At 70.5% G+C, this 56,596-nt stretch carries 52 protein-coding genes and 5 pseudogenes (1 of these 57 cut by a window edge); 31 read left to right on the forward strand and 26 right to left on the reverse strand.

Annotated elements, in window-relative coordinates:
- Positions 1–219: DUF6624 domain-containing protein (locus ACIP4Y_RS35995; RefSeq protein WP_401400654.1), on the forward strand; the 219-nt coding region annotated here is incomplete at its 5' end.
- Between the two features lie 345 nt (positions 220–564).
- On the opposite strand, the pseudogene ACIP4Y_RS36000 reads toward ACIP4Y_RS35995, so the two are convergent.
- Positions 565–1,111 (reverse strand): annotated as a pseudogene (locus ACIP4Y_RS36000) (VOC family protein); the annotation flags it as partial.
- Between the two features lie 221 nt (positions 1,112–1,332).
- On the opposite strand from ACIP4Y_RS36000, the gene ACIP4Y_RS36005 reads away from it, so the two are divergent.
- Complete coding sequence (locus ACIP4Y_RS36005) at positions 1,333–2,031, forward strand: bleomycin resistance protein (protein ID WP_401400657.1); 699 nt, start codon at positions 1,333–1,335, stop codon at positions 2,029–2,031.
- 233 nt (positions 2,032–2,264) lie between these two features.
- A complete protein-coding gene (locus ACIP4Y_RS36010; protein WP_401401020.1) occupies positions 2,265–2,690 on the forward strand; it encodes a hypothetical protein in 426 nt (141 codons plus the stop codon).
- Here the strand turns inward: ACIP4Y_RS36010 and ACIP4Y_RS36015 are convergent.
- The 5 genes and pseudogenes from ACIP4Y_RS36015 to ACIP4Y_RS36035 form a co-directional block, all read right to left on the reverse strand.
- Positions 2,647–3,438 carry an IS5 family transposase gene (locus ACIP4Y_RS36015; RefSeq protein ID WP_401400660.1) on the reverse strand — a complete coding sequence of 264 codons (792 nt, stop codon included), beginning with the start codon at positions 3,436–3,438 and terminating at the stop codon, positions 2,647–2,649. The two genes, ACIP4Y_RS36010 and ACIP4Y_RS36015, sit on opposite strands and share 44 nt — an antisense overlap.
- Before the next feature lie 304 nt (positions 3,439–3,742).
- Positions 3,743–4,543, reverse strand: a complete 801-nt coding sequence (locus ACIP4Y_RS36020; protein WP_401400663.1) for a maleylpyruvate isomerase family mycothiol-dependent enzyme — start codon at positions 4,541–4,543, stop codon at positions 3,743–3,745.
- A gap of 514 nt (positions 4,544–5,057) precedes the next feature.
- Entirely contained in the window at positions 5,058–5,444 is a 387-nt protein-coding gene (locus tag ACIP4Y_RS36025; protein ID WP_358643104.1) for an STAS domain-containing protein, read from the reverse strand.
- A complete protein-coding gene (locus ACIP4Y_RS36030) occupies positions 5,444–6,928 on the reverse strand; it encodes a PP2C family protein-serine/threonine phosphatase (protein WP_401400667.1) in 1,485 nt (494 codons plus the stop codon). The genes ACIP4Y_RS36025 and ACIP4Y_RS36030 overlap by 1 nt, the downstream gene beginning before the upstream one ends.
- 343 nt (positions 6,929–7,271) lie before the next feature.
- Positions 7,272–8,455: pseudogene (locus ACIP4Y_RS36035) on the reverse strand (IS701 family transposase).
- Between the two features lie 124 nt (positions 8,456–8,579).
- On the opposite strand from ACIP4Y_RS36035, the pseudogene ACIP4Y_RS36040 reads away from it, so the two are divergent.
- A pseudogene (locus tag ACIP4Y_RS36040) lies at positions 8,580–8,699 on the forward strand (IS5/IS1182 family transposase); the annotation flags it as partial.
- Between the two features lie 237 nt (positions 8,700–8,936).
- Here ACIP4Y_RS36040 and ACIP4Y_RS36045 read toward each other — a convergent pair.
- Complete coding sequence (locus ACIP4Y_RS36045) at positions 8,937–9,524, reverse strand: hypothetical protein (RefSeq protein ID WP_358648230.1); 588 nt, start codon at positions 9,522–9,524, stop codon at positions 8,937–8,939.
- Between the two features lie 691 nt (positions 9,525–10,215).
- On the opposite strand from ACIP4Y_RS36045, the gene ACIP4Y_RS36050 reads away from it, so the two are divergent.
- The 4 genes from ACIP4Y_RS36050 to ACIP4Y_RS36065 all read left to right on the forward strand — a co-directional run bounded on the left by ACIP4Y_RS36050 (position 10,216) and on the right by ACIP4Y_RS36065 (position 19,616).
- Positions 10,216–10,668, forward strand: a complete 453-nt coding sequence (locus ACIP4Y_RS36050) for a hypothetical protein (protein ID WP_401400670.1) — start codon at positions 10,216–10,218, stop codon at positions 10,666–10,668.
- A 277-nt stretch (positions 10,669–10,945) separates the two neighbouring features.
- On the forward strand, positions 10,946–11,512 hold the full coding sequence (locus ACIP4Y_RS36055; RefSeq protein WP_401400672.1) for a DUF2785 domain-containing protein: 567 nt from the start codon (positions 10,946–10,948) through the stop codon (positions 11,510–11,512).
- Between the two features lie 957 nt (positions 11,513–12,469).
- Complete coding sequence (locus tag ACIP4Y_RS36060; protein ID WP_401401023.1) at positions 12,470–15,703, forward strand: RHS repeat-associated core domain-containing protein; 3,234 nt, start codon at positions 12,470–12,472, stop codon at positions 15,701–15,703.
- 1,309 nt (positions 15,704–17,012) lie between these two features.
- Positions 17,013–19,616 (forward strand): hypothetical protein, encoded by a 2,604-nt coding sequence (locus ACIP4Y_RS36065; RefSeq protein WP_401400674.1) that lies wholly within the window; start codon positions 17,013–17,015, stop codon positions 19,614–19,616.
- 219 nt (positions 19,617–19,835) lie between these two features.
- Here the strand turns inward: ACIP4Y_RS36065 and ACIP4Y_RS36070 are convergent, their stop codons facing one another.
- Positions 19,836–20,489: a hypothetical protein gene (locus tag ACIP4Y_RS36070; protein WP_401400676.1), complete on the reverse strand. Its 654-nt coding sequence runs from the start codon at positions 20,487–20,489 to the stop codon at positions 19,836–19,838.
- A gap of 516 nt (positions 20,490–21,005) precedes the next feature.
- Between ACIP4Y_RS36070 and ACIP4Y_RS36075 the strand changes: the two genes are divergently transcribed.
- Together ACIP4Y_RS36075 and ACIP4Y_RS36080 are read left to right on the forward strand one after the other, a co-directional pair.
- Positions 21,006–21,101, forward strand: coding sequence for a hypothetical protein (locus ACIP4Y_RS36075; RefSeq protein WP_401401026.1), 96 nt, complete (start codon positions 21,006–21,008; stop codon positions 21,099–21,101).
- Positions 21,089–21,355, forward strand: a complete 267-nt coding sequence (locus tag ACIP4Y_RS36080) for a hypothetical protein (protein WP_401400678.1) — start codon at positions 21,089–21,091, stop codon at positions 21,353–21,355. The genes ACIP4Y_RS36075 and ACIP4Y_RS36080 overlap by 13 nt, the downstream gene beginning before the upstream one ends.
- A gap of 731 nt (positions 21,356–22,086) precedes the next feature.
- On the opposite strand, the gene ACIP4Y_RS36085 is transcribed toward ACIP4Y_RS36080, so the two are convergent.
- On the reverse strand, positions 22,087–22,665 hold the full coding sequence (locus ACIP4Y_RS36085; protein WP_401400680.1) for a TetR/AcrR family transcriptional regulator: 579 nt from the start codon (positions 22,663–22,665) through the stop codon (positions 22,087–22,089).
- Positions 22,666–22,755: 90 nt separating this feature from the next.
- Here ACIP4Y_RS36085 and ACIP4Y_RS36090 point away from each other — a divergent pair, with 90 nt between their 5' ends.
- The 15 genes and pseudogenes from ACIP4Y_RS36090 (at position 22,756) to ACIP4Y_RS36160 (ending at position 36,537) form a co-directional block, all read left to right on the forward strand.
- Positions 22,756–23,202 carry an anthrone oxygenase family protein gene (locus ACIP4Y_RS36090; protein WP_401400683.1) on the forward strand — a complete coding sequence of 149 codons (447 nt, stop codon included), beginning with the start codon at positions 22,756–22,758 and terminating at the stop codon, positions 23,200–23,202.
- Between the two features lie 154 nt (positions 23,203–23,356).
- Entirely contained in the window at positions 23,357–23,806 is a 450-nt protein-coding gene (locus ACIP4Y_RS36095; protein ID WP_401400685.1) for a DUF4267 domain-containing protein, read from the forward strand.
- 68 nt (positions 23,807–23,874) lie between these two features.
- Positions 23,875–25,611 carry a serine/threonine-protein kinase gene (locus ACIP4Y_RS36100; protein WP_401400687.1) on the forward strand — a complete coding sequence of 579 codons (1,737 nt, stop codon included), beginning with the start codon at positions 23,875–23,877 and terminating at the stop codon, positions 25,609–25,611.
- A 139-nt stretch (positions 25,612–25,750) separates the two neighbouring features.
- On the forward strand, positions 25,751–26,437 hold the full coding sequence (locus tag ACIP4Y_RS36105; RefSeq protein WP_401400690.1) for a FadR/GntR family transcriptional regulator: 687 nt from the start codon (positions 25,751–25,753) through the stop codon (positions 26,435–26,437).
- Positions 26,434–27,918, forward strand: a complete 1,485-nt coding sequence (locus ACIP4Y_RS36110; protein ID WP_401400693.1) for a hypothetical protein — start codon at positions 26,434–26,436, stop codon at positions 27,916–27,918. Before ACIP4Y_RS36105 ends, ACIP4Y_RS36110 begins: the two co-directional genes overlap by 4 nt.
- On the forward strand, positions 27,915–29,780 hold the full coding sequence (locus ACIP4Y_RS36115) for a GMC family oxidoreductase N-terminal domain-containing protein (RefSeq protein WP_401400696.1): 1,866 nt from the start codon (positions 27,915–27,917) through the stop codon (positions 29,778–29,780). The genes ACIP4Y_RS36110 and ACIP4Y_RS36115 overlap by 4 nt, the downstream gene beginning before the upstream one ends.
- A gap of 13 nt (positions 29,781–29,793) precedes the next feature.
- Positions 29,794–29,901, forward strand: a pseudogene (locus tag ACIP4Y_RS36120) (IS5/IS1182 family transposase); the annotation flags it as partial.
- Between the two features lie 229 nt (positions 29,902–30,130).
- A complete protein-coding gene (locus tag ACIP4Y_RS36125) occupies positions 30,131–30,403 on the forward strand; it encodes a CATRA system-associated protein (protein WP_401400699.1) in 273 nt (90 codons plus the stop codon).
- A 17-nt stretch (positions 30,404–30,420) separates the two neighbouring features.
- On the forward strand, positions 30,421–31,344 hold the full coding sequence (locus ACIP4Y_RS36130) for a CATRA conflict system CASPASE/TPR repeat-associated protein (protein ID WP_401401029.1): 924 nt from the start codon (positions 30,421–30,423) through the stop codon (positions 31,342–31,344).
- On the forward strand, positions 31,332–31,991 hold the full coding sequence (locus tag ACIP4Y_RS36135) for a transposase (protein WP_401400702.1): 660 nt from the start codon (positions 31,332–31,334) through the stop codon (positions 31,989–31,991). The genes ACIP4Y_RS36130 and ACIP4Y_RS36135 overlap by 13 nt, the downstream gene beginning before the upstream one ends.
- On the forward strand, positions 31,927–32,409 hold the full coding sequence (locus ACIP4Y_RS36140) for a hypothetical protein (protein WP_401400705.1): 483 nt from the start codon (positions 31,927–31,929) through the stop codon (positions 32,407–32,409). Before ACIP4Y_RS36135 ends, ACIP4Y_RS36140 begins: the two co-directional genes overlap by 65 nt.
- 325 nt (positions 32,410–32,734) lie before the next feature.
- Positions 32,735–32,923, forward strand: a complete 189-nt coding sequence (locus ACIP4Y_RS36145) for a hypothetical protein (RefSeq protein WP_401400708.1) — start codon at positions 32,735–32,737, stop codon at positions 32,921–32,923.
- 521 nt (positions 32,924–33,444) lie between these two features.
- Positions 33,445–35,097: a trypsin-like serine peptidase gene (locus ACIP4Y_RS36150; RefSeq protein ID WP_401400710.1), complete on the forward strand. Its 1,653-nt coding sequence runs from the start codon at positions 33,445–33,447 to the stop codon at positions 35,095–35,097.
- 422 nt (positions 35,098–35,519) lie between these two features.
- The gene (locus tag ACIP4Y_RS36155) at positions 35,520–35,882 is read left to right on the forward strand and encodes a hypothetical protein (protein WP_401400713.1); all 363 of its coding nucleotides are present in this window, start codon (positions 35,520–35,522) and stop codon (positions 35,880–35,882) included.
- 293 nt (positions 35,883–36,175) lie between these two features.
- Positions 36,176–36,537: pseudogene (locus ACIP4Y_RS36160) on the forward strand (toxin Doc).
- Positions 36,538–36,848: 311 nt separating this feature from the next.
- On the opposite strand, the gene ACIP4Y_RS36165 reads toward ACIP4Y_RS36160, so the two are convergent.
- From ACIP4Y_RS36165 to ACIP4Y_RS36175, 3 genes are all read right to left on the reverse strand, one after another.
- Positions 36,849–36,998, reverse strand: a complete 150-nt coding sequence (locus ACIP4Y_RS36165; protein WP_401400716.1) for a hypothetical protein — start codon at positions 36,996–36,998, stop codon at positions 36,849–36,851.
- Between the two features lie 357 nt (positions 36,999–37,355).
- Positions 37,356–37,502, reverse strand: a complete 147-nt coding sequence (locus ACIP4Y_RS36170; protein ID WP_401400719.1) for a hypothetical protein — start codon at positions 37,500–37,502, stop codon at positions 37,356–37,358.
- Between the two features lie 516 nt (positions 37,503–38,018).
- Positions 38,019–38,267 (reverse strand): hypothetical protein, encoded by a 249-nt coding sequence (locus ACIP4Y_RS36175; protein WP_401400722.1) that lies wholly within the window; start codon positions 38,265–38,267, stop codon positions 38,019–38,021.
- A gap of 30 nt (positions 38,268–38,297) precedes the next feature.
- On the opposite strand from ACIP4Y_RS36175, the gene ACIP4Y_RS36180 reads away from it, so the two are divergent.
- Positions 38,298–38,597, forward strand: coding sequence for a hypothetical protein (locus tag ACIP4Y_RS36180; RefSeq protein ID WP_401400725.1), 300 nt, complete (start codon positions 38,298–38,300; stop codon positions 38,595–38,597).
- Between the two features lie 145 nt (positions 38,598–38,742).
- Positions 38,743–39,333: an isochorismatase family protein gene (locus ACIP4Y_RS36185; RefSeq protein WP_401400728.1), complete on the forward strand. Its 591-nt coding sequence runs from the start codon at positions 38,743–38,745 to the stop codon at positions 39,331–39,333.
- A 738-nt stretch (positions 39,334–40,071) separates the two neighbouring features.
- Here the strand turns inward: ACIP4Y_RS36185 and ACIP4Y_RS36190 are convergent.
- Both ACIP4Y_RS36190 and ACIP4Y_RS36195 read right to left on the reverse strand, forming a co-directional pair.
- The gene (locus tag ACIP4Y_RS36190) at positions 40,072–40,242 is read right to left on the reverse strand and encodes a hypothetical protein (RefSeq protein WP_401400731.1); all 171 of its coding nucleotides are present in this window, start codon (positions 40,240–40,242) and stop codon (positions 40,072–40,074) included.
- Between the two features lie 59 nt (positions 40,243–40,301).
- Positions 40,302–40,781: an ATP-binding protein gene (locus ACIP4Y_RS36195; RefSeq protein ID WP_401400733.1), complete on the reverse strand. Its 480-nt coding sequence runs from the start codon at positions 40,779–40,781 to the stop codon at positions 40,302–40,304.
- A gap of 196 nt (positions 40,782–40,977) precedes the next feature.
- Between ACIP4Y_RS36195 and ACIP4Y_RS36200 the strand changes: the two genes are divergently transcribed.
- Entirely contained in the window at positions 40,978–41,334 is a 357-nt protein-coding gene (locus ACIP4Y_RS36200; protein WP_401400736.1) for an STAS domain-containing protein, read from the forward strand.
- An 860-nt stretch (positions 41,335–42,194) separates the two neighbouring features.
- Here ACIP4Y_RS36200 and ACIP4Y_RS36205 read toward each other — a convergent pair.
- The 4 genes from ACIP4Y_RS36205 to ACIP4Y_RS36220 all read right to left on the reverse strand — a co-directional run bounded on the left by ACIP4Y_RS36205 (position 42,195) and on the right by ACIP4Y_RS36220 (position 46,229).
- Positions 42,195–42,374: a replication-relaxation family protein gene (locus ACIP4Y_RS36205; protein WP_401400739.1), complete on the reverse strand. Its 180-nt coding sequence runs from the start codon at positions 42,372–42,374 to the stop codon at positions 42,195–42,197.
- Positions 42,375–43,020: 646 nt separating this feature from the next.
- Entirely contained in the window at positions 43,021–44,304 is a 1,284-nt protein-coding gene (locus ACIP4Y_RS36210; RefSeq protein ID WP_401400742.1) for a YhgE/Pip domain-containing protein, read from the reverse strand.
- Positions 44,292–45,461 (reverse strand): LLM class flavin-dependent oxidoreductase, encoded by a 1,170-nt coding sequence (locus ACIP4Y_RS36215; protein ID WP_401400745.1) that lies wholly within the window; start codon positions 45,459–45,461, stop codon positions 44,292–44,294. The genes ACIP4Y_RS36210 and ACIP4Y_RS36215 overlap by 13 nt, the downstream gene beginning before the upstream one ends.
- 60 nt (positions 45,462–45,521) lie before the next feature.
- Entirely contained in the window at positions 45,522–46,229 is a 708-nt protein-coding gene (locus ACIP4Y_RS36220) for a thioesterase II family protein (protein ID WP_401400748.1), read from the reverse strand.
- A gap of 173 nt (positions 46,230–46,402) precedes the next feature.
- Between ACIP4Y_RS36220 and ACIP4Y_RS36225 the strand changes: the two genes are divergently transcribed.
- On the forward strand, positions 46,403–46,996 hold the full coding sequence (locus ACIP4Y_RS36225; RefSeq protein WP_401400751.1) for a TetR/AcrR family transcriptional regulator: 594 nt from the start codon (positions 46,403–46,405) through the stop codon (positions 46,994–46,996).
- Positions 46,997–47,078: 82 nt separating this feature from the next.
- Here ACIP4Y_RS36225 and ACIP4Y_RS36230 read toward each other — a convergent pair whose 3' ends face one another.
- Positions 47,079–47,555, reverse strand: a complete 477-nt coding sequence (locus ACIP4Y_RS36230) for an SRPBCC family protein (protein WP_401400754.1) — start codon at positions 47,553–47,555, stop codon at positions 47,079–47,081.
- 326 nt (positions 47,556–47,881) lie between these two features.
- Here ACIP4Y_RS36230 and ACIP4Y_RS36235 point away from each other — a divergent pair, with 326 nt between their 5' ends.
- Together ACIP4Y_RS36235 and ACIP4Y_RS36240 are read left to right on the forward strand one after the other, a co-directional pair.
- Positions 47,882–48,835, forward strand: coding sequence for a VlmB-like protein (locus tag ACIP4Y_RS36235; RefSeq protein WP_401400757.1), 954 nt, complete (start codon positions 47,882–47,884; stop codon positions 48,833–48,835).
- Positions 48,832–49,713, forward strand: coding sequence for an alpha/beta fold hydrolase (locus ACIP4Y_RS36240; protein WP_401400760.1), 882 nt, complete (start codon positions 48,832–48,834; stop codon positions 49,711–49,713). Before ACIP4Y_RS36235 ends, ACIP4Y_RS36240 begins: the two co-directional genes overlap by 4 nt.
- 72 nt (positions 49,714–49,785) lie before the next feature.
- Here the strand turns inward: ACIP4Y_RS36240 and ACIP4Y_RS36245 are convergent, their stop codons facing one another.
- The 7 genes in view from ACIP4Y_RS36245 to ACIP4Y_RS36275 are tightly spaced (at most 17 nt apart) and all read right to left on the reverse strand, a layout consistent with a single transcriptional unit that may run on beyond the window.
- Positions 49,786–50,781: a phosphatidylglycerol lysyltransferase domain-containing protein gene (locus tag ACIP4Y_RS36245; protein ID WP_401400762.1), complete on the reverse strand. Its 996-nt coding sequence runs from the start codon at positions 50,779–50,781 to the stop codon at positions 49,786–49,788.
- Entirely contained in the window at positions 50,778–51,308 is a 531-nt protein-coding gene (locus ACIP4Y_RS36250; RefSeq protein WP_401400765.1) for a hypothetical protein, read from the reverse strand. The genes ACIP4Y_RS36245 and ACIP4Y_RS36250 overlap by 4 nt, the downstream gene beginning before the upstream one ends.
- A complete protein-coding gene (locus ACIP4Y_RS36255; protein ID WP_401400768.1) occupies positions 51,308–51,751 on the reverse strand; it encodes a type II toxin-antitoxin system RatA family toxin in 444 nt (147 codons plus the stop codon). Before ACIP4Y_RS36255 ends, ACIP4Y_RS36250 begins: the two co-directional genes overlap by 1 nt.
- Before the next feature lies 1 nt (position 51,752).
- Positions 51,753–53,051 (reverse strand): aspartate aminotransferase family protein, encoded by a 1,299-nt coding sequence (locus ACIP4Y_RS36260; protein WP_401400771.1) that lies wholly within the window; start codon positions 53,049–53,051, stop codon positions 51,753–51,755.
- A 17-nt stretch (positions 53,052–53,068) separates the two neighbouring features.
- Entirely contained in the window at positions 53,069–54,196 is a 1,128-nt protein-coding gene (locus ACIP4Y_RS36265; protein WP_401400774.1) for an acyl-CoA dehydrogenase family protein, read from the reverse strand.
- 8 nt (positions 54,197–54,204) lie between these two features.
- Positions 54,205–55,812: an aldehyde dehydrogenase family protein gene (locus ACIP4Y_RS36270; RefSeq protein ID WP_401400777.1), complete on the reverse strand. Its 1,608-nt coding sequence runs from the start codon at positions 55,810–55,812 to the stop codon at positions 54,205–54,207.
- A protein-coding gene (locus ACIP4Y_RS36275; RefSeq protein WP_401400780.1) for a beta-ketoacyl synthase N-terminal-like domain-containing protein crosses the window boundary here: on the reverse strand, positions 55,806–56,596 show its end. The gene runs 2,002 nt beyond the window's last position; the window shows 791 of its 2,793 coding nt (coding positions 2,003–2,793); the start codon falls outside the window, past its right edge; the stop codon is at positions 55,806–55,808. The genes ACIP4Y_RS36270 and ACIP4Y_RS36275 overlap by 7 nt, the downstream gene beginning before the upstream one ends.

Consider the following 56,596-nt stretch of genomic DNA (forward strand, 5'->3'; position numbering starts at 1 on the left):
TCGGCAGGCTCGGCCAGCCCGCGCGAGCTGGCCTTCCTGCGCGACCGCACGCTGGTCAATGAGGGACGCAAGCAGGTCTACGGAACTCAGATCGCAGGCGTGAAGGACGGGGCGCCGGTTCCGTGGCCCTGTGAAGAGCCCGAGCGCATGGACGAACTCCGTGCGGCAATCGGCATCGAGCCCTTCGACGAGTACGTCGCCAAGTTCGCCATGGCCTGACGCCCCCTTGCCCGTCGCGTCCGGTGGATCACTGCCCAGGCTCACCTGCCGACGGCAATGATCCGCCGGACAGGCCCTAGCCTCGCTGCTACCTCACACACCCACGAATCGCTGTTCACACGCCGACGCCGCTCGCGTGGCAGCCACCGCCGCCCCGCTTCCTTTCCTACGAGAACGGGGCTGTCCCCTCCCCCGCGAAGAGCATCACAACCCCACTTGATCAGGTCGCCACCCGCGGTACAGCAGGCCGGGCTAGGGTCGTCAAATGATCTTGGGTCAGTCCGATGCCGAATGGCCCTTCGTGGAGCCGTTGCTGCCCCGGCGCGAGCGGGGCCGCAGACGGTTGCGAAGAAACTCGAGATATGAGCTGACACCCTTGGCGGAGCGCAACACCGCACGGTTGTCGGTCACCTCGTGCAGGGTCCAGTCAATCGCCTCACCCCAGAACCGGGCCATGGCCCATGGATCCGTGCAATCGACCGCAACCCGCGCGATCGGCCCGTCGTTACGGTAGATCTCCCGGGGCTCCAGCACGCAGAACTCGTTGCCCTCGGGGTCGGCGAGGACCGTCCACGGCACGTCGCCCTGGCCCACGTCAACGGGCGTTCGCACCGAAAGCCTTCTGACGCGCGACCAACTCCGCCTGATGGGCCGGAGAGGTGGCGGCAAGGTCGAGGTGCACACGGTTCTTTGTCGTTGTTTTGGCTTCCGTGACGGGAACGACGTCGACACCGACGGCGACCGGGTCTGGCCAGACGAGGCCGCCAGCGGGTCCGACGTAGGTGGTCACGCCAGGACTGTAAGCACTCCAGCCAAGCGCCTCCGCCCAGAACCGGCCGACCGCCGAGGCATCAAGAGCCTTTATGTCCACCATCACAGGACGCAGTGCCATGCTGGCGATCCCATGCGCCCGCTCTGCAACGACATCCGCACCGTCGCAGAAACGCGATCATCCAGTCCACGACGATGGCCCGCATCGTCGTCCGCCAGGCCGTGCGCGACGCACGGGCGGAAGGCTCGAGCACACCGCAAGAACGCGCTCGCCGGTAAAGGCGGGCGGAGGCCATCCCGCAACAAACCTCGTCACTGTTCAAGTTTGACTAGACTGCCCGGATGGAGACGACCATCCCGATCCTGCCCTGCCGGACCATCCAGTCTGTTCTCGACTTCTACACCGTCCTCGGGTTCGAGGTGACCTTCCAGCAGAAGAGCCCCAACCCGTACGCGGTGGTGGAGCGTGGCGGCATTCAGCTCCACTTCTTCGCGTTACAGCAGTACAACCCCGCCGAGGCATACAGCACGTGCTACATCCATACCGATGATGTCGATGGGCTGCACAAGGTCTTCCGGGCCCGGCTCAAGGCGGCGTACGGGAGAATCCCGACCCGTGGGCTCCCGCGCATCGGGCCGCTGAAGGACACGTCGTACGGCATGCGGCAGTTCCTCGTGACTGATCCGGGCGGCAACTGCCTCCGCATTGGACAGCAGACGAGCCAGGACCAGCACCACCGACCCGCACCCAAGGAACCCTTTGCCCGAGCCCTCCATTACGCATCCCTGCTCGCTGACTCGAAGGAGGACCTTGCGGGTGCCGCTAAGATCATCGATCGGGCGCTGCGCATAGAAGACGAGCAACCCACGCCCGTGCAGTTGCTTCGGCTTTTCGTGCTGCGTGCGGATATCGCCGGGCGCCTCGGTGACGAGGACACCGCCAAGTCCGCGCTCACTCGAGCCACCGCAATCCAGCTCACCGACAAAGAGCGCGAGTCGGTCCGCGACGACCTCGAGCGCCTCGAAGACCTAGGGGCTTGAGGTTGCTTCGCAGGGGCTGGTCACCGCCGATAGCTGAGGACTACGCCCCCGTTGGGGAAACGGTCTCGGTGACTGCTCGCCGCCGACCGGGACCCAGCCCTCGGCGGACCGGAACCAGAAAACAGCACTACGCCGGCGTCGCAGCTCTCCGGCACCTTCAACGCGCGGACACATCGAAGCCGGACAGCGGCCTGCGCGATGAGCGGCCGGGCCCGCGGAGGCCCGCGGCACAGCTGCCCCGGGGCCGTTGCCTGTGGGGACCGCGCGTCGTTCAGCTCATGCCGCTCCCCGAGCGCGGCGGACCCGCTGCCTCCGAGGGTCTGCCGGCTCCCGGTGTGCAACCGGCGCGGCCCGAACCGGCGGAGGCGGCGAAGCCGAAAACAGTGGTGCCGGTGTGGCGCGCGGGGCTGGCTTGGTCGGCGCTGTCGGTGGACTACCAGCGCATCCTGCAGGCCCTCAGCGACCGTAACCGACCCGGTCAAGGAACGTTGACATGTCAGGAGATGGCCGCCTGCTTCGGCCTGGACCCCGTACCGGGAAAGGTGGAGGCACTGCGTTCGAAGGCCAAGCGGCTGACGGCGCGCGGCTGGCTGATCGAGCCGGCACCTGGCCGATTCACGCTCGCGAAGGACGTGGCCGGGCAACGCGGCGGGTCATGAGCATCGTCATCGACCAGTAGACCATCGCCTCCGCGCTGGCGATGGAACGCTCGAAGTCGCGCCCGAGACGGCGACTTCGCATCAAGTGGGCGAAGAACCGCTCGACGATCCACCGCTTGGGCAGCACGACGAAGCCGCGCATGTCGTCGCTGCGTTTGACGATGGAGAGGACCAGGGCGAGGGCCGCGAGGCAGTACTCGACGAGGCTGCCGGTGTATCCGCCGTCGGCCCAGACCAGGGCCAGCAGGTGGTGCGCGGCAGTGACATGGGTGAGCAGGACCTGGGCCGCGGCGCGGTCGCCCACATCCGCTGCGGTGACCATCACCGCAAACAGTAGGCCAAGGGTGTCGACCACGACGTGCCGCTTGCGCCCGTTGATCAGCTTGCCGCCGTCGAAGCCGCGGCTGTCAGAGCCGACGACCGCGTCCGCTTTGACCGACTGCGAGTCGATCACGCCCGCGCCCGGCTCCGAGTCCCGCCCGGCCCGCTCGCGGACCAGGCGGCGGAGCCGGTCGTGGAACTCGCGGACCAGATCGTGGTTGCGCCAGCGCCGGAAGAACGCGTAGACCCGGTCCCACGGTGGGAAGTCGGCAGGCATGGCCCGCCACTTCGTGCCGTTGTCGACCAGGTAGCGGATCGCGTCCAGCATCGCGCGGTGGCAATAAGTCTCCGGTTGCCCGCCCCGGCCCCGCAGCCAGCCCGGCACCGGCAGCAGTGGCCGGACCACCGCCCGCTCGGCGTCCGACATGTCGGTGGGATACCGACGCTCGCGCGCCCCGTGGTCTCTGGCGTTCCCGAACCTGTGAGCCAGACAGTCACACGCGAGAGTGGCCGAAGTGGACCCCACTCCCGCGAGATCGGGACGGACGGCAGTCGCGTCGCTTCTCGTGATCGCTGGGACGGACAAATTCGCACTGCCCTCCAGGTAGACGGTCGGCTTGGTGACGCCCCGAGGCCGCCTCGCGGGTTTGAGCCCGGTGTCGCGACTGACGAACCTGGCGAAGAGTCGTGTCCTACCGGCTCGAGGCGCGGCCAACCACCCCCGCTACGTCCTACTTCTCCTCCGGCTCCCAGGCGCGGAGCAGGTCGAGCAGCCCTGCGTCTCCGTCAACGTGCAAGGAGTCAACCTGGATCCGGTCGTACAGGTAGAGGACCAGCTCACTGGCCGTGCCGTGGACGGAGGCGCTGGCTGCGTCCGAGTCCTCGCCGGTCGCGGCGGTGGGCGCGGGGATGCGGGTGGTGCGTGCGCCGTCGCCGTCGACGGTGAGGCGCCAGGAGCGGCCCTCGGCGGCGTGGAAGTCGAAGGCCGTGGCCTTGTGCGGCCAGGCACTCGGCGTTGCGCAGACGGTGAACAGGAACTCCTCCACACCGTCGAGTGCCAGCTCGACCGGCAGCGGCTGCGGGGCGCCCCCGGCGAGCTGGGCGTCGTAGGTGTGCACCGCGGTCTCCTGGACCCGGTGCCGGGCGGTGCCGCCGGCGGTCTGCGGTGACTGCGACGCGGGCCACCACGTCCAGCAACCGCTCTCCGGTCCCGCCGCGCGCAGGGCGCCCAGCAGAAGCTGCGTCGACGCGTCCAGCCAGGCCAGCAGGGCCTCACGCTCCTGCGGCACTTTCAGCGCGGCGCGCGCGGCGACGGCCTCGGCCGGGGGCGCGTCGGCGGGCCCCGCGCCGACGATGGCGGCCCAGAAGCGGTCTCCCCCGCCCAGGTGCTTCACCAGATCGAACAGCGTCCACCCAGGGCAGGTCGGCACCTGTGCGTCGAGACCGGGCGCGGCGGCGACCACGGCGCGGAAGGCGGTTGACCGTTCATCGATCAGTCGCAACAGGTCGGGGAACTCAAGATTCTCTTCCACGCCGGATGTCTATCACCGTGCTCCGGTGATCGGACAGCGATTTTCACAGTCGCCGCCAGTTGGCCATTGCGGACCTCCTCGCCTCCCACCGCTCGGGTGACAAGCTGCGCACTGCTGCGAGGACGCTGGTGGTGGCGGTACGCCAGGCGTCGTGCCTGTGGGCGCTCTGGCCTCGCCGCGCGGCCTGGCACCTCGGCGACGTGACGTCCACCCGGTGCGCGCGGTCATGCTGCCGCTCGATGTGATGGACGCGGAGGCCACGACGGCGGGGGAGGACCGGTCGGGTTGGGAGTTCAGGTGACTCCCGTTCGACCAGCACTCCTCAAGTTCGGAACAACAACAGCCACTCACACTACCGTCACAACAAAGTCACGCCGCGCCCGGCAGGATTGCACGGCCAGCCCGCCAGCACCCGTCCGCCCCCGAAACCGCTGCCGTGGAGGCAGCCAGACTGCCTTTGGCTGCCCCGCCTGGATCGCCGCACAAGCCTCTGATCTGGCAGACCAGAAGTCGCTTACCTCTTTGCGGAGGCGGGCGGGCTGTCGGTCACGGCGGCGACCGCGTCAGCGGCTGTGGCATGGACAGGCAGGAGCGAGTCGACACCGGTCATCCTGAGCATACGCATCAGGCGGTCGGGGACGGCGGCGAGGCGGAGTGAGCCGCCCGCTTCCTGGGCCGCGTGCCAGATGCCGATGATCGCGCTCAGACCGGCGGAGTCGCAGAAGCCGACCTGTGCCAGGTCCAGGGCCAGGCGTGGGTGTCCTTGCCGGATGATCTCCAGACCTTCGGAGCGCAGGGTGGGCGCGGTCTGCACGTCCACATCCCCGACAACGGTGGCGATCGCGAGGCCGGGGTGGGGGTGCTGAACGGTCAGGTGCAGCGTGTGGGTCACGTCGGTCATCACTCCTGGCCGAAGTGTTCGGGTGCGGCGGTGGTGTGGGCGGTGGCGGCGACGCCGGTGTCGGGGGCCGTTTCGGGGCCGGGCACGGACAGGGCCAGCAGGGCTACGTCGTCGCCGGCTCCATCGGGCATCGAGGCCAGCAGCGTGACGGTGTCTTCGACCAGGGAGGTGGCCGACACTGGCCCGGTGCGCTGGTGGAGAAAGCCGGTCAGGCCGTCCTCGCCGAGCATGGCGCCCTGGGTGGTGCGGGCCTCGGTCAGCCCGTCGGTGTAGAGGAACAGGCTCTCCCCGCGGGCCAGGGAGAAGGTGACCTGGGCGAATGGTGCCTGGGGGAAGGCACCGACGAGCATGCCGCCCTTCGGGCGTACCGCCTTGACCCATACCGCGCCGCTGTCATCGGGGCGCACATGGTAGGCCGGCGGGTGGCCACCGGTGGCCACCGTGACGGTGAAACCGCCGTCCTGCTGTGCTGACAGGAGGCCGAAGAGCACGGTGCAAAAACGGCTTCCGGCAGTGACGTCGGTGAGCAGGACGGTGTTGAGCGTGCTCAGGACACTGACCGGGCCCGGATCGATCTGGGCCGCGGCGCGCAGGGTGTGGCGGGCCAGGGCGGTGACGGTCGCCGCCTCCGGGCCCTTGCCGCACACGTCACCAAGGAAGAACGCCCACCGGCCGCCATCGACAGGGAAGACGTCGTAGAAGTCGCCGCCGACATCGTGGACGGAGGCGGTGCGGTAGTGGCAGGCCAGCTCCAGACCGGGCACCACGGGCAGTGCCGGGGGCAGCAGCGTGCGCTGAAGGGTGGAGGCGAACGCCGCGATGGCGGCCTTGTCCTTCTCCGCCTGTTCCCGCGCCGCCCGTTCCGCCTCGGCACGCGCTCGCTCCGTCTGTGCGTGACGGCTTTCCGCCTCCCGCCGCTCCTGCTCGTTGCGCAGTGCGCGCAGCGCCGACAGCCGTAGCTCCATTTCGTCCAGCACGATCGCGGCGAGGTCGGCCAGTGTGGCGGTGTCGTCCTCGGTGATGGAGCGCGGCTTGGTGTCCAGGACGTTGACCGTGCCCAGCCGGTGGCCGTCGGGGGTGATGATCGGTGCGGCGGCGTAGAAGCGCACCCCCATCTCTCCGGCGACCAGCGGATTGTCCGCCGCCACGGGATCACGAAGGGTGTCGGGAATGACCAGCGCGTCATCGCGCAGAATCGCCGAGCCGCACAGGCCCGGGTCGCGGCCGATCTCCTTGACCCCCTCCAGACCGTGGGCGGCCTTGAACCAGATGCGGTCGCTGTCCACGATCGTGACCGTGGCCACGGGGACATCGAAGAGACGGGCGGCCATGGCCGCCACCCGGTCGAACGCGCCGTCGGGCGGAGTGTCGAGGATGTCGTAGCGGCGTACCGCCGCTATACGGGCCGCCTCCACATCTGAATCCGGGACCAGCTCGGGGCGACGCCCGGGAGCTGGGTGGGTGGCCGAGGCCTGCTGGGTCATCGGCTTTCCTCTCCGTCGATGGGCCACCGCGGGCGGCATGAACCGACGCAGCCTAGATCGAGTGCACGTCCGAAAGCCAATGCCAGGGGACGTGATCGCACTGCACGGACTGCTGTGGCTGGCCCCCATGCCACTTCCTCAGGCCCGGGGCCAGTGCCTGGCCCCCAGGCCGGCCGTCCGCTACTGCAACGGTGTTTGTGCTGAGTGCTGGGCAGTTTTCAGGGGCTGTGTCCGCGTCGTTTGTAGTGGCCGATGCGGGCTTGGTGTTGGCGTCGGCGGCGCCGGGTCGACCAGTGCAGGACGTGGCCGATGGGGGTGGGACGGCGGCCGGTGAGGCGGGTGATCAGCCGTCGGATCTCGGCGAGGCTGAGGTGGATGAGCTGGGAGGATCCGTTTCTGCTTTCTCCGTGTCCAGCTGGCGGGCCCGCAGGACGGTGAGGCATGCCTGGGCGGCCACCGCCAAGGTCATGTGGCGGTGCCGGCCGGGATAGCGGCGGACCTGGTAGTCGTCCAGGCCGCACTCCTGCTTGGCAGTCTGGAAGCATTCCTCGACAGCCCAGCGGCTGCCCGCGATGCGGATGAGTTCGTCCAGTGTGGTGTCGGCCGGGCAGTAGGCGATGTAGTAGCAGATCTCCTCGGGTCGGCTGACGCTGCGGCGTGCGAGGACCCAGTGCCGGTGGTCTTCGCGGTGCCAGGGCCTGACCTCGACGCGGGCCCAGTCGTAGATCCGCCGACCGTGTGCCCCTGCGCCGCAGGAACGACGCTTCCACTTCTGCCGCGGCAGGCCAGGGAACAGGTCGTGGACGGGGTGGTCGAGTACCCAGCGGGTGACGACGGTGTCGTGCCCGGTGGTGGCCATGACATGGAAGACATCGGCCTGCTCGAGCTCGAAGCGCCAGCCCTTGCTGAAGCCGTAGGCGGCATCCGCCGTCACCCAGGCGAACGGGATCCGGTCCGCGATGGCCTTGCGGACCATCGCCTTGGCCATGGCCACCTTCGTCTCGAAGGCGACCTCGTCGCCGATGCCGGCCCGACGACAGCGTTCCGGTCGCCCGTCCACGACGTGGGCAGATACAGCCGCCGGTCGATCAGCGTGCGGCCGCGGCCGGTGGCGTAGGCGAGGAACACACCGATCTGGCAGTTCTCGGTCCGGCCGGCGGTTCCGGAGTACTGCCTTTGCACCCCGGCCGACCGCAGGCCCTTCTTCAGGAAGCCGGTGTCGTCCACGATCAGCACGGCGTCTCGGTCGCCGAGGCGTTCCACGACGCAGTCGCGTACGTCCTCCAGGACCTCACCGGCGTCCCACTCGATCCGGTTCAGCAACCGGTGGATGCGATCGGGACCCTCGTGCCCGGCTTCCTCCACCAGCGTCCAGCCGTTCTTCCGCTCCAGCGGTGCGACCAGGCCTCGCATGTAAGCGAGCGCCGACTGGCGCGGCTCTTCCCGGTTGAACCGGTGCACGAACCGGTCATGCAGAGCGACCAGTTCACCGGCCCACAGCCTGACATCGGCAAGGTCCCCACCCATGACCACACCAACGACTGAGCTGGCCAGCAGTCACGGCAAACACCGTTGCAGTACTAGAGTGTGTCTCTTTGGTGGGCTCATCAGTTGACCGGATGTGCCTACAGCCATTCGGGATCCGGAGGGTTGGCTCCACGGCTTCCGCCGACTGCGCGTGCGCTGGGAACGACGAACAGACATCCACGATGCGTTCCTCAAACTCGCCTGCTGCCTGATCACACACCGGCAACTCAAGTCATTCTGTTAGCCGCTGTTAGGCGAAGGGGTTGAACAGCGGAGGGTGAGACTCCCGTACATTACTGTCCGTCACGCCATCAGGCGTGAACACGTTTGCGCTGACGGATACCCGACACCTCAACATGCGGGCTTACCAGTCCCGAGGCCGTACTCGGTAGATCCCAGCCGCACTCAAGGACGACGAAATGGGGCAACCCTGATGTCAGAGGGTCCGACGGCGGTGAAGCACCTGTTGGCGCCATCCGGGTCAGGCGGGCTCACCGAGGAAGTCCCGCGCACGGCGATACTGCTCCTCCACCCGCTCCAGCCCCTCCGCCTGCTCCGGAAGAACGCGGACGACCTGCTCGTAGAGGGCGACGGCCTCCCCGCCCAGCCGGTTGATCTCCCCCCACGCGCTCGGGCCCTCGGCCTCAGCCAGCAAGGGACACAACCGCGCCTTCACATCCGCAGCCCACATGGCCACCTCCACGGATGTCGGCCATTGCGGGCGCAACGCCGCCCGCCGGGAGGAGTTGTGGACCAGCGCCGCAAGACCGTCCGCAGAGCTGTCCGGCAGCAGCGACTCATACAAGGCCAATGAGGTACGTGCCGCCCGGACCCCTTCAGCGGGAGTACCGGACGCCGCAAGGAATGCCGCATGGTTGTAGAGCACCGATGCCAGAGCCAGGGTGTGGTCGACATCCTCCGGCTCAGCTTCCCGCAACTGCTGCACTGCTTCCAGCGCCTTACTGCTGCTCGCCACGGCCCGCTCTGGGTAGCCGTGTTGCAGGTACCGGATCGCCGCCTGGCTCTCTCGGTCCGCGATCTTTTGCAGCTTCCTCCGACTCGCCGCCATGCACCCCCCTGCTCCACCGACCGGGAAGACCTTGCGGTCGGTAAGACAACGACTACTGCGATCCCACGTGAGGGCAGCGTAGGCGGCCAGGGCGGTGGCACGCTACGGTGCCGTGAAACTCGGCCGTCCTGCACCTCGGGGACGTTGCGAGGACCGGTAGCTTCGGCCCATGACTTCATGCCCCTATGACGAGAAGGCAGCCGTCTAGCTTGACTCTGTCGGGGATTTTTGGAGTTGCTGAGGTCAGCTGCCCAGGGTTCGCCAGGACTTCGGTCGGGGTATCTCGCGCTGGTCGAGGTAGTTCTGGAAGGCGGTCGGCTGGCGTGGCGTGCGTGCTTCCTTGGTCGGCGGCAGTCCGCTGAGGCGCTCGATGTTGACCAAGAGTCAGTGCCAGCCCGGCCCGCGCCCAGTGCACCGCTTCCCGTGAAAGCACCGCACCGTGGACTTTCCCCACGAGGACTCCGCGCCCTACAACTCCGCGTCCGCACCGAGCAGCAGACGCCCGAGTGGAAGACCCGCTACACGGTCCGCTCCGGAGTGGAGGGCGGGGTCAACGAGTTCCCCACGGACAGGGCATGCGACGCTGCCGCTACCGAGGACTGGGCCCGGCCCGTCCGGCCAGGCGATCGAGCCGAAAGGCCTGAGTATCCGTACTCAGGCCCCTCGGCCCGCATTCGGGAAGGCTGGAGGAATGACTGCCCGTAACACTGAACCGCACCCCGTGCTGCCGCGCGTGCTGGGCGCGGTTCTCACGGGGGCGGCTCTGGCCGTCGGTGCCCGGAGCTACCACTCCTGGATCGACCACCACAACGACCTAAGTTGTCAGTCGGATGACATGGTCTGTATCACCTGGTGGGGCGTGACGGCCGTGCCTCTCCTTCTCGTGACTTCCGCGATCGTGCTGGCCGTCGTCTACAAGCGGCTGGATATCCGGCCCCGCGCCGTCATCGTCCCGCCGACGATCCTGCTGGCTCCCGTTCCCCTCGTTGCTGCGGACACCATCGGCGACTGGTGGGGCGTCACCCTTATAGGCGGGCTTTGGACCGGTCTCTTGGCCCTCGGAGCGTGGAACCGCCACCGTATCCCGGCGCTCACCGCCTCAGCGGCAATCCTGCTGGCCGCCATGGTCTCCTACTACGGCTGACACGCGCACGTGCTCCTTTCAGATGCCGCGAGAGCGCCCCGGACCTGGCCCGTCAGCCGGGTTTCCAGGGCGCACCGCCGTGCTTGCCGGGACCACCGAGCTCGCGGATTGGGACCTTCTGGCCGTCCCTGATGCGCGCGGGATGCGGACCCTGTAGATGTGCTCCCCTCGGATGAGCCGGCCCTCCCCCTTGCAGGTCGGGCAGGCCCGCGCCGCCTTCTCGTCCAGGCGGCGCCGCCCGTTGCCGGCTTCCGCCGTAGTGTGAAAACTCGATGCGATGAGTGTTGACTTCGTCGACTGGTCGGCGAAGGTTGCCGACGGCTATCCCTTTCCCGAGGCCGCACCGGCCCGTCAGATCGCCGACGAGTTGTTGGCGATGCTGGTTTCGCCTGGCCCTGAGATCCGTGATGGCCTCGCCTACACTACAGCCGCTCGCTGGATTGCCGAGGGGCGTCTCGATGAAGTCCTTGGGCAGCTTGGAGACACCGCTGCGAGCCGTTTCGCCCGTCCGGAAGTGCAGGCTACGAGCTTTGGGCCGCTGACTCTCTGTCTGGTCCTGAAACGCGCTGACAGCATTCCGAGTTTTGTGACGCAGGCGGCGGCAGAGCGCTGGTATGCCGCGTTCTCGGCCTGGTATCCGGCCGAGCAGGACACCCGTGGCTGGGACGATTCCCTGGGCTGGCTGCATGCCGTCGCACACGGTGCCGATGCTGCTGCCGCGTTCGCGAGGGTCCTGCCCAACCGCCGCGAAGAACTACTCGAACTGTGTGCGCGCAGGATGATGGCCCGACAGTCTGACCACCATAGGTGCAGTTGGAGGATGCACGGCTTGCCCGTGCGCTGACGCTAATCCTGCAGGCACCAGCAGGCCACCGGTTGGCTGACTGTGGTGGAGGAGGCCCTGCACAACGGTGAAGGGCCCGGGCCCACCCGGTCTGGGCATTCAATACTTTCGCCACGCTTCGGTCCCTCCATCTGCATCTGACCCGTGGCATCAGTGACGAAAGCGTGCCGCCCCATGCTGAGGCAGTAGCCGCTCGTGTGGCAGGGCTCCTGCGCCTGTACCGTTACTGGCTCGCCTGACAGCACAGGGAGTCCCGGCCAGACAGAGGCGGGGCCGATGAGACGCTCAGAGTCGTCATCGACCGCACGCGGGCGCAGGGTGGAGCAACGTCCGCTCGGTGATGCAGCTGCCGTCGCCCAAACAGCACAGGTCCAGTGTCGTCGGACCGGGACTTGCCACGCGTCGCACTGCCGGAGTCCCACCCATCCACGCTGCACTTCGGTTCGCCGGTTCTTTCCGTACCTGCCGGATCCCGAGCCCGCCGGAGGCCTGGGCGCAGACCGCGGCGACCGCCTCGCCGAACGGAGAGCGATCGTCTTCAGCCAGTTGCATCATCAACATGTTCCGACAGTCGGAAGGAAAAGCGGCGTTACGACTAGGTAGTTGACTGCATACACCCTTCGTCCATCTCATGCGGACGGGCTGATTCCTGCTCGCATGAGGCGTGATTTCGAGGGCACGTCCGCGACCTTGTGCGAATCCCGTGTCAGGTTGTGTGGGCTCGGTGACCAACGGGGTAGCCGGGTTTCTTGGCCTCTCATGGGGGATCCATTCATGCACTCGCGTGCTTCGGGCATGCCGTCTCGGCATGCCCGCAAGAGATCGATAGGTCTGTCCGCGCTGGCAGTCACAGCCTCCGCGGCTCTGGCCGCGGCAGCTCTGCCCGTCGCAGCCCAGCCCGCCCTCGCGGCGCCGAAGGCCGTCTCGGCCTGGGGCAAAAACAGTCCCGACTTCACGATGCCGCCGGTGAAGGTCGGCGCCAACCGTCCGGTGAAGTCGCAGCCGTCGAAGAACCCGACGGACGAGGTGTACCTGCCGTGGCTGCGCGAGCAGCGAGCCCACGCCAAGGACCCGGACTCCGGCGTGTCCGCCAAGAAGTCCAAGCCAGCTGGTCCGGCGTCGGCCGCGTCCGTGCTGAACCTGGTCCCGGAGGGCCAGGGTGATGTGCCATGGCACCGTTACACGAGCTTCGCGATCACGGACGCGCTGAAGGCGAAGATCGACTTCTCGACCGGCAACCTGATGCTGACGGCGACGGACTTCGACATCACCGGCGTGGGCCAGCGCCTGCGACTGGCCCGGACCTACAACTCGCTGGACGCACCGTGGGGCAGGGTTTCGCAGCGCTGGTGGCAGCAGTACGAGCGCTACCTGTCCGTATCCTCCACCGAGGTCATTTTCTACGACGCCTCGGGCGGGACGGTCCGCTTCAAGAAGAACAGCGACGGCTCCTTCACCACCCCGAAGGGCTACTCGGAGGACCTGAAGAAGAACGCCGACGGCACCTACACGCTGACGAAGTGGAAGACGGGCGTCAAGGAGACGTACAACGCGAACGGCTGCCTGACCAAGGTCACCGACCGCAACCACGGCACGATCACCGTCGACCAGCACGACGAGAACGGTGAGAACAAGGGCTTCAAGCTCACCGACACCCGTTCCGGCCGCTGGATCGACCTGTACAAGACGTACCCGTCGCAGTGGCAGGCCAAGGACCACACGGGCCGCACCGCCGTCTACAACCTGGACCCGGCCGGCAACCTGTCGGCGACGACCGACACCGAGGGCAAGACGGTCGCGTTCGGCTACGACACCTCGGGCCGGATCAACAAGATCACCACCGCCGAGGGCCGGGTGACGGTCTTCACCTACGACGACACCAACCGTGTCACCTCCATGCTCCGCGCCACCGGCTTCAACGCCTCCGGCAGCACTGGCCCCACCTGGACCTACGGTTACAGCGCCGACTCCCCGACCGCGGCCGGCACCACCACCGCCACCGACCCGGAGACGCACGCCACCAAGTACGAGCACGACGGTGACGGCCAGGTCACCGACGTGACCGACGCGCTGCAGCACCACCGTTCGACGAAGTTCGACGCCAACCACAACATCGACAGCGCCACCGACGCGATGGGCTCGGGCACCACCCCGGGCAACGCCACCGACTACGGGTTCGACGACCGCAACAACCTGAAGACCGTGACGGCACCCACGGGCGGCACCACGGTCAACCACTGGCAGACCGTCGCCGGCGGAGACGTGCCCTCGGACTCCACCAACCCTGACGGTGAGAAGACCCAGTTCACGTACGACACGGTGGGCAACACCACCTCCGTCGCACAGACGGGTACCGGCGGCGGCAACGTCTCCTACGACTACAACCCCGCAACGCCCACCTGCGGCGGCTTCGAGGGCCAGCGCTGCAAGGCGAAGACGAAGATGACCGCCTCGAAGACGGTCACCACCGACTTCCACTACGACGCCAAGGGCAACCTGGACAAGGTCACGCCCCCGGCGCCGCTGGACAAGACGACTTACACCTACGACGACCTGGGCCGCACCAAGTCCGCCACCGACGCCCGCGGCGTGACCATCACCTACACGTACGACAACCTCGACCGCATCCGCACCGTCACCTCACCGAACACGGTGAAGGTCGAGTACTGGTACGACGGCGACGGCAACCTCGTCCAGCGCTCGGACGGCACCGGAACGGTCAAGTACCAGTTCGACCCGCTCCAGCGGGAAACCGTCCGCACGCTCCAGGACACCTCCCAGACCCTGCTGGCCTACACCCCGGCCGGCAACGTGGACTACTACCAGGACCCGGCCGGCAAGATCGACTACTCCTGGAACGAGGTCAACAAGCTCAAAGAGCTCAAGGACCCACAGGGCCACGTCACGACGTACGACTACGACAAGAACGACGTCCGCACCACGACCACCTACCCCGGCGGGACGGTCCAGAAGGTCGGCGTCGACAACTCCAGCCGCCCAAAGAACATCAAGGTGACCTCCGCCCAGGGCACCCTGGTCAACCTGGACTACACCTACAACTACGGCTCCAACGGCGAGAGTGACGGCAACAAGATCCGCACCAGCACGGACAACGTGAGCGGGCTCAAGCGCACGTACTCCTACGACGGCGCCGGCCGCTTCTCCTACGCCAAGGAGGAGAAGGCCGGCAACATCACCGACTCCTGGCAGTACTGCTACGACCTCGCCGGCAACCTCACCTCCCAGGGCACCGACCCCGGGTGCCCGCGTGGCACCACCTACACCTACAACGACGCCCAGGAACTGACCGCCAAGTCCAGCACCAGCGGCGCCTGGTCCTACGACCAGATCGGCAACGAGACCGCCGGCGCCTCCACCGACGACTACTTGCGCACCGGCGAGCAGTGGACCGACCACTCCCAGATGTCGTCCATCACCGTCGAAGGCAAGACCTACGCGGGACAGTACGGTTCAACCGACCAGAGCGAGCGGATCAGGCTCGGTGACACCTACTTCCACAACGGCCCGCTCGGCCTGTCCGCCAAGACGACGGCCGGCGCGGACATGGGCTTCAACCGGGAACCCGGGGGCACCCTGAATTCCATGACGACCGGAGGCAAGATCTACTACTACCTCACCGATGCACTCGGCTCGGTGATCGGTCTCGCGGACATCGACGGCAACAAGGCCGACAGCTACACCTACAGCCCCCGAGGTGTCCGCATCCTGGCCCAGTCGTCCGAACCGGTCGCCCAGCCCTATCGTTTCGCCGGCAACTACCAGGACCCCACCGCGCTCTACCACCTCCAGGCCCGCTACTACGACGCCAACATCGGCCGCTTCACCCAGCCCGACCCCTCCGGCCAGGAACAGAACCCCTACCTCTACGCCGGCGGCGACCCCGTCAACCGCATCGACCCCACCGGAACCTCCTTCATGAGTTTCGCGGAGTCCGCGTCCAAGAAGGTCGGCTTCGCGTCCGACGTCATCAGCATCGGACAGATGGCCAGTCAGGTCTCCCAGGGCCAGTGGAAGGAGGCGGCCGGCACGGCGCTCTCCTTCGCCGCGGACAAGGCCTTCACGGCAGGTTGCCTGTACCTTACCGGCGGTACCGCGGCCCCTGTTTGCGCGTTCGGTGGGACGGCAGCGGGAAATGCGACCCAGGAAATCTACGATCGAGCCACCTCGTGAGGTGAAATGAACCACGTGACCATGGCATACAAGGGATGGCCGTCCGGAACGCCGATCACAGTTCTGGTGATCGTCATCATAGCCGTCCTCGCGGTCGCAGCCGTGATAGGGCGCACGAAACGCAAATAGGTCTCCCATGGCACCACCGGTGAATCCGTGAATTCACTGGACCGGCATCCCGTGGTACGGCGCCACGTTTGCACCATGTCTGCACCACGTCGGCACCCCGACGCAACGACAGCGGGGCCGGACAGGATCACCCCGTCCGGCCCCGCTGCCCATTCCCGGTGCGCAGCCGAACGGTCGCCGCGTCACTTCCGGAGCTTGGCGGCAGGTGCCAGGGCCGGGCGAACCTGAACGGATCGACACCAGTAGCGGCTTGCGCATGGTGTTGTAACAGGCTGCAATGCGCCAGCGGCCGTCGCCCTCGCGGACCAGGGTGTACGTCTGGATCTTGGTGGGTCTGATCGGACGAGATCCTCGACATCCGCTTCCATGGACTCGACATGGCCGTGGTCAACGGTCGTGGCGACACCTACAAGGTCGCGCGGAACCGCCGTCAATGGTCGCGGCGAGGGGCCGTAGGCTGGCCGTGCCGATGCGCCAGGCGTCATGCCTGGCCCTGGGGGGCCCGGCGAGTTGAGGCTGGGCCCCATGCCACTTCCTCAGCCGGGGCCTGTCGGGGGCGTCGCCTTCCGCCTGCCGACGTCGGCCGGAGCCCCAGCCGCTGCCTGTGACCCCGTGGCCGGCCGTCCGCTAGTTCAGCTTCGCTTCCAGTGGCAGTGCACGCAGGGCGCCGCCTGGCGGCGGAGCGCGTCGATGGCCTGCTAACGGGTGACCGGCTTGCACCGGCCGCTCTTCTTGGCGGCCCAGCAGTCACCGGTGTACACGGCGTCCACTTCGTCTTGTTGAGGCCGTACTGGATCAGCCCAGTCGGAATCCGGAGGGCGTCGCTGCTCACCCTGGCGGCGTTCGGCCTCCCGGCGTTCCTCTTCAGCGATCCACCGGTCGATCTGGGCGAGGGAGCAGCCGGTTCTCGGTGAGGCCTGCTTCGGCGACACCTCACATGCCTGATCTCGCCGAGCGTGCCGAGCTGGCTCGCGCCGAGCTCGCCTCCGTCCTCGGCAGCGCGCCGAGCCCGGATGCGAGGCGAAGGCCCGGCTCTGCTGGAGCGTCTGGGCGACGCCGCGCACGGTCCGTGGGCGGCCGTAATGGCGGGGGTTGCGGTCGTCATGGACCACACGACCGCGGGGGCGCTGTACGACCCGTTTACCCGGACCGCCTGGCCGAAGACTTCCTCGCCCTCACCTTGCCGGGCCACACCGCCGACTACCCCCCGCAGCGCTGGGCCTTTGGCACGGCTACCGAGGCGGTGCGCCGGGTCCGGCGGCCCACCCGGGCACTCACCACGCTCGCCGCCGCGGCGGCCCGGTGGCCGCACGTCAGGCGGGACCTGCTCTACCCACTGCTGGACGCCGACCCCGCCCGCGCAGTGGCCGCCGGCAACGCCTTCATCGTGGCGCAGGCCCAGCTCCCTGATACCGCACCGGAGTTGCTGCTGACGGTCGTGGCCCAGATCCCCGACCCGGTGCCTGACGACCTGGTCACCGGCCGGGCCCTGCTTCGCGTACGGCTGTTGGAGCATCGGCTCGCGCTGGCCGGCGAGGACCGCGCCGCGCAGGCCCGCATTCTTGTCAATCACGGCAGCGACCTCCAGTCGCTGGGCCGTGACGAGGAGGCTGCCGAGGCGGTACGGCAGGCCGTGGGCATCTTCGAAGATCTTGCTGCCGCTGACCCGGACTCCTACCAGGTGGACGTCGCCCGGTCTCTGACCAACTATGCCCACCACCTCTCCGACCTCGGCTGCAATGACGAGGCGCTCGCGGTGCAGCAGCGGGTCGTGGCCGTCTTCCGACGTCTCGCGGATGCCGCCCCTGAGCAGTACGGCCTCGACGTGGCCGCCGCCCTGGACAACCACGCCCTGCAGCTGGAATCCGCCCACCGCTGGGAAGAGGCGTACCGGGCCAGCCAGGAGGCGATCGCTCGCTACCGCGACCGCATGCGGACCGACCCGCGGGCCAGAGCCGGTCTCGCGATCGCCCTGACGAACGCGTCGACACTCACCCTGCGCGGCACCGGTACGGGGGGCGCGGAAGAGGGCGCCGGGGCCACCGGGGAAGCGGTCGCCCTGTGGCGGGAGCTGGCGGCCGGCGATCCAGGACCCCACCGGGCCTACCTCGGCGTCGCACTGATCAACCTGGTGCACGAACTCGCCGGCGCCGGCCGACCGCACGAGGCAGTCGCCGCGGCGCAGGAGAGCGTCGAGATCTACCGCTGGCTGGCCCGTGCCGATCCGGACGCCCAGGAGGAAGGACTGGCGACCGCGCTCGGACTGCTGCGCGACGCCCTCGTCTTAGCGGGCCGCGCGGCGCAGGCCGTCACGGCCGGAGCGGAGTGCGTCACCGTCTTCCGGAACCTGGCCGCCCGGGCCCCCGACCGCTACGAACGACGCCTGCGGGGCGCACTGCGTCGCCAGAACGACGCCCTGCAGGCGGCCGGCCAGCCGCCGGACCCGGAAGCCGACCGGAGCTCCCCGAAGGCCTCGCTCCCGAACACGGTGGACCGGCCCGCCGTCCCAGTGTCCGTGGACGGGTGGGACCCGACACCCGTGCCCGGCCGCCTGCCCCCAACGCAGCGGTCGGCCGAGACGGGCCGGCGGCTGGCGCGCGCCGGGGACTGGTCCGGGTACTGGCAGCTGGTCCGCTCGGTCCCGCTCGTGGACGCCGCCGAGCTGGCAAGGCGCATCCCCCTGCGCCAGTGGCGCCCGCCGGCGGAGGCCGAACTCGAAGTGCTGGAGATGCTCCGGGACATCACCCCCCGCCGGGCGGCCCGGCTGGTCGAGCGGCTGGCCGAGTCCGCGACGATACGGGTGCCCGAAGAACTCACCGTCCACAACCGGGACTACGCCGACTTTGGGCACGGTCGCTCGGCCCTCCTGGTGGTCACGATCGAGGCGGACATGAGCGAGGTCGTGCGAACCCTTGACCTGGAAAGCGGTCGACAGACCACGCTGGCCGAGGGCAAGGCAGCGCTGGCATCGATCGCCTGCCTCGGCGCGGGCCAGGCGGTCGGGACACGTCGGCGGGACGCGCCCCTCACCGGGTTCGAGCTCGTCCGGTTCGACGGGCCACATACTCGGGTACTGGCCTCCGGCGCCGCGGTAAGCGGAGCAAGGCTCGCCGCCACCGCGTCCGGTTTTGTGGCCGGTCTGCGGCTGGCGCCGGCCGCGCTCGTCGCGACGAGCGTGGATGACCTGCGCCAGACGGACCTCGCGCAGTGGGGACTCGCCCATGGTGATCTGCTGGCCGTCAACCCCGCCGGGGACCGGCTGGTCATCTCCGACAGGCACCGGCTGGTCACGGTCGACCAGCAGTTGGAAAGGGCCTTGGGCGTCGCCACCGTCCCCGAAGACTTCGGGGGCGTCCGCGACATGGTGTTCTGCGGACCCGACCGGCTTCTCACCTCGGGAGACGCGGGCGGCCTGCTGGTCTGGGACCTGCACGGCCACCGGCCGTACGTGACGGCCGCCCATCGAGGACCCGCGCTGAGGAACCTGTTCGCCGTACCGGCCTGGGGCGCCGTCGGCGGCACCGACCGCCGCAAGCACCGGCTCCGCTTCCACGACCCGCACACCCTGCGGCCCATCCCGCCCCCGGTGCCGCTCCGCGCGGTCGCGGAACACCTCGACTTCGTCCTGTCCTCGGCGGATGGCCGGTACGTCGCCTATGGCGGACAGCTGGGCCTCGCCGCCGGACACCGCCGGCACACCGTTGGCCGGCACACCCTGGTGCACGACTTAGACCATCCCGGAGCCGTGCTGCAGCGCCCCCTGACCGGTTGCAGCGCCCCCTGACCGGTTTGAGCAAGGCGGCCCTCACGGGCCTGCTGACCACATGGAGCGAGGACGCCGAGGTACGCAATGTGCTGGACATCGCCTACCTGATGGCCGCCCTGTAATCCCCGTGGTCCTACATATTCGTGGGAGGCACACCCTTCTCGGACCCGAGCAGTCCGCCGCACGATTGGGGGCGCGCCGTTGGCGCGGGTGTGGTGGTCGCGACGTGGTCTCTGGTCAGCCGTCGAGCGCGGCGGAAGGTGCGTCCCCGTTCTGGGCCTGTCGGGCCCGCTTGGCGAGCACCGTGGCTAGGTCCCGGACCCCCTCCTCGTCGATGTGGTCCTTGTCCGCAGAAGCCGCCTCGGTCCACAGCAGCGTCGTGCCGACCCGGGTCTGGGTCACGGCGCCGGGCTCGCCGCGGAAGCCGGAGGAACCGAATCGAGCGTCGCGTTCGTCACCGATCGGGCCGATGCCGAACGTCTTGGCCCTCTGTCCCGCCCTCTTGCCGTAGTAGCCGTCCCAGAGGACGTCGTACGCCTCCCGGGCAGCCCGTTCGCTGTCGTAGGCGATGATCAGGAAGGTGACGGTGGCGGCGTTGTCGTCGTGCCGGAAGGTCGAGGCGCCGTAGAAGCGGGCGTTCTCGCAGCCCGCGTTGTCCTTGATGGGGCAGGCCTGCGAACGGTAGAGCTTGTCCATCTCAACTGCCGTGGGCCGAGCGGACTCCTTCCAACCTGGCATGGCCACGCCATCCGGCAACGTCTCCCGTACTTGTTCCTGGGTGAGCGCCACCGCCTTGCCGTTCCCACTGTCGCTCTCCGCGCCACCGCCACAGCCGGTCAGCAGCAGTGCCGCCGTGATCGCCACGCACCACCGGTAATTCCTCATGGTCATGCCACCGCCCCTCAAGCGGTGATCCTACGCGGACGGTCTTCATACAGACGGCGCCGCCCCTGCTCAGGGGTGGGCTCCAGCATCTCCAGAGCACCGGTCTCGGTGTCGTAGCTGCTCAGGGTGATGAGCCGGACCGAGGGCGGGGGCGTCGGCAGCAGTTCGGGGACCCGCCGGCCGGCGAAGGCCTTCACTGCGCAGCAGGACCGCCTCGCGGGCCTCGCGGTCGCGCACCCGCCGCGTGCCGGCGGTGACGGCACGCTCCTGGTGGGGTCCGTCCGCCTGCCTCTCCTCCACCCGGCGTCGCAACTCGCGATGTCGCTCTCGTCGCGGCACCGTCCGCGCGCGGATCCCGCGGCGAGCGAACGGCTGCGGAACCAACGGCATCCCGGCGTGCTCCGCACCTGCGTGATGGACCGTGTAGTCGGCAGTTTCCTTCCACTGCCGCCTCAGTCCCGGCATTCGATGCTGCCCGTCTGTGACCGGCAAGCGGTAGACAGGGGCACCGGCACGCCGTGGATGGACCTGCCCGAGCACTTCGGGTCGAGGAAAGGCGCCCACAACCGGCTGCGAAAGTGGGCCGCCGATGGCACTTGGGGCCGGTGCTGTCGCTGACGGCCGGCGACGCCGAACGGCCCGGGCTGCTCGGCTACATCAAGGGGCTGCGGTTCATCCGCATCGAGGCGTTCGACACCGACGCCGCGGTCACCGCCACCGAACTGCTGCGGTTCGGCCACTCCTGGGCCGCCGTCCACGCCATCCACGCCGCCCGCCCCTCCCCCGCCCACCCCACCGGCCGGTACCTGCTCACCCTGACCCCCAAGGCATACGCCGGCACCGGCGTCCAAGCCGTCCACCCCGACCAGTAACCGCCCAGCCGCCCAGCCGCAGACCAACACGATCGTCGCATCGGCCCGGGTCTGGCCGCGGGAGCGGTTCCGCACGCAGCTGGCCGAAGAGTTGGAGCAGGACCCGGACGAGGACGGCCGGGACTACCTCGTCGAGGAGCTGTGGGCCGCGGTGATCGCCTACGCGGTCGCCCTGGCGACCCAGGAGCAGGAACGTCCAGGGCATCGCCCGCCCTCGCTCATCCGGACGTCGCAGACGTGGCCGCGTGGGCTTCGTCAACGTGGGGATCTTCGGCCGGAACGAAGGGGTGGCGGTCCAAGGGATGCGCGGCGGACAGCTGCTGTCCCCGACAGCCTGGCGCGGGGCCGCTGGATCAGCGGACCCCGCGAAGTGGTGGCCTCCGGCGGATTCCTCGCCAGACAGGGGCTACGGCTCGGCGACTCCTTCACCCTGACCGCGGCGAACAGCCGCCAGGAGCGCGTGACGGACCGGATGCGCGCGGACTGGTCGACGGTGACAGCTGGGTGCACCTCACTCACGGTGCCGACTTCAACACCTACACGAAGGCCGTGCAAGCCGCCGACCCGAGGCTCTATCCGACCAGGAACACCATCGTCAGCTCCGCCTCCGCTGCCGGCGCGTGCGGCGGCCCGGCAGACCATCGCCCGCGTCCTGCACACCGAATGACGGCCGGCGGCGTCACTGCGGGTGCGCCGACGCGGCAGACGGGACCTTCGCCCGGAACGGTGTGTCAGACGACGGCGAGCCGGTCCACCAGTAGCTCCACCCTCGGCTCGGCGTCCTCGGGCAGCAGGCGGCCCGCGCGGGTCAGGGTCGCAAGGCCGTGCAGGGCCGCCCAGAACACTTCGGTGAACAGCCCCGGGTCGACGCCGTCGCCGGCGACCTCGTCGAGGGTCTCCAGCAGGGCGGCGAAGGCGTCCTTCAGAGGCTCGGGGGTGTCCTCCTGCGCGTACGGCAGGCCGCCGTCCAGCTGGAACAAGGCGTCGTAGACCGCCGGGTTGCGGGCGGCGAAGTCGAGGTAGGCGCGGGCCAGGGCGGCGACGCGGGCGCGCGCGCCGTCCGCGGCGGAGGTCGCGGTCCGCACCGCCGTGGCCAGTTCGACGGCCCCTTGGAGGGCGACGGCGCCGATGATCTCGCGCTTGCCGCGGAAGTGGCTGTAGAGGACGGGCTGGCTGTATTCGATGCGCTCGGCGAGGCGGCGGGTGGTGACTGCGTCCCACCCTTGCTGTTCGGCGAGTTCGCGGGCGGTCGCCACGATGAGGCGCTCGCGTTCCGCCCGTTCGCGCTGCTTGCGTTCCTGTACGGACATAAATCCATGCTAGCACCGCTAGACAAGCGAGCGGCAGCAGGTCTAGCGTTGCCTCGTAAGCTAGCAACGCTAGTTCTCGGAGGGGTTGTCATGCTCAACGTGCTCGAGGTCGTCACCATCGTCGTCGTCGGCCTGATGGTGGGGGTGGAGTTCTCCGTCGCCTTCATCATGAACCGGATCCTGGACGCGCTTCCCGAGGACAGCGGCCAGCTCGGCCACGCCCACGGTGGCCGGATGCTCGGCGCCCTGATGCCTTTCTGGTACATCGGCTCACTCGCCCTCAGCGCGATCTGGGCCATCGCCGGATGGCACCACGACGGCGCCAAACTCGTCGTCACCGCCGCCGTACTGCTGATCATCAGCGTGGTCATGTCGATGCTGCTGCTCGTCCCGATCAACAACCGCAACAGGACCTGGACCCCCGAGAACCGGCCCGCGGACTGGAAGGAGCAGCTGAACCGCTGGCAGCGCTGGCACTACGTCCGCGTCACCGTCATCATCGCCGCCTTCACCCTGCTCGTCTCCGCCCTCGCCTGATGCCGAAGCCGGCTGAGAGGCCTTCGGATTGCCGTCCCCGCAGGCCGACGCCGAGCCGATGGCGCACGATCCCCATCCTCGATGCGGCCGGCCACCGAAATTTGCAGGTTCCCCGAGCCCACCACGCTGACGAAGCCTCGCAAGGAGAAGAACCATGTCGCTGAAGAGGATCAATACCGTACTGGTCGCCGCCTTCGTGCTCTTCATCCTCTGGTTCGGGACGGAGTTCATTCTGAGCCCGGAGGCGACGGCGCCTGACTTCGGCTTGCCGAGTTGGCCTTCCGGCGACGGCGACGGCTTCCTGATCATCAAGGGTATCCGCGACGTCGTCCTGGCCTTGGTCCTGGGCATCCTGCTGGTCACCGGCCACCGCCGGGCGCTGGGCTGGGTGCTGCTGGTGGAGGCCCTGGCCGCGTACGGCGACATGGCCACCGTCCTGGCCCACCACGGTTCCGTGGCCACCGCGCTCGGTGTCCACTGCCTGACCGCGACGCTCATGGTGGTCAACGGCCTGCTGATCATGCACGAGACCCGCGAGGCCGCGGCCGGTACGGCATCTTTGAACGCGGTCCTGAGCGAACCGTACTTCGTCCAATGGTTCTGATCACTCCGGCGGCCACGTGCCGGGGGCTGTCACCACGGTCGTCAGCGGCGGCAACTATGCTCCCGCGCATGAGCGATGCGGGCGACGGCAGCAGCGGCAGACGGGTTGTCGACGGGCGGTTCGAGCTGCGGGAACGGCTCGGCGGTGGCGGTATGGGCATGGTCTGGACGGCACAGGACCTCGTCCTGCACCGGAGCGTGGCCGTCAAGGAGGTCCGGCCACCGGATCCGGACCTCGCCGAGTACGACCCGGAAGCCGCCCGGATGCTGCGGGAACGGGTCCTGCGAGAGGCGCGCGCCCTGGCCCGGGTCGACCACCCCAACGTGGTGACGATCCACCACATCGTGGACGGCGGCCCGGGAACCTATCCCTGGATCGTCATGGAGCTGGTCACCGGTGGCTCCCTGGCCGATCGCCTCGCCCGCGGGCCCATGGAGCCGCGGGAGGCGGCGCTGCTCGGCCGCGAGGTGCTGGCCGCGCTGCGCGCGGCGCACGAGGCGGGCATCCAGCACCGCGACGTGAAACCGGCCAACGTCCTGCTGCGCCCGGACGGCCGTCCGGTGCTCACCGACTTCGGTATCGCGGCGATCCGCGAGGCGACCACGCTCACCGCAACCGGGTCGGTCATCGGCACCCCCGACTACATGGCACCGGAACGCGTCGCAGGGCACGAAGGAGGCCCCGCCTCGGACCTGTGGTCGCTGGCGATGATGCTCTACACCGCCGTGGAGGGCCGTCACCCGCTGCGCAGGGGCACCACGCTGGCCACGCTCGCGGCCGTGCTCAGCGAGCAGGTTCCGCCGCCGGTACGGGCCGGTGCGCTGGGCGACGTCCTGGTCCGGGTCCTCGTCCGCGACGCCGCGGCACGCCCCGGTGCAGGGGAACTGGACCGGATGCTGGAAGCCGCGGCCCAGGAGCCCCGCACACTCGCCGTCTCCTCCCTGCGGCCCCCGCCCGCCGTATCGGCTCCCGCCCCGGCGACCACGGCGGCGCCCGGCTTCGGACCGCCGCCAGCGATGCCTCCAGGACCGTACGACGCCCGGCCCGAGCGCACGGCGCCGCTGAAGCCGCAGGACGCCCGTCCCTCGTCCACCACCGTGCTTGTGCGCCGCGGCCGCCGCCGGCGCTGGACGCTGGCAGGGCTGCCCGTCGCGGTGGCCGCACTCGCGGGCACGCTCATTTGGACGCTCTGGCCCGACGGCCGTACCCAGGCGTCCGGGGGCTCCGGAGTGTCCGGGGCGCCCGGGACGTCCAGGCCCCCGGCCTCCACCGGTGCGCAGGCCAGGACAGCGTCGCCGAGCGGTCCGGCTTCCTCCGTGTCACCCGCCGGGGACGCGGGGACCGGCACGGGGGATCTGCTGACTCCGGCCGGTATCCGCACCGCCGTGCAGGCGTTCAAAAAGGAGACCGGCCGGGACCGGTTCGGCGGTCTCACGGTGTACCCGCAGTACATCGACGCCGAATTGATGGTGCAGGGCAGCGCCACCAAGTACGACACCTACACGTACCGTGCCGGGCAGGGTGTGCAGAAGGGCATCATCAGCTCCACGCTGCCCCGCAACGAGACACCCGTCACCCTGGACGGGTTCGACTGGGACGCGGTGCCCGCGCTGCTACGCGAGAGCGAGAAGAGGCTGAAGGTCGACCACGCCACCTCCCGCTACCTGCTGCTGAACCCACCGGACAAGGTCTTCGGCACGCCCGCCGGGATGTCCGTGTACCTCAGTGACAAGTACGGCGAGGGCGGCTATCTGCGAGCGAATCCCCAGGGCAAGGTGCTGAAGGTCGTGCCCAGCGGCAGCTGAACGGGTCTTCCCGACCACTTCCTCCCTCCCTCCGGGCGAGGGAGGAAGGAAATCCGGCGGCGGGGGGCTCGCCGGGGTCATTGACTCCACGGACCCATGCTGGTTGAGTGGATCATCCACTGAGCCACTGGAGGACGGCGTGGAGTCCCTGCCCCGCGAAACCCTCGTAGACGCCCTGGAGAGCCGGCTGCGTGAGGACATCCTCACCGGGCGTCATCCGGCGGGCAGTTACCTGCCGCCCGAGCGCACACTCGCCGACGGCTACGGCGTCACCCGCACCACCCTGAAGCACGCCTTCGGGCGTCTGATGCAGGCGGGCCTGCTGGAGACCCGGCACGGCGTCGGCACCCGTGTGCGCGACTACCTGCGCCTGGGCGGCGCCGACCTGCTGCCGATGCTCGTACGGCACAGCCCCGACTGGATCGGTGAGGTGTTCGAAGTACGGCGCAGCATCGGCGCGTTGATCGCCGAACGCGCGGCGGGCCGAGCGAGCGAACGGCAACGGATCGAACTGGCGGCCCTGCTGGCGGCCGTGGGGGACGGGGCGGACGCCGACGCCGTACAGCTGGCGGACATCGAGGTCCACCGGGCCCTGGCCCGCGCCACCGGCAACCGCGTCTACGTCCTGCTCACCAACACCCTCTTCAACGCCTACCTCCCCGTGCGCGCCGCGCTCCGGGGACCGTTCACGGACGCCGGGGTGGCCCGGGAGCGCCTGGAGCCGGTGGTCGCCGCGGTGCGGGCCGGTGACGAGGCCGGCGCCCGCCGAGCGGCCGAGCAGTACCTGACGGTCACCGAGCGGATCATGCTGGAGGGGCTCGCGTGAGCGCGGCCACCACCTCACGCGCCCACCCGGGCAGGCGCTCGACCGCGCGCGGCACCGTCTTCAGCGAGACGATGCTCGGCACGCTGCGGCTCGACGGCGACCGCCGCGACCGCCGTGACGGCCCTGACCGCCGCGTCCGCCGCGTCCGCCGCGTCCGCCGCGTCCGCCTGGACCTGACGGTCTCGGCGGACCGCGTGATGCGGCTGTGGGGCACGACGGAGGCGCGCGCCGTAGGTCGCGTACGGATCACCGGCTGGGCCGACGATCCCCATGCGGAGGGCGAGCTGGAGATATCCCCCCTTGCGCGGCGCCGTATCCGGTACCGCATCGCGTTCACCGTCGGCGGCCGCCGCCTCACCCTCGACGGCTGGAAGTCCGTCTCCCCGCGCAGGCCCGTTGCCTCCATGACCGTGCTGCCGTTCACCCTCTACGAGGACGGCGCGCCGGTGGGCACCGGCACTCTTGGCTTCCCGCTGCGCACCCAACTCCTGCCATTCCTGGCGAGTTTCCGTTTCCCGCGGTCCCACGAGCCGGGCGCGTTCCTCGCGCCCCGCTGGCGCGGCGAGCCGGGCCGCACGGAGGTCTGGTACACCACCGTCACCGACCCGGACACCGGCAGCGGCCTGTGGCTGCACCATGAACTGACCGCGCCCGCCGACGGGTCGCAGCCGTACGCGCACGGCTGGGCCGCGGTGTTCCCCGAGGACGGCCCCGTCCGGCACGCCCGCTTCGGCCCCGTGCCGTGGTCCGGTGCCGAGCCGGGCTTCAGCGCCGGCGAGGTCACCTCCCGGCCCGGGCGCCTGTCCGGTTCGGCGGACGAGGGCGGCCTGCACTGGGACATCGCGGAACGCCCCTCCGACGAGCCGCTGTTCACCTTCCCCCGCTGGTCCTGGAACCACCCGCTCCTGCCCGCCGCCCACATGCTTCCGGCCGCGCGGTCCCGGTACGACGGGACCTTCACGCACGACGGCAGGACACTGACGCTCACCGGGGCCCCGGGCGCGTCCGCCCGCATCTACGGTCACGGCAACGCCCACCGCTGGGCCTGGCTGCACGCCGACCTCGGCGACGGGGACGTGCTGGAGGTCGTCGCCGCGGTCTCCACGCGTCCGGGACTGCGCAGGCTGCCCCCGATGGTCTTCCTCCGGCTGCGCCGCCAGGGCCGCGACTGGCCCCGCCGTCCCGAGCGCGGTGCCGTCGGCTGGGCCGGAGCGGGGCGCTTCCGGGCGGACGCCACCCTGCCCACGTGGCGGGTCACCGGCCGCACCGCCCTGCGCCGCATCCGGGTCGAGGTCACCCAGCCCGCCGACCGCACCCTCGTACTCGACTACACCGACCCCGACGGCCGGCACGCGACCTGCCGCAACAGCGAACGCGCCGACGCGCACGTCCTGTTGGAGAGGTGGTGGTTCGGCGGCTGGCGCACGGAGGCCGAGTGGACACTGGACGGCACGGCCCACGCGGAGGTGGGCACACGATGAGTCTCGCCGGCCTCGTCGCCGCCCTCATCGCCGACGACGGCACGACCGACTGGCCCCGTCGGGTTCCCGACCGCCTCGAGACGGTCCTGTCCGCGATGCCGGTGGCCGCCCGGGCGGGCATCCGGGCCGCGGCACGCGCGGTGGACGTCTACGCCCTGGCCCGCACCGGGCGCACCCTGGCCGGGCTCACCGCGCAGGAACGGCAGTCCGTCGTGGCCGGACTGGCCGCCCGCCCCGCGCTCCTGCCGCTGCTGGACCTCCTCAAGGTGCCCGTCCTGCTGTCGGCCGGAACCGAGCGCATGCTCGAAGAGGGACCTGCGAGGAGCGTCCTCACGCGCAAGGACCCCCCGCTCGACCTGACGCCCGCGTCCGCCTGGCCGGCCCGCTCCACCGCCGATGCCGTGGTCGTCGGCTCGGGAGCCGGCGGGGCCGTGGCCGCGCGGGCCCTGGCCCGGGCAGGACTCGACGTCGTCGTCCTCGAAGAGGGAAGCCACCACAGTACCGAGTCCTTCGGACGGCGCGCGCCCCTGGACCGCTTCACCGAGCTGTACCGGGACGGCGGAGCCACCTTCGCCCTCGGCACACCGCCGCTGCTGCTGCCGGTGGGCCGAGCCGTCGGCGGCACCACCCTCGTCAACTCCGGCACCTGCTACCGCACCCCGGACCACGTCCTGTCCCGGTGGAACAGGCAGTTCGGGTGGACGGCGGCCGACGACTTCGACCGTCACCTGGACGAGGCCGAACGCCTGCTGCGGGTGGCCACCCAGCCCCTCGACGTCCTCGGCGCCAACGGCCGGGTCGCACTCGCCGGCGCCCAGGCTCTCGGCTGGCGGGCCACACCCCTGCGGAGGAACGCGCCCGGCTGCCGAGGCTCCTGCCAGTGTGTGACCGGCTGCCCGACCGGCGCCAAACACAGTGTCCAGCTCTCCGTGCTGCCCGAGGCGTGCGCCGCCGGAGCCCGCATCGTCACCGAGGCGCGGGTGGAGCGCGTACTCGTCGACCCGGACCGCCCAGGAGGTCCACGTGCGGCGGGGGTGCGCGTACGACGGGAGCAGCACGGTGGCGAGCAGGACGGCGGGGCGTTCGACATCCTCGCGCCCCTCGTCGTCGTAGCGGCGGGCGCCCTGCAGACCCCGCAGCTCCTGCGCCGCTCCGGACTGGGCGGACACCCCCGCCTCGGACACAACCTGAGCGTCCACCCGGCCACGAGCGTCGCCGGACGCTTCGCCGAACCGGTCAAGGCCTGGCAGGGCGTGCTGCAGAGCGTCGGCGTGGAGGAACACCACGGCGCCGGCATCCTCATCGAGGCCACCGCCACCCCGCCCGGCATGGGATCGTTCGTCCTGCCCGGGGCGGGCGGCGAGCTGCGCCGCGAACTGGAGGGCGCGGACCGGCTCGCCACGCTCGGGGCGATGATCGCCGACAGTCCGGCCGGCCGTGTCCTGGGCCGCCACCGCACCGTGATCCGCTACGACCTGGACCGTCGCGACGCCGGCCGTCTCCTGCGGGCCGTCCTCGCCATGGGCGAGCTCCTGTTCGCCGCGGGCGCCGAGGAAGTACTCACCGGCATCCCGCGCACGCCCCGCGTGCGCAGCCTCACCGAACTGCGTGACGTTCTGGCCGGCACGGGCGCGCGGCAGCTGCACCTGTCGGCCTACCACCCCACCGGCACCGCCGCAGCGGGCGCGAGCCCACAACGCTTCCCGGTCGACCCGCAGGGCCGGCTCCGTGGCGTGCACGGCGTGGTGGTCGCGGACGCGTCGGTGCTCCCCAGCTGCCCGCAGGTGAACCCCCAGCTGACCGTCATGGCGGCGGCCCTGGCGATCACAGAGCATCACACAGCGGCCATCGTGTCCCGATGAGTTACTTCTGTGACGCCGGGGCATCCGCGCGGTCGTCCCGCAGCCCTCCGACCAGATCGGCCATCCTCTACGGCGGCGAGGCCGCCGACGTGGCCGACCGCCCCGCTACGACCGTGACGCCTTGCCGGAGCCCCTGCTGGTGAAGTTGGACCTCTGACAACTTGGGCAGCGGGAAGCGTTTGTTCCGATGACCACACAGCCCGCACGCCCTGAGCGCAGAGGTCCCGAGACCGCCTCGGTCAGCGATGTCTCGCCGTTCAAGCCTCTGTCCATCCGTGCCCACAGGGCTCCGAGAAGCTCGTTCCTCACGGTCTCCATGATGGACGAGGCAGGCGCGGTCGGGGGCGCTTATGCGTGAACGGACCGTCCGCAACACACCCGCGCACGACGCTGACGGCCAAACCGCGCTGCGGACCGGCGATGCGAATCCCCTGTGGGGTGCCATGGGACAGCTGGACCTCATCGGGCCCTCACGGATCCGCACGCGGGTAGGCGAGGAGACGGAGCCCCCGCCACCCGACGTGCTGGAGCGGGTGAACCGGTTGGTGCACACCCTGCGGAGCGCGAGGGAGCCCGAAGACCTCGCCGAGGTCGGACCGGCCACCGGTGACCGCCCTCACTGACCAGTCGCTCGTCATCCATCTGTTCGTGGCCACCACCGGGCCGCGTCGGCTCAGGGCGTACCAGGAGGCAGCGGGAGCTGTGGGGCGCGCTCGGCCCGGTGCTCGGCATGGAGCACCCTGCAGCCGCGACGGGGCTGCCCGATGTACTTCCTGGGAAGCTCGAAGACCTTCCGGCCGGCGGGACGCTGGCGGCCCGGCGCAGCCGCGACGGTCTTCACCAGGCGGTCCTGCGGCGGCGTCACGATTTGCTCTGCCTGTCGGTGGCGCTCTCGCCGTCTGTCGGTGACCGGGGTGCGCGGGCGGCATGGGAGCGGCGCTGGACTGAGGCCGCCGGGCCGACCCATGAGTGGGCAGTGGGGGACGCGAGGCTCTTCGTCGCCTACAGGCGGTTCACAGATGACGGGGCGGCGGAAGAGCACGAGACGGAGGACGTGATCCGGTCCGAACTGCCGCCTGATGAATCACCGATGCGCCTGGGACCCGGGGGCGACATCAGCACACCCCGCCCTCACCGTGTGGGAAGTGGTGGACGGGTCCGGAGTACGGCAATTGCGGCACTTCGTCGTGGTGACGGCCGACCAAGGCGGCCAACCGCCGGGGGCCGAGCGCTGGCTGTGGAGTCAGGCGGCAGCGCACCGCCGGCGTTCGCCCGCTATCTGGCGGACGCGGCCAGGCTCCGTTACGAGATACGTGTGCACGCGGCTCACGACAGCGATACACCCGGCGACTCAACCGGGATCGTGGACGACGCGCTGGCGGCGCTGGACCGGCGCCCCAGCCGTTCCGGCACCCTGCCGGAATCATGGAGCCTGGAACTCACCCGGTGGCGGCATCGACTGCTTTCCCTCATAGCAAGCTCGGATGGACTCACACAGCGGATCACCCGGCTGAGGGAGATGCGCACCACCGTCCGGATCGCGAGGCCAACATGCGCGCCCTGACGGATGCCGCCGGCAGTGGTGTCCCAGGGCCGCAGCCCAACGTGACGGGGGGTGAGCAGGATGCCGAGTGTGGAGGACCCCTCGACCCCGCCGGTGCGGCACTGGCCGAATACGCCGGACACCGAACCCCCGACCGCCTCCAACGACTCCTCAACGGAGCCCGCTGGAACGCCGACGAACTCCGCGACGACCTCCGGCACTACGTCGCCGAACGGCTCGGAGAGCCCGACGGGATCCTCATCCACGACGACACCGGCTTCCTCAAGAAAGGCACCACCTCGGCGGGCGTGCAGCGCCAGTACTCCGGCACCGCCGCCCGCACCGAGAACTGCCAGATCGGCGTGTTCGCCGCCTACGCCACCACACGCGGACGCGCCCTGGTGGACCGCGAGTTGTATCTGTCCAAGTCCTGGATCGACGACCACGCAGCCTACGGCCAGGAGTGGCGGCTGCGCCGCATGCTGGAGGAGACCATCCTGGGATATGCGCTCGCGGTCCCCAAGTCCCAGCAGGTGCCGCACTTCGGACGCGCATCGACCACCTCTTCTCCCAGGCCCCTGACGAAGCATGGGAGCCGCGTTCGTGCGGCGAAGGCGCCAAGGGCCTGCGCGTCTACCACTGGGCGGCCCTGCAGATCACGTCCATAGAGGACTTCGACGCCGAGATGCCTACCCACAGCGCTGGGCACTGGCACGCCGCAGCATCAACAAGCCCGAGGAGAGCGCCCACTACCTCGCCTACGCACCGCTCGGCACCACGATCGACTCGCTGGTCCGCGTCGCCGGGACGCGCTGGGCCATCGAGGAAGCCTTCCAGGCCGCGAAGAACGAGTGCGGCCTCGACCAGTACGAAGTCCGCCGCTACACCGGCTGGATGCGCCACATCACCCCGGCCATGCTGGCGCATGCCTTCCTGGCCGTCATGGCCGCCGACGCCGCGGCAAAAGGGGCAGCAGAAACGGTTCCTGCCTCGCGCCCCTCACCGCGGCAGAAGTTCGCCGACTCCTGGCAACTGGCCACTCACCCCTCGCCGTTCAACGTCAAAGTGCTGCTGCTGGAGTACTAAAAGAGTGCACGTGCACTCCCGTCATGCGATCATGGTGACTCCGACCGCTGACCACGGTCGGTTGACAGCCGCCGCATGGCGGCACGGGGGCATTGCACCGGGGGTGCTGTGGTGCGCTGTGAGCGCGGCGCAGGCCGTCGGCGGAAGATCTCGCTTCGGACTCCGTAGCAGCGGTGCGCCTGCCGCTGCCCGGTAGTGGCATGTCCTTGGGATCCTCGTGCCGCCGTTCGGCCTGCCTATGGAGAGCCGGAATTGCTCGATACACGAATACGCGAGCTACGGAGAATCGCGAGGCGACGTACCCAACGGCCGTTACACCGTGACCGTGGTCAGCCATCACGGGCAGCAGACCACGCAGCAGCACGTCACGATCGCCGGCCAGCCCGTCGCGGACGGAGGCGACCCGTCCTGGGCGGTCACCGGTGGCATCGCGGCCACGGGGCTGGCCCTTGCCTCCGGCGGCGCGGTGGCGGTGCGGCGCCGCCGCTCACGGAAGGCTGCGCCGTCCGCGTAGCGGCGGATCCGGCGGACGCGGACCGTCCCCCGGGCGGGTCGAGCGGACACCGGTGGGCGCGCGCCGAACTGTGCTCCCCGCCTTCCTCGGGTCTTCCCTTCATCTTTCCCTCGCTCCCTCGGGCCGCTTCCGGTCCGCAGGGAGTTCGTCCATGACTCAGAAAGCGTTCCTTGAATACCTCACACAGACGAATATCGCGTCTCGTGGTCCTCGCGGCCGGAACTGCCCTGCTCCTGACCGGAGGGGGGAGCCTCGCCCAGGCGCAGGCCAAGGTGCAGGCCGCCACACCGGCACCCCACCTGTCCCCGGCGACGGTGCCGTCCGCCGGAGCGTCCGCAGGACCCTCAACCGGACCGTCCGGTGAACCCGCGCCCTCGCCCTCCGCCAGCCCCTCAACCGGGACCGGCACCGGGGACCCCTCGGCCTCACCCTCGGCGAGCGCGAGCGGGTCCGCCGCGACCGAGACCGGCGACGACGACTTTTCGGACGAGGACGCCATCCGCTTCTGGACGCCTGAACGCATGGCTTCGGCCACCGACCCGGCACACCCCGCGCAGCAGGCGGACCCGAGCGCCGAGGCCCGGTTGCGGCGGGCCGCCACGGCCGATCCCGGCGTGGCATCCGACATGCCGACGGCGGAGCACATCCTCGGCCTGCCGTCCGTCGGGACGATCTTCACCTACGACACGGATCCGACCACCGACCGGATGCACGCGCACCATTGCACCGCCAGCGTGGTGGAGAGCCCCGGGCACAATCTGATCCTGACCGCGGGGCACTGCGACGGGGGCAAGGCCGTCTTCGTCCCCATGTACGCCGCCGAGCAGACGCTGGACAAGCAGACGTTCGGGTTCTACCGGGTCGCCAAGTTCTTCACCGACAGCCGTTACGTGCACAACACCAAGAAGCCCATCTCCGACCTGGACTTCTCCTTCGGCCGGCTCGAGCCTTCGAAGAGCGGCAAGCAGGCGCAGGACGTGGTGGGCGCGAACAAGCTGGTGCGCACGCCGGGTTACCTGAACAAGGTCACAATGGTCGGCTACCCCGCCCACCATGACCCCGAGGACCATCCCGTGCGGTGCCCCACGCAGACGGAGGCGCTGCCCGGCTTCTACCAGATCCAGGCCAAGTGCCGTGGCATGTGGGGCGGTGTCTCCGGCGGTCCCTGGTTCTCCCAGGTGGACTGGAAGAAGGGAACCGGCGAGATCATCGGCAACGTCGGCGGGTACAACGGCGGCGGCAACGACGAGCAGGCGGACTGGCTCACTTACAGCCCCATGCACGGCGACTGGTTCTTCCGCCTGTACGACGAGGCGAAGAACAACCGCCCCGTCCATCGCGACACCCCCTACGAGCAGCCGCCGCTGCCGTACTCCATGGGCGGCGGTGAGACCTGGTCCCATGCCAAGCTGCTGGCCTCGGGCGCGTACACCGGTGACAGCAAGGGCGACCTGATCGTGGTCTGGACCGACGGCGAGGTCACCCTGTACAACGGCGACGGCAATGGCGGCTTTACCGGCGAGCGCCGCCTGGCCGCGCCGCACGGCATCTTTCAGAACGCCAAGTCCGCCACCGGTGGGGACTTCGCCGGCGGCAACGGCTCCGACCTGCTGGTGGTGTTCGACTCCGGCGAGGTCAGGCTCTTTCCCGATGTCGGCACCAAGGGCCTGGACGGCGGGATCAAACTGGCCGACGCCGGATCCATCTGGAGCCACGCCGACCAGATCACCGGCGGCAGCTTCGGCACCGCGAAGTACGTCAGCGACCTGCTGGTGCGCTGGAGCGACGGCGAAGTCACCGACTACACCGCGGTCGGCGACAAGGGGTTCGGCACCGAACACCAGCTGGCCAAGCCGAAGAGCGCCTGGAAGGACGCCACCCTGGTGACCGCGGGCGACTTCACCGGCGGCAGCAACTGGGACACCCTGGTGCGCTGGTCCGACGGACATGTCTCGCAGTTCCAGGAGACCGGCCCCGGCGGCGCCGGCAAGGAGATCCACATGGCCCCGGCCGGCAGCATCTGGTCCCACGACTCGGTGATGACAGCGGGCAGCTACGACTCCAACGGCTGGCCGGACGACCTGCTCGTCCGCTGGTCCGACGGCGAGACCACCATGTACACACACACCGGAGCCACCTTCGGCACCGAACACATGCTCGTCCCCCCGAAGTAACCGCCCCACCACCAGCCCCACCCCGCGGGCGGATCCGGGTGACCGAACCCACCGCGTCACCCGGACCCCCTGCAAGGCCACCCCCGTGGCTCGTTCCTACGGGCCTACGTCCAGCACAGACCTGGTTTGCTGCCTCTGCGAGCTCCGCAAGATCCACCCCGTCCGGTACGGCCATCCAGCACCTCCAGTGCACGGCGTACCTCGGCGCGCGCCCGATGCTCGCTTCCACGGTCCGGTTCGATGCCGACAAGGGTCCTCAGCAGCGCGGCCCCCTGGTCTCCAGGTCGACCTGACGGCGCAGCAGTTTGACCTGTGCAGGTGAAAGTTCAGCCGATTGATCCCGGCGGTCAGGAACGCGGCTCGGCCGGAGACCGTCTTGGACTGCGGCGAAGCGCTCCCCGAACCATGAAGGAACCCATCAAGTGGCTCTCTCCTCCCGCATCCGTCGCCGGTCGACCGCGTTTGCGCTCGTCGCCGCTGTGACCCTGCTTGGCCTCGCGAGCTGGTACGTCTTCTCGGGCCGAGGCACAGGGCTGCTACCGCAGAGCAGCTGGGGGGGCTGGCGGGAGAAGCCGCAGGTGAACCACTGGGGAGTGCAGGTGCGGGTCAACTCGTGGAGCAACGCCGCTGAGGCGCACGTGTACATGGGCAAAGCGGAGGACTTCACTCTGAAGGCGTACGGCACGCGAGCCAGTGCCACGACGGATATGGACGGAACCCGGTTCACCCTGACGCCCGACGGCAAGATCACCGGACAGTGGCCACAGGAGCACGGCACGAGGTGACGCACGCACCCGCCCGCTCGTAGCGAGCCGGCAACGGACCGGGTGAGCCTCCGGTCGGCGGCCTCCTCAAGTGCCCCGCCGGAAAGATCATCACCAGCGGCGGACTCAACGGCAGGGGGGGTACGTGGGCCGGCCTGGTCGCCAGCCGACCCGCCAAAGCCGCGGAGACCGGCTCGAACGACGGCTGGTGGGCCGAGCCACCGACGCCCTGGACAACGCCGACTTCGAGCTCAACCCGTAACCGGTCCGGCACCACACCTCCGTGGTCCCGGAGCAGCAGCCCGCCTGGCCACCTGCGCGGGGGTTCGACGAGGCGTTCCCCGAGGATCGCGCACGAAGACGTGACCGTGACCGACTACTCCGCACTGGTGGCGGCCGTCGCCTCCCGGCACAAGACCCGGATGCCGACGCTTGAGGCCTCCGAGCCGGATGCCGCCTGGCGCGCGGCCGCCCTCCTGCACACGATCGTGCGCTCGGAGCCACTCCCCCACCACAACAGCCTCTTCGCCGCCTTCGTGGCCACTCATTACATGGATCAGTCCGCGAAGGCATCGACCCCCCATACGGCGCCATGTCCGACCTCACCAGAAAGGTCCGGGACACCCGGCTGAGCGTCTACACCGTCGCCGAGGTCCTGTGGCTCTGGTGCATCTGATCCAGGCTGCGCCAAACGACAGGCTCGCTCCGTTGCACGCAGCACTGCACACGGCCGTAGCCCAGGAAACCCCGAGCACCCCATGCGTGCACGAGCCAGCCCTGCCAGCTGCCTGCATGAGCAAAACCATCAGGTAAGCGGCTAGGAGCGCTGGCCGAGACCCGAGTGGAAGGCCGCGCCGCAGCCCTCGACGAGACCTGGAAACGCCGATGCGGGCGCAGGGGCGGGATCAGTGCCCGCGCCCGGGGGCGCTCCTGGGCGGTCTCGCGTTCGGGTTGCAACTGGACGGCTACCGAGCGCTCCTGTTACCCCTAGCCCGCGGGTGGACGGCCGTACGGCTCGCCGAGGAGCTGCCGGCGTACTTCGTCGCCTTCGACGTCCTCCAGGCCGGCGGCGAGGTGCTGCTCAAGCAGCCGTACGCCGCGCGGCGTGCATGGCCGGAGCAGCTGTTCATAGAGCACGCCCTGGCCCCGCCCTGGCTGCTGTGCCGGGTCACAGATGATGGGCGGGTCGCACCGGAGTGGCTGACGACATGGACGCAGCCCGGAGCCGAGGGACTGGTGATCAAGGGAGGAGCACTATCTGCCTGGGGCACGCGGCTGGTACAAGGTCCGCCGCCGGGACACCACCGAGGCCGTCATCGGTGCGATCACCGGGACCCTGGCACGGCCAGGGAGTGTGCTGCTGGGCCGGTACGACGCAGCCGGCGTCCTGCGGCCCACCGCCCGCAGCACCCCGCTGCGCCCCGCCACGGCCCGGCTCCCGGCCACACGGCTCACCGCGGCCGGGTCGGGACATCCTTGGGAGGAGGTCCGGTTTCACGCGTCGTGGGGCTCGCGGATCCCGCGCTGGTGGCGAAGATCGATGTGGACACCGCCCAGGACCGGGGAGTCTGGCGGCACCCGGTACGGGTCGTACGGCTCCGCGGCGACATGCCGCCCGGCGACGTCGCCAAGTTCGGTCAAGGCGCGGTGCCGGCTGTCGGATAACAACCGAGGGCCGTCCCCGGAAACCGCGGGATGACCGCATGGCTGTGGGTGGGACTGGCCGCCGCCCAGCCGGCCTCGGGTGTCTGAAGTCGGAGGTATGAGCACCATCCCGGACGCACAGCCGGCCCGACCGCCCGAGGTGTGGACCTGGCCCAGGACCGACTGTAGTGGCGGCACGCGCCGGTCCTCGCAGGTCGACCTGCATGGGGATACGACGATCCGGATCCTCACGAGAACTGGCAAGGGGAACTGCTTTGCCGCGTCCGTCCCGCCAGCTGCGAGCCGCTCGGCCGTCAGCGGCTCGGGGTGTGGGATGACGGGTCGCCGAGCGCGACCATCTCCCAGTCGACGACGATCGCCCTGCCAGCGCCAGCAGGACCGCAATACCTTCGCCATGCCGTAGCGGCTCGCGACACGGCAGGTAAGCCACGAGGCCGTCTCTTCTCGTAGGGCAGCGGTCCTCAGGAGTTCGTCGACTTGCGTGTGCGCTGGTCAGCGGGCGACCCCCTCTGATGCCAGCTGCTTCACGGCGGCCAGGATGCAGTCGCGGGGCACCAGGACCACCGCCTCATCCTTGCCGATCGAGGCGCCCACCTCGTTCATCCGCTCCGCCTCCGGCGCGGTCACGAGGTGGATCTTGCCGATGACGAGGAAGTCGCCGTCTTCCAGCTCCAGGACGTCGGGGCAGTTGTTCGCTCCGACGGACCCGCGCTCGGCGGGCGTCGATCCGATGCGGCGCATGAGACTCCTTGCGGTGACACGATCGGTGTTATGGACACCAATACGGACTGGGCGTACCGGGTGTTCGAACCCCACGGGTCCGAGGGCTGGCGCCCCTACGGCAGCGACCCCGAACGGTGGCACGGCGCGATCACCGCTCCAGACACGGCCGAGGGCGCCAAGCACGCCATCGGCCGGATCGTCGGCGACCTCATGACCGAGTGGGAGCGGATCGGCCTGAGCCACGCGATGCACGTGCGGGTCTTCCTCTGGCACGACGAGGCGGGCGAGCTGAAGGATGCCGACTTCGTCGTGGAGGTCCGGCCCCGGTCCGACTTCGACGCAGCGTGACCACTCCGGGCCCCTCTTCGGCAAGGACTGCACCTTCGCTCCCGTACAGCTCCGCCGGTCGGGGGAACGACCGGCGAGTGGCGCGACCGCCCGCTGCCGCAAGGCCGACCATCGAGGAAGAGGTTCACCCGAGGGAGGGTTTTCCATGCGTCGTGCACTGATCATCGTCGATGTGCAGAAGGACTTCTGCGAGGGCGGAAGCGTTCCGGTCAAGGGCGGCGCGGGCCGGGCCGCCGCCATCGCCGAGCTGGTCCGGAGCGCCGACGGGCAGTACGCCTGCGTCGTCGCCACCCGTGACCACCACATCGATCCGGGCGCCCACTTCTCCGAGAACCCCGACTTCCAGGACTCGTTCCCCGTGCATTGCGTCGTCGGCAGTGAGGGAAGTGAACTCCATCCGCACTTCGCGCCCGCCGTCGACTCCGGGCACGTCGACGAGGTCTTCTTCAAGGGCGCGCACTCCGCCTCGAAGAGCGGTTTCGAGGGCCTCACCCAGGACGGCACGACACTCTCCGCCTGGCTGAAGGCCCGCGATGTCACCGACCTCGACGTCGTCGGCATCGCGACCGATCACTGCGTGAAGGCCACCGCACTGGACGGAGTGCGCGCGGGCTTCACGGTGCGCGTCCTGCTCGATTACACAGCCGGCGTCGCCGCCGACACCACGCGCACCGCACTCGATGAGCTGCGCCGGGCCGGTGTCGCGCTGAGCGGCGAACCTGTCGTCATCGCTTGACAGGCCGTCCCGCGACACCGAATAGGCCTGCCGCCAGCGACCAAGACGTTTACAGCGCCGTATGCGAGTTCAAGGCAGCTGGCTCAGCCGCGGGCTGCCGTCGAGCGGTAGGTGACACCGTACTGGCGGGCTCGACCATCAACGCCCGGCCCGCCAGGAGGTCCCTGCGGATCACCCGGTGCAGCGTCGACGCCGACGGCACCGAGGCCCCTCCGCCAGACGCGGCCAGCCGGCGCCACCTCAGCGTCATTCCCTCCGACGTCGCCCAGCAGCCCCCACACCTCGTCCGACACCGCATACCCCTGCCGATGCGGAGGACCAAGAGGTGCGGGGAGCTCCGGCTCGGCGCATGGATCGGGAACCAACGGAGCCGTCGCCTGACGTCGCCGCCGCACTGACGGCGGCACGACGCGAGGCACCGGCCGACACGCAACCGGCTGAACGGCGCCCCGGCCCCCGGCCGCGGTATGGGACGCCGACCGTCGCTGCTTTGCGGATGCGGGTCAGCCGACGCAGCTCAGTGCGCGACGAGTTGTGAGTCCGGGGATAGGCCTTGTACGCGGGCGGTCAGGCCTGATCCGCTGCTTGAGCATCGTCTGACGGAGTCCTGCGGCATGTGTGCAGTGCCTCATTTAGAGATGGGGCCACGGTCAGGATTGTCATGGCCTGCGTGACGTTCAGCATGCGGCTGATGAGCGGGAGCGGTGCCGTCGGTCTGGCTTTCGAGCCAGGCTCTCATCAGCATGGCCAGGAGTCGAAGTAGCTGATGTGGGACAGGTCCAGCACGAGGTGACGGCAGATGCTCTCCTCCAGCAGCACCAGCAGCTGCGGACGCAGCTCGGTGACCGTGTCGAAGGCGACGACGTCCGGCAGCCGGGCAACGGTCGAACTGTCACCATGACGAGCCATTCCCCTCTTTGCCGAAGGTCACCTACGCGCTGCCGTTGCCCGGCCGGTGCGGGGTGGGGTCAGGAGGTGGTGCGGACGGCGATGTTCCCGCCGGGGTCGTCGGCAAGCGCGATCACGGCGGTGACGCGTTTGCCGACCGGTTCCCGGCACACCTCGTAGGCCTGGCTGACGGCGAGGGTGATCTCAAGGCCGTGGCGGCCCACGCGCCGCGGGTCGGTGGCGGCGACATCGGGTAGGACCGGCTCGCTGTCCCACACCGACACCCGCACCGCGCCCTGGCTGATCTGCAGATCGAGCATGACGGGGCCCGGTGCGTACTTCACGGCGTTGGTGACCAGTTCGCTGACCACCAGCTGCGTCATGCCCATCGCCCGCTCGGACACCGGCAGCCCGTGCACGGCCTGTACCTCGGTGAGGAAGCGGGTCGCCAGGTGCCGGGCCGCCCCGATACAGGAAGAGTCGCCGTTATAGGCGGCGGACGCCGACAGGCAACGGTTGTGCCCTGTCTTCTGTCCCTCGTCCCCCCCGGCCCGCTCCATACGCCCGCCCCGTCTCACATGATCGTCACACGAACTTCGCGTTGTGTCGCGAAGCATCGCACGGCCCCTTCCCGGTTGCCCCGCTCCAAGCGCTTTTCACCCGACCTGCCACAGTTGACACCGTGCGGCGGCATACGTTTGCGTAGACAGCGGCCTCGCAGCAGCGAACGCCCACCAAGGACCGGACGGAGACGGTATGAGCCAGGCCCTGCTGTCCGTCTCCCGGTACACCACCGCCAGCGGCGTGCACGTCGTTGCCCTGGCCGGGGACATCGACCACACCACAGTCGGCACCTTCCACCAGGCCCTCACCGTCCAGGACGACTCCGCCCCGCACACGGTCGTCGACTTCCGCGACGTCACCTTCATGGACTCCAGCGGCATCAACGCCCTCGTCGCCGCGAACAATACCGCCCAGACCCGCGGCGGATGGCTGCGCCTGGCCCGCACCCCCACACGGGTGGCTGGCCTGTTGCGCATCGTCGGCCTCGACGCCATCCTCCCGCTGTATCCCACCCTCGACGACGCCCTCACACCCCAACCCGCCCCCTGACCCCCGGCTTCCTGTCCTGGCCTCTCCCCGTCGCACGTCACCGCCGCATTGCCAATCGGCATGTGGGCGGCGGCCCCGGCCGACGCGCAACCAGCTGAGCCACGCCCCGATCCCCAGCCGCGGACGCTCCGCCCATCCCCCCGCCTCTTCTTCTCCACTCCAGCCAGGGACATGGGCGACAGGCGGCCGCAACAGGGAGTCAGCGGCCCGACAACGGCGTACCGCGTGGCAGCATGCACGGACACGCGAGCGCCCAGCGGGGTCGCGCAACAGTAGGCGCAACCCTCGTCGCAACCTCGTACTCCTGGTCGACCGGGGCGCCCAGCGACCGGTCACGCCGCCTGGACGGTTCCTCGAGCGCCGGCCAGCTGTCGCAGCTCGGTGCGCGGCGGCCGACATCGGCGCCGTGTGCGGGATCGCGCCTTCGGAGACCAGGCGGTACATGACCTGGTGCAGCGTGACGCCGCCCTCGTAGCTCTCCACGATCTCCCGGGCCCGGTCCACCACGGCCGGCCACCGGATCCGCTCCGCGCCATACCGGTACATGTACGTCTTCGCTCCTCGCCAAGCGAGAACCATCAGCGGCCGGGCGGTTCGGGGTAGCGCTGGCGGCGGCGGTCCGGGGCGTCGACGCCGATCTCGTACCACGGCTCGTCACGCTGGAGCCGGGCAGGGTGCTCGCCCAGACGGCGACGGCGATGCCCTTCACGTCGTCGGCGAGCGCCTGGAGGCGGTTGTCGAGCAGGTGCTCCTCCTCGCCCGCCAGGACGACGTGCAGCCGCGGGAAGGTCTGGGAGCGGGGGTAGCGGTGGCGCTGCCAGAACGGGAATGTGCCGCCGATCGTGGTCGCGGGCGCCTTCCTAGACGCGATGCCCGGAGTAGCGCTTGTAGTCCCAGACCTCACGTGCGAGCCGGTCCTGGGACATGGTGCTGTTGTCGAGTTCGAAGAGGCGCACCTCGCTGGTCTTGGTCGGCAGCGCGAGGACGGCGTCGGTGGTGAAACTCAGGCCGGTCTGCTTGATGGCGCGGCTGACCTCCACCTGCCAGTCGGTCAGGTGCTTGCGGCCTCCATGGGCAGGATCATGTCCGTCATCGCGACGCCGTGCGGACCGAACCCGGCCCTCACCGCCTTCGCGCCGGTGCCGCGGATGCCTCGGCGCCGAGTTACAGGGCACCATGCACGACAACCGCATCCCGCCCAACAAGGAGCTCGTCGGCCAAGTCCGCACGGGGCGCTCGCGAGGCGAAGGCCTGGGCCCTGCTGCAGGCGGCCGCGTAGTGGCGGCGATCGCGGTCGTCCTGGACCACACGACCACCGCTGCGCTGTAGGGGCGGCTCATGTCCGTACGGTGCGGCGGCCATCCGGCCTCCGGCGTCGAGCTCGCTCTTCTCGTAGGCGGTGCCCGATGCCGGAGACGGACATGCCGCTGGCCTCGGCGAGGGGTTGTAGCTGGTAGGGGCGATCCCCCGTGGAACTTCGCGTCCTGCGGGCGCGGGCATTGCCCAGGGCCGGCACTGGGAGGCGAGTCGGGGAAGGAGTCGGCGGGGGCCACGCTTCCGGGGCTGGGCAGAGGGTTGTGAGTGGCTGCGATGTCACCGCTTAGTGGGGGTGTTTCGGCCCCCGGCGGTGCCGCTCCCGCGGTCGGCCTCGCGGAGGGGCGTGGGGCGGCGGGGGCGGCACCTTGGTTACGGCACGGTGGTGGCCGGCTGGAACTCGTGGTGGTGGGCCCGGTGGTAGCCGCGGTGGTCGTACCAGCGGCAGACCGCCCAGCCGACGAGCAGGGCCCCGGCCGCGTAGCCGGCCAGGACCAGCCAGGCCAGGTCGACGCGGTTGCCGTGGCCGTCGAAGAACAGCAGGGAGCGCACCCCTTCTACGACGTGGCGGGCGGGCAGGGCCTTGCCCACGGTGTCGTAGCTGCCGGTGAGTTCTTCCTGCGGGATGGCTCCCGCGGACAGCGGGACGCCGACGAGGGTCACCGAGAAGAGGGCGAGGACTTGGCCGAGTGCCCCGAACACGGCGAACAGGGCGAGGGTGAGCAGGGCGACGGCGGCGCAGGCGGTGCTGCAGAAGAGCACGAACCGGCCGGTGTCGGCGGGGTGGAGCCCGGTCGCCCACAGCGCGACACCGGCGACGGCGGCACCGGCCGAACATCCCATCGCGGCACCGAGTACCGCCTTGGCCACGAACGTCGACGAGCGGGTGATCCTGACGACGGGCTGGAGGATGCGTCGGGGGCCGATCTCCAGGGGGAGGTAGCCGAGCCTCGCGTCGATGAACGTCGTCAGCAGCGTGGCCGGCAGCAGCCCGGAGATGAGCAGCGCGATGGCGACGTACAGCGGTACCGCTCCGGCAGCCGTGCCGACGGGGCCGGAGGCCGGCTGCCGTACGGCGGTGGTCACGCCGACGGGATCGTCGAGGAGGGTCAGCAGACCGGCCGGTGCGGCCCCGGGCGACTGCCGGCCGGCGTGCGTGCTGGTGGTGCTCCGCGGCTGCTGCGCTGCCCGCGCCGTCAGCCGTGCACCGAGACGGTGGGACGCCTCGGTCACGGTCAGCCGCATCACCTTGTCGGTCGTCGAGGCAGCGACGCCGCTCACCCCTCTTGGCACGACGATCTCCATCATCGGGCGCCCGGCGTTGTGCCCCGTGCCGAGCAGGGACAGGGCCCGGCCGGTGAAGTCGCGGGGGACGACCAGGGCGGCGTAGGCGTCCTGGTCGTCGAGCATCCGCCAGGCGTCCCGGCGTGTGTGCACCACGCTCCAGCGCACCCGTGCGTCCTCGCGGGCGGCGCGGGTGACGGCCTCGGTGAGCTCGTCGCCGAGGTTCACGGCGCCGTCGGGGCCGGTGGCCCCCTGGTCCTCGGTGACCAGGACGAGCGGCAGGTGGTGCAGTCTGGCGTCGGGGTCCGAGGCCGGTCCCAGATAGCTGAGGGTGCTGAGCGCGGCGAGCAGGGTCCCGATCAGCACCACCATCCACGTCCTGGGCTGCCTCCACAGTGTGCTGGCCCGCAACAAGACCACCTCCGTCGGTCTGGAGAGAAAAAAGGGGGGAAGATCACGCCGAGCGGCGGGCCGGCCAGTCCGCGGGCTGTTCGAGGCCCAGTCGGCTCCGCAGCGTGCGGGCGGCGCGTGAGGCGCACGGGACGAGTCCGTGCTCGCGCAACATGGGCAGCGTGCGGGCGGCGAAGAACTCCAGCGAGGCCGGTCCGCCGAGCAGGTCGATCAGGAGGCCGGTGGGGCGCTCCTCGTGCAGCAGCCGCCGGATGCGTGCGACGGTGTCCTCGGGATGCTCGGCGGCGAGGGACAGGGGGGCGATCCGGAGTGTCCGGGAGGGGGTGGGCCGGTTTGTGACCTGGTAGTCGGGCAGTCCGGCCCGGTCGGCGGACCCAGGCGGCCAGCGTCACCGGATGGCCCTGTGGCGGCCGGGCGATGTTCAGCGGGCCGGCCACTCGGTAGTGGGGGCCGTCGTGGTCGAGGGGGTGCATGCCGTCGGCCCTGAAGCAGACGCCGGTGGCGCGGTCGTGCACGAAGGCGTCGTCGTCAAAGCTGTCCCACAGGCCTTGGAGTACGCCCAGGTACTCCTCGGCCCGTCGCCGTGCCGCGGGTGCCTCCTGCCGGACCAGCAGGCCGGTGGCCCGCTCCGTGGCGTCCGGCTGCGGGTCCAGCAGCAGCCCGGCGCGTCCGCCGGACATGATGTCGAGGGTCGCCAGCTCACGTGCCAGGTGGTACGACGTCACGATGTTCCAGCCGGCCCGTCCGCCGGAGATGGTGTCCAGCGAGGCGAACCTGCGGGCGAGCCGGTCGGCCGGCCAGTAGGTGGTCGAGCCGGTCGCCACCAGTCCTAAGTGCTGTGTGGCACCTGCGAGCCCGGACAACAGGGTGAGGGGCTCGAAGTGGTCCGCTCGGGCAGCCTTGTTGAGGCCGGGGCCCTCACCCCAGGGTGCGAGCAGGTCGGGGCGGAAAATCGCGTCGATCCTGCCGCGTTCCAGTTCCATGGCGAGGAATGCGTGCAAGGGATAGTCGAGTTGGCCCGATGCGGCGCCCTGCGGGTGGCGCCATCCGGCCCAGTGGCCGCCGGAGCCATGCAGCAGGACTCCCAGTGCGAGCCGCCCGATGGGCGCGTGCATCATGGCGATGTCTCCGATTCGGTGGCTACGGTGGCTTCGTCCGTGGATGGGGTGGGTGGGGTCTCAGCCCGCGTGCTCGACGGTTGCTCCGGCGAGGGACGCCAGGAAGCGGGGCACGACGTCGTCCCGCCAGGGGAAGAAGTGGTCGCCGGCGAGGACGCGCAGCCCCTGCCAGTGCCGGGCGTGGTGCTGCCATGCGGCCACCTGGGCCGGCGGGTGGACCAGGTCCTGAGCGCCGGCGAGCGCGTGCAGCGGTACGGTCACCGGCCGCACCGGTGTGGTTCGGGCCTCTCCCAGGAGCCGGAAGTCGGCCTGGAGCGGGCGTAGGACGAGGGTCCGCATCTGCGGGCTGGCCAGGATCTCGGCGGGGGTCGCGCCGAGCCGGGCCACGTGGGCGAGCAGGGCGTCGGGGTCGTCGGCGAGTTCGCGGTTGGCGCGGCCGTCCAGGAGGTCGGGCGGCACCATCGCGGAAAGAACCAGTTGTCGGGGTGGTGTGCCCAGTGCGCACAGCGCCTGCGCGACCTCGTACGCGAGCAGCCCGCCCATGCTGTGCCCGAAGAGGACCAGCGGTGTGGCGTGGTCGCCGAGGCGGGGCAGCAGGTCCGCGACGACGGCCGCCGTGCTTGGAAGCGGTGGCTCGGCGAGTCTGCGGCCGTGGCCCGGAAGTTCCGGTGCGATCAGCTCGCACGTACTGGGCATGAGCGCCGCCCAGGGACGGTACGCGTCGGCGGAGCCGCCGGCGAAGGGCAGACAGACAACACGGGTTTTCATGTGATTCCCCCTGAGCGGGCTTGGACGCCGGGCGGGTGTTCCGCCTGCCCCAGCCGTCCGGTGCGAGCCCGCGATCAAAACGCAACGCAACGGTGCGTTGCTATCGTAGGGCGGCGTTAGACTCGATGCAACACAACGTTGCGTTCGGCTACTTGGCCGGTCGGGAGGTCGCGATGCCAGCAGGCGAAACCGGGGCGAAGCCGCTGTCGGGCGGCAGACAGGCGGGACCGCGCCGCAGGGACGAGATCTTCGCCGCCTGCCTCGACCTGCTCACCACCCACGGCTACGACGGACTCACCATCGAGGGCGTCGCCCAGCGTTCCGGCGTCAACAAGACCACCCTGTACCGCTGGTGGCCGTCGAAGTCCGAACTGCTGCGCGACGCCCTCCTCCACTCGGGCCCGCTCTCCCTGGACCTGCCCGACACCGGAAGCCTCACGGGCGACCTGACCGACCTCGCCACACAGGTCCAGGCCCTCCTCGAGGACGCACGCACGCGCGCGGTGGTGGAGGCCGCACTGGTGGGGGCCGTGCGCCACCAGGCCCTGCGGGAACTCGTGACGCACTTCCTGGAGGACCGGCTCGGCCGTCACCAGCCCATCTTCACCAGGGCCGTGGAGCGCAAGGAACTCCCCGCCGACTTCGATCCGGCCCTGCTGGTGGACGCCATGGCCGGCGCCCTGTGGATCCGCCTGCTGGTACGCCGCACACCGACCGGGAGCGCATTCACCGACCGGCTGGTCTCGATGCTGCTCCGCGGGATCTGAGCACCTGTCACCCTGCCCCCTAGGGCCCGGTCCGGCACTCGGGACGGCCGAGCCCCTGCCCAGGCCACCGGGAGCGTCGGCCTCAGCCGCCCAGGGCCGCCTGCATCCGCCGGAGCGTGGTGCGCATACCGGCCCGGTTCACCTCCGCCCGCTCGGCCGGCGGCGTGCCGGTGAAGACCCGCCCGAGGAACTCCGCCATCCGGGCGCCGGGGCCGGTGCGCAGGTCCTGCCAGTACTCCGTGACCCTGGTGCCGCCCCCCTCGGGCTGGAACCGGTAACCCCACAGGGCTATCGGCAGCCCGAACGAGGTGACCCGGAAGGCGAACTCGTACGGCCGCTCGGCCCGGGTCACCCGACAGGTGGTGAACCACAGCAGAAGCCCCTTGCGGTTGAACCCGAGGAACGGGGTTCCCTCGCGCACCCCTCGGCCGCGGTGCCACACGGCGAAGCACTCCGGGCTCCACCGCCCCATGTTCCGCAGGTCGGTGACCGCGGTGTACACCTCCTGCACGGACGCGCCGACCACGACGCTCTCCTCGACTTCCCACAGCCGTTTCACCCAAGACCCCCGTGTGGAATACGGCGACGCGACGGCAGACGGGACGGGCTGGTGAGCCGTCCCGACTCCCTTGACGCCGGTGCGTGACACTCCTACTGTAGAACGAGCCGGATCGTTCTGTACATAGCGCCGACCCGCCGGTCAGCAGGCGCAAGCGCCACCACCGGCAGTCCCCGGGAAGCGTCGAGAGGCGTCCCCGGCTTTCGCACGACCGGCCATCCGACATCGGGACCCACGCCGGGCGGCGTTCTCACCCGTGCCGTGTTCTCACCCGTGCCGTGTTCTCGCACATGCCGCGTTTCCCCACGACCCGAAGGACCGTACCTGTGACCCGAATTCCCGTGGAAGCCGACTGGGACAACGCCCCGGGCGTCCTCGAAGGCGCCCGCGAACTGGAACTGACACCCGCGATGTGCGACCTGCCGTACTGGCTGGAGCACGTGGCCGGCTCCATGCTGCGGCGTCTTTCGGACGGCAGCGTCAGCGCCGCGGCCCCGACACAGGCCGTACTGCGCCCCGGTCCCCTGCGCGAGGCGCTCATCGAGGAGTTCACCTTCCGGACGCTGGCCGAGGAGAAGGCGACCCGCGCGCTGTCCTTCCTCGTCCACCACGCCCCCGACCGGGACTGCCTGGAGTTCTACGCCACCCAGCTCCTCGACGAGGCCCGGCACGCGCGCGCCTTCCGCGACCACCTGCTCAAGACGGGCGTGTCCGAGGAGGAGGTCCGGGCCGCGGTCGCCCGCACCGCCGCGTCCTCCGGGACCGCCGTGCTCGATCCGCTGGAGGAGTTCGGCCTGGGGGTGCTGCGCGACCGGCAGGACTTCTACGGCGGTGTCCTCGTGCTCACCGTCCTGGTCGAAGGGATCCTCGCGCCCGCAGCCGAGCTCAGCGAGCGCAAGTGGAAGGTCTTCGACCCCTGCGCCGCCCTCGTCGAGCGCGGGGCGAACATGGACGAGATCCGCCACCTGGCCGTGGGCAGCGCCGTCGTGCGGCAGCACCTGACGGAGCGGCCCGAGGCCCGGGCGGGCCTGCTCGACCTCGTCCGGGAGGGCCGGCGCCTGTGGGAGGAACTGCCCATGGCACAGGTGCTTCACCGGCGCGAGTCGCTCTTCCAGGAGGGACTCGCCGAGCACGGCCATCTGCTGGGCGACTACGAGATCTGGCCGGGGCGGCGGCTGGTGGACACCGGCGTCGAGGAGCGCATGGAGGCCGCGGAACGCTGGTCGCGCGAGACGCAGGACGCCCGGCTGAAGTACATGCTCCTGCAGGACGCGCTGTGACGGCCGGGTCCCGGGCGTCCGGCACCTGGCGGATCGCGCTGCCCGGTGCGGGGGACGGCACGCAGTACCTCGCCGCGACCGTCACCGACGCCGGACCCACGCCGCGGGCCGTGGTCGTGATCTGCCCGGCCCTCGGGGTGAAGGCCTCCTACTACGCGCCGTTCAGCGACCACCTGGCCAGCAGGGGCATCGCCTCCGTCGCCGTCGACCTGCGGGGCCAGGGCGACAGCCGGCCCCGTGCCGGCCGGCGGACGCGGCACGGCTACCACGAGCTGGCGACCCGCGACTGGCCGGCCGTCATCCGCGCGACCCGTGAGCACTTCCACCCCCCTGTCCCGCTGTTCCTGCTCGGGCACAGCATCGGGGGGCAGGTCGGCGTGCTGCACACGGCCCACGACCCGACAAGCGCGGACGGGCTGATCCTGGTCGCCGCCGGTTCGGTGGACCACCGGGGTTTCAGCGGAGCGGCCCGGCTGCGCGTGCTGGCCGGCACCCAGTTCATCGCCCTGGTCGCCTCGCTGTGGGGGTACTGGCCGGGACACCGGCTCGGCTTCGCCGGACGTCAGTCCGCCACGCTCATGCGCGACTGGGCCAGGATCTGCCGTACGGGCCGCTTCGCCCCCGCCGGGGCGGACATCGACTACGAGGCGGCCATGGCGCAGGCCGCCCTCCCGGTGCTGGCGGTCTCCGTCCAGGGCGACCGGCTCGCTCCCCGCCGGGCAGTGGACCGCCTGTGCGCCAAACTGCCCGCGGCGACGGTCGAGCGCTGGCACTACCGTGCGGACGGCGCTCCCGTGGGCCACGTCGGATGGGCGCGCTCGGGTGAGGACATCGCGGAGCGCATCTCCGGCTGGCTCGCCCGGCGGCACGCGGTCTGAGAACGGCACCGGGGCGGTTGCCACGTCACATGACGTGGCAACCGCCCCTGGCCGTGCCCCACGCGAGGCACCTCACACGGAGTTGGTCAGCCGCAGCAGGTTCCAGACCGCCGACGGACGGACACCGCCCTGGAAGGCGACGTACTCCGGCTCCCGCACCCGCGGCGCCCACTTGAGCTTGAACGCCTCCTGCGTGCGGGCCGGGTAGAGCGCCCGGCCGTGCTCCGCGACGAGACGCAGTGCCCGGGTCAGGGACCGGGAGGCCGAGGCCGGCTCGTGCCGGTCGTCGAGGCCGGCGAACGGCGTCAGCCCGAGATGCAGCCAGGCCGTCCCCTCCGCACGGAACAGCTCCAGCGCCGTCAGGTTCACCAGCTCGATCGTGCCGACCGGGGCCTCGGGCGTGCGCCGTGTCAGGTCGTAGAGCCACCCCGGACGGGCGCCCCAGGCCGGGGAGTAGGTGACGTAGCCGACGGTCCTGCCGTGCCGGCGGGCGACGAAGGTGCGGCGCAGCGCCGCGCCCGGGCCGCCGCGCTCTCCGATCAGGAAGGACAGCTCCTTCACATGGCGTCCCTTGGCCCTCAGCCACACGGCGTCCACGGCGTCCAGCTCGGACTGGTCCGCGGCGCGGGAGTCGGTCTCCAGGACCGTGACGCCGTCCCTGCGCGCACGCGAGACGTTCTGACGGACCTTCGCCAGGTGCTTGCCGCGCAGCGTGAAGGCGGACAGGTCGATGCTGTAGGAGGTGCCGAGCTGGTTGACCGTGAACCCGCGGGACTCGTACAGCGGCACGTCCGCGGCCCGGACCTGGGCCGCCGTCAGCCGCGACGGCCGGGGGCCGCCCGCCACCACGCGGTCGAGGAACTCGTCGAGCAGCGCTCCCTTGTCGCCCTCCGCGGCGAAGGGCCCGCCGAACTGGACGACGTGGCGCCGGCACCGGCGGTAGGCGACGAGTCCCGGGACCCGGCCGCCGGTCCACCGTACGGTGGACCCGTTGAGCGCCAGGGCACCGCTGGGATGGTCGGCCCAGGCGCCGAGGAGGGCCGTCTGCCCAGCGCCCGCGCTGATCATCGGGACTCCCCCGCGGACACCCGTCGGCCGGCGGCCGGGGCGGCCGCCGTGCCCCGGGCGGGCCGTGCCGCGCCGGGCCCCTCGGGCGCCGCGGCCAGCGCCTGTTCGAACGCGGTGAACGCCGGATGCGCCCTGGGCTCGAACGCCACCCCGAACGGCTTGAGGAAGTTCCCCAGCAGCCCGCGGTCTCCGCACAGGTGGACCGGCACGGCGAGCAGGGCCCACTCCCAGCCCACCAGCCATCCCCACAGGGCCACCACCGCACCGGCGGTCAGCCAGCTGTGCATCGTGTTGTACAGCACGTAGTAGCCGCGGTGGATCGGCCGGCCCCCGGCGCGATGGTGGGCCCACGCCCCGGGCAGGTAGCCGAAGAGGTCGATGTAGGCGAACATGCCGACGGCGACGGGCCAGCGGACCTCATGCCAGTGGGCGAGCAGCAGGCCGGCGCTGAGCAGCAGGCCCGCCGTGTACTCCGCCCGCAGGAGGCGGAAGGTCACGGGCGTCTCGAAGCGGTTCAGGGGGTCCATCAGACGACCTCCCCCTGGCCCAGGAGGGCGCGCAGTATGTGCTCGATCGTCTCCCGCAGCACGCGCTCGGCCACCGGGTCCACGATGTTGGCGAGTGTGGGAAGTCCGAAGTCGAAGGAGGCGGTGAAGACGACTCGGGCGCCGCCGTCGGTGCCGTCGACGCTCCACGCGCCGTCGAAGGTCTCGAAGTCCCCGTACAGCTGGCGGAAGGCGATGCCCGGCGCGCGGTCGTCGAAGACGTCCTCCTCGGTCCAGGCCAGCACGCCGTTGCGGAAGTCCACCTCCCAGTCGCTGCGAACCGTCCCGTCGTCCCCGGGCGGGTGGACCGTCACCTTGCGTACTGTGTCCACCAGGTCCGGGTAGCGGGCGAAGTCGCGGATCCGGGCGTAGGCCTGGGCGGCGGAGACGCCCTGCGCGTGGAAGTCGAGTCGTACCGAGCGCATCTCAGCGCCCTCCTGTCGGCGTGTCGGTATCGTGGGGCCGGTCGGGGAACCGCTCGCCGAGGGTCCGGGCGGACTGCCGTACGGCTTCGACGAGTTCCTCGGCCTCCTCGGCCGTGAGCACGGCGGGCGGGGTCAGCCGGACCACGGCGTGGGCGTTGAGGGAGTGGTTGACGATCACGTCGCGGTGCAGGAGTTCCAGCAGGAACTCGCCCGCCAGGCCCGGGTCGTGGAACTCCACGCCGATGAGCAGTCCCGCCCCGCGCACCTCGCGGACCAGGTGCGGGCAGTGTCGGGCGACCGCGGCGGTGATCAGTGGCAGCAGCCGGTCGCCCAGCCGCCGGGCGCGCGAAACCAGTTCCTCCTCCTCCACGACCGCGACGGCGCTCTCCGCGGCCGCCATCGCCACGGGAGCGGCGGCGAAGGTGGAGGTGTGGATGAACGGGTCGCGGTCGAACGGGGCGAAGGCCCGTTCGGTGGCCACCGCCGCGGCCACGGGGATCACCCCGCCGCTGAGGGCCTTGCCGACGAGCAGCACGTCGGGCACCACGCCCTCGCGGTCCGCACCCCACCAGTGCCCGATCCGGCCGAGTCCGGTCATCACCTCGTCCAGGACGAGGAAGGCCCCGCGCTCGGCGCACACGGCCGCGACCTGTGTGAGGTAGCCCTCCGGGGGCACCACGACGCCCGCCTCGCCCTGCACCGGTTCCACGATCACCACGGCGTCCGAGCCGTCCGGGCCGAGCGCCCGGGCCAGCGCCCCCGCGTCACCGAACGGCACGTGCGCGGTGTCCGGCAGCAGCGGCTCGAAGGGCGCCCGGTACAGGTCCTTGCCGGTGGCGGACAGCGCACCGAGGGTCTTGCCGTGATAGCCGCCCTCGGTGGCGACGATGCGACGGTGCCCGTGGCACCGGGCCAGCTTCAGCGCGGCCTCCACGGCCTCGGCGCCCGAGCCGCAGAAGTGCACCCGGTCCAGCCCCTCGGGGGTGATCCGGGTCAGCGCGGCGGCGGCCCGTCCCGCCGCCGGGTCCAGCAGCAGCCGGGTGGACAACGGGTGCGTGCGGATCTGCCGCTCGACGGCCGCGACCACCCGCGGATGGCAGGCCCCGGCCAGGAACACCCCGTAGCCGCCGCAGTTGAGGAAGGACCTGCCGTCCTCGGTGCGCACCCGGGCGCCGGACGACGACGCCTCCACATGGCCGCCGAACATCTCGCCCAGCCGTCCCCGGCCGCTGCTGAGGTGCGCCTTGTACAGGTCGGCGGTCGCGTTCACCCTGCCGGCCGCCGGCTGTCGCTGCCCCACGGTTCCTCCTGATGTGTTCACTGCACCCTCAGCGGTTCGCCGGCATGGTGGTCGAGGAGCGCCTGGGCGGTGGCGGTCCGCGACGGCGGGTGGAAGGCCAGCGCCCTGCTCACGGCGAGGAGATGCCCGGTGTCCGGGGACGCGGCGAAGGCCAGTCCCCCGAGCAGTTCGGCCGCCAGGTCGGCCGTGCCGACCAGCAGCTCCTGCACGGCGTAGCGGGCTGTGAGCGCCGCCGCGAGTTCCGGGTTGCCGATGACGTGGGCGTCGACCGTGCGGGCCACGTTCTCCACGAGACCCGCGGCTGCCTCCACACCGGTGACCAGGGACGCCCGGTCGGTCGTGCTGCCCCGGCCGGAGCTGAGCGCGGACTGCGCCAGCCGGCCCACCGCGCCGGTGTACGCGGACGTCACCAGCAGTTCGAACCAGACGAAACCCACGGTCTGCAGCGTGTCCAGTCCGGTGCCGAGCTCGACCTGGGGACGGAGCATCAGCTCGGGCGGCACGTGCACGTTCTCCAGGACGATCTCGTCGCTCTCGGCGCCGGCGAGGAACGGCGATCCCCAGAACGGCCGGCGGGTGATGCCGGGGGAGTCGGCCGGCACGAGCGCCACCCCCAGCTCGCTGCCGCCGTCCGCCCCGGGCAGGGCCACTCCCGCCGTCAGCAGGCTCATCGAACGGGACAGGCTGCACGGCTTCTTCGACCCGTTGACCAGGAAACCGTCCGCGACCGCAGTCGCGGTGACCGCCGAGTCCAGGACTTTGGCGCCCGCCCTGCCCTCGGCGAAGCCGGACGCCACCAGCAGCCCGTCCTTGGCGATGGCCTCGATCAGCATCCACTCCAGGCCGCTCGCGTCGGCCGAGGCCACCAGCGCCACCAGGGAGGCGACCGAGAAGTTGTGCATCGCGGTGGCCACCGCCAGCGAGGGCGACAGCGCGCCCAGCGCCCGGGTCACCCGGACCGCCTCCAGGGCGCTCGCGCCCACGCCGCCGTAGGTGCCGGGCACCAGCAGACCGGGGCCGCCCGCGGCCCGGAACAGCTCCAGGGCGTTGTTGCCCGGGGACTCCAGCTCGGCGAGCGACCGGTGTTCCAGTTGCTCGGCCAGTGCGGGCAGGGCCTTGTCGCACGTCTGGCGTGCGAGGTCCATTGCGCGGATCACAGTACCTCCGGTGTGTCGGGGGCGGCGAACACGGCGGTGGCCGGGTCGATCCCGGCGGCCACGCTCACGCCCTGCAGGTGGCTGGTACGCAGCGCCGGGTAGTTGGCCTCGCCACCGGGTCCCCCGGTCAGGCCGGTGCCGCCGTGGGTGGGCAGCACGGGCAGGAACCCGATGTGGGAGTCGTTGACCTTCAGCAGGCCGCCGCCCCGCACGCCGGCGACGAAGCCACGGATCACCTCGGGGTCCCGCGCCCACAGGGAGTTGCGCAGGCCGTAGGGGTTGGTGTTGGTGAACTCCACGATCTGTTCGGTCAGTTCGGCGTCCGGCGCCCGGTCGGGCACCACTACCGGGAGCAGTGGGAAGAAGGTCTCCTCCCGCACGGCACGCAGCACCCGGGACCTTTTGAGCCCGTCGGTGCGGATCACGGTGGGCTCCAGGAACAGGCCGCTCACCTCGTTGTGCGTGCCGTCCACGTCGAGCCGTCGTCCGCCCGTCACCAGCTGTGCCCCGAGCTCGAGGGCTTCCTCGAGCACCTCCTGGAAGGCGTCGGTGCGCCGGACCGGGGAGAGCAGGACGCCGGGTTCCTCGGGCAGGCCCGGCCGGATCCGGCGGACCCGCTCGCGGAGCCTGTCCAGCAGCGCGTCGGCCACGTCGGGGTGCACCACCGCGCAGTTCGGCACCATGCAGATCTGCCCGGAGCCGTAGAACGCCTCCGCCAGGGCGGTGGCGGCCAGATCGAGGTCGGCGTCGCGCCACACCACGCAGATGTCGTTGCCGGCCAGTTCCAGCACGGGCTTCTTGCCGTGCCGCACGCACTCGGCGCCGAAGGCCACGCCCTGCTCGCTGCCGCCGAAGTACATGATGTCGTCGACCAACGGGCTGTTCAGCCACTGCCGGAGGGTCTGCGGGGCGTCGGAGCAGACCACGGAGAGCACCTCGGGGGGCGCCCCGGCGCGTTCGAGGGCCGGCACCACCAGTTCGTGCATGGCGTACAGCACGCCCAGCGGTGCGCTGCGCGGCGCCCGGACGACCAGGGCGTTGCCGGCGGCCAGCGCCCAGGCGCCCAGCATCGCGTTGGCCAGGGTGGCGTTCTGCGGCGGGTTGAGGCAGACCACTCCGTCGGCCACGCGGCGCAGCGTGAATTGCCGCTCCCCCGCGGTGACGTGCTGTTCCATCTGGGTGGCGAGGAAATCCCGGGTCTGGGGGCCGGTGTTGACGAGGATGCCGGAGACCTCCCAGCGGGCCAGCGCCCGGGGGTGGCCCTCGGCCACCAGCATCTCGACGATCGCGTCGTGCTTCTCCCGGGTGAGCCGGTGCAGCTCGGTCACGAACCGCAGCCGGTACCGCAGCGGCGTGGCGGCCCAGGAGCGGACCGCCCCGGCGGCCGCGGCCAGCGCGGCCTCGACGTCGTGGTGGTCGCCCACCGAGCAGCGGCCGACCACCGACGCGGGGGCGAGTTCGGCGGGCATCCTTCCCCGGTCCAGGTCGCGCTTGATGCGCAGGGAGCCGATGACGTCCTCGAGCATCGCGGACGCACGGACGGTGTACGTCCACTCGTCAGAGAAGGTTTCCCTGCCCGCGATGTAGGAGCCGTAGGTCAGCACGGCCGGTTCACCTGCTGCCCGGTGCCATGGGCGTCGGCCCGGTCGAAGTCGGCGACGGCCTCGTCGAAGGCTGCGGCCAGGGCCGCGATCGGCTCGCCGTCGGCGAACATGGAGAAGTGGTCGCCGAGCACCTTGCGTACGGTCAGGCGTCCTGTCACATGCTCCTCCCACAGCGACTTGTCGACGAGGTTCATGCGCAGTGCGGTGTCCAGCCGGACGGTGCTGTCGCCCTCCTCGGCGCGCAGCAGGACCAGGTCCCCGCGGAACCGCTGGTCGGGATAGTGGCCCTTGAGCAGGTCGTAGTTGTGCTTCCAGATCTGGTAGAAGCCCTTCTCGCGCAGCTCGCGGGCGTCCAGGCCGTCCTCGCCGACGGCGTCCAGCAGCAGCGGGAAGGCGTCGGCGAACTCGTCGTCGCTCAGGTGGCGGCCGACATAGGTCTCGGGCGGGTAGCTGTCGAACAGCACCAGCGTCTCGACCTCCTCGCCGGCGGCCTGGAGCTGGAGCGCCATTTCGTAGGCGACGTTGCCGCCGAAGGAGTAACCGCCGAGCCGGTAGGGCCCCTCGGGCTGGCGCCGGCGAATGCGCTCCAGGTAGAGGGCGGCCAGCCCGCGCAGGGACGTGGGCGCGGTGCTCACGTCGCCGGGGAAGGACAGGGCGGTCAGCGGCACGGCCGACTGGGAGTGGGCGACGAGCCCGGTGTAGATGAAGTTGGTGCCGCCGGCGGGGTGGACCAGGTGCAGTGGCCGGCCCGTGCCCTCGCGCAGGGTGACGAGGCCGTCGGAGG

This window comes from Streptomyces sp. NPDC088810, from assembly GCF_044750305.1.
GTDB lineage: Bacteria > Actinomycetota > Actinomycetes > Streptomycetales > Streptomycetaceae > Streptomyces.

Excerpts from the sequence above, each read along its gene's own strand:
- ACIP4Y_RS36210 (WP_401400742.1), bottom strand. The coding sequence starts at position 44,304 with ATGGTGGTGCTGATCGGGACCCTGCTCGCCGCGCTCAGCACCCTCAGC.
- ACIP4Y_RS36005 (WP_401400657.1), top strand. The coding sequence starts at position 1,333 with ATGGAGACGACCATCCCGATCCTGCCCTGCCGGACCATCCAGTCTGTT.
- ACIP4Y_RS36095 (WP_401400685.1), top strand. The coding sequence starts at position 23,357 with ATGTCGCTGAAGAGGATCAATACCGTACTGGTCGCCGCCTTCGTGCTC.
- ACIP4Y_RS36025 (WP_358643104.1), bottom strand. The coding sequence starts at position 5,444 with ATGACCGACGTGACCCACACGCTGCACCTGACCGTTCAGCACCCCCAC.
- ACIP4Y_RS36060 (WP_401401023.1), top strand. The coding sequence starts at position 12,470 with ATGCCGCCGGTGAAGGTCGGCGCCAACCGTCCGGTGAAGTCGCAGCCG.
- ACIP4Y_RS36255 (WP_401400768.1), bottom strand. The coding sequence starts at position 51,751 with ATGCGCTCGGTACGACTCGACTTCCACGCGCAGGGCGTCTCCGCCGCC.
- ACIP4Y_RS36180 (WP_401400725.1), top strand. The coding sequence starts at position 38,298 with ATGGACACCAATACGGACTGGGCGTACCGGGTGTTCGAACCCCACGGG.
- ACIP4Y_RS36185 (WP_401400728.1), top strand. The coding sequence starts at position 38,743 with ATGCGTCGTGCACTGATCATCGTCGATGTGCAGAAGGACTTCTGCGAG.
- ACIP4Y_RS36190 (WP_401400731.1), bottom strand. The coding sequence starts at position 40,242 with ATGGCTCGTCATGGTGACAGTTCGACCGTTGCCCGGCTGCCGGACGTC.
- ACIP4Y_RS36115 (WP_401400696.1), top strand. The coding sequence starts at position 27,915 with ATGAGTCTCGCCGGCCTCGTCGCCGCCCTCATCGCCGACGACGGCACG.
- ACIP4Y_RS36100 (WP_401400687.1), top strand. The coding sequence starts at position 23,875 with ATGAGCGATGCGGGCGACGGCAGCAGCGGCAGACGGGTTGTCGACGGG.
- ACIP4Y_RS36195 (WP_401400733.1), bottom strand. The coding sequence starts at position 40,781 with ATGGAGCGGGCCGGGGGGGACGAGGGACAGAAGACAGGGCACAACCGT.
- ACIP4Y_RS36090 (WP_401400683.1), top strand. The coding sequence starts at position 22,756 with ATGCTCAACGTGCTCGAGGTCGTCACCATCGTCGTCGTCGGCCTGATG.
- ACIP4Y_RS36135 (WP_401400702.1), top strand. The coding sequence starts at position 31,332 with ATGCGCGCCCTGACGGATGCCGCCGGCAGTGGTGTCCCAGGGCCGCAG.
- ACIP4Y_RS36215 (WP_401400745.1), bottom strand. The coding sequence starts at position 45,461 with ATGATGCACGCGCCCATCGGGCGGCTCGCACTGGGAGTCCTGCTGCAT.
- ACIP4Y_RS36125 (WP_401400699.1), top strand. The coding sequence starts at position 30,131 with ATGCGTGAACGGACCGTCCGCAACACACCCGCGCACGACGCTGACGGC.
- ACIP4Y_RS36050 (WP_401400670.1), top strand. The coding sequence starts at position 10,216 with ATGACTGCCCGTAACACTGAACCGCACCCCGTGCTGCCGCGCGTGCTG.
- ACIP4Y_RS36030 (WP_401400667.1), bottom strand. The coding sequence starts at position 6,928 with ATGACCCAGCAGGCCTCGGCCACCCACCCAGCTCCCGGGCGTCGCCCC.
- ACIP4Y_RS36220 (WP_401400748.1), bottom strand. The coding sequence starts at position 46,229 with ATGAAAACCCGTGTTGTCTGTCTGCCCTTCGCCGGCGGCTCCGCCGAC.
- ACIP4Y_RS36250 (WP_401400765.1), bottom strand. The coding sequence starts at position 51,308 with ATGGACCCCCTGAACCGCTTCGAGACGCCCGTGACCTTCCGCCTCCTG.
- ACIP4Y_RS36265 (WP_401400774.1), bottom strand. The coding sequence starts at position 54,196 with ATGGACCTCGCACGCCAGACGTGCGACAAGGCCCTGCCCGCACTGGCC.
- ACIP4Y_RS36150 (WP_401400710.1), top strand. The coding sequence starts at position 33,445 with ATGGCTTCGGCCACCGACCCGGCACACCCCGCGCAGCAGGCGGACCCG.
- ACIP4Y_RS36245 (WP_401400762.1), bottom strand. The coding sequence starts at position 50,781 with ATGATCAGCGCGGGCGCTGGGCAGACGGCCCTCCTCGGCGCCTGGGCC.
- ACIP4Y_RS36075 (WP_401401026.1), top strand. The coding sequence starts at position 21,006 with ATGGACCTGCCCGAGCACTTCGGGTCGAGGAAAGGCGCCCACAACCGG.
- ACIP4Y_RS36015 (WP_401400660.1), bottom strand. The coding sequence starts at position 3,438 with ATGTCGGACGCCGAGCGGGCGGTGGTCCGGCCACTGCTGCCGGTGCCG.
- ACIP4Y_RS36175 (WP_401400722.1), bottom strand. The coding sequence starts at position 38,267 with ATGCGCCGCATCGGATCGACGCCCGCCGAGCGCGGGTCCGTCGGAGCG.
- ACIP4Y_RS36070 (WP_401400676.1), bottom strand. The coding sequence starts at position 20,489 with ATGACCATGAGGAATTACCGGTGGTGCGTGGCGATCACGGCGGCACTG.
- ACIP4Y_RS36200 (WP_401400736.1), top strand. The coding sequence starts at position 40,978 with ATGAGCCAGGCCCTGCTGTCCGTCTCCCGGTACACCACCGCCAGCGGC.
- ACIP4Y_RS36225 (WP_401400751.1), top strand. The coding sequence starts at position 46,403 with ATGCCAGCAGGCGAAACCGGGGCGAAGCCGCTGTCGGGCGGCAGACAG.
- ACIP4Y_RS36045 (WP_358648230.1), bottom strand. The coding sequence starts at position 9,524 with ATGGCGGCGAGTCGGAGGAAGCTGCAAAAGATCGCGGACCGAGAGAGC.
- ACIP4Y_RS36085 (WP_401400680.1), bottom strand. The coding sequence starts at position 22,665 with ATGTCCGTACAGGAACGCAAGCAGCGCGAACGGGCGGAACGCGAGCGC.
- ACIP4Y_RS36055 (WP_401400672.1), top strand. The coding sequence starts at position 10,946 with ATGAGTGTTGACTTCGTCGACTGGTCGGCGAAGGTTGCCGACGGCTAT.